The sequence below is a fragment of the Helicobacter sp. MIT 05-5293 genome, from assembly GCF_000765665.2.
In the GTDB taxonomy this organism is placed as follows: Bacteria; Campylobacterota; Campylobacteria; order Campylobacterales; family Helicobacteraceae; genus Helicobacter_C.
In genome coordinates this window covers 288,358-346,028 of record NZ_JROZ02000002.1, presented here as the reverse complement: position 1 = coordinate 346,028, position 57,671 = coordinate 288,358, and the positions used below count along the sequence as shown (strand labels likewise).

Sequence of the window (57,671 nt, the reverse complement as noted above, 5' to 3'; positions counted from 1 at the left end):
AGAACGCTACTATTATTATAGCTATGGTTCGCCTTTGCGTGATGAAGCAATTATCTTAAAAGCCTACACAGACATTTATAAAAATTCATCAGAATCCACCCAACAAGATAGATTTAAGTCTCTGCTTTCACGGATTCAGACATTGCTAGAAAGCGATGATTGGCTCTCTACCCAAACGCTTGGCTACTCGCTTTTAGCCCTTGCCTCGACTTCAAACACACGCAATGATAAGGCTGATGCAAAGATTCAAGTAAAACTTGATGGCAAAGCCTTTGAAAGCAGTGATATTCGATTTAAAATCCCATTTAGCGCGACAAATGGCAATTTAGAATCTAAAAACTCTACTATGCTTTATGCTAATCAAGTGTGGGACGGGATTTTGCTTGATGACAACATTCAGGCAAGTAGCTCGAAAATCAAACTCACACAAGAGTTTCTGAATCAAAATGGAGAACCAATCAATGTCTCTACTCTCCCTAGTGGAAGCACATTTTGGATTAAGCTTTCTGTAGATAACGAAGATCAATCAGTCAGGACAAATAACCTTGCTGTTACTCAAAATATCCCTAGCGGTTGGGAGATTGAAAACACGCGTCTTAATAACGACATCTTGCCTCCTTTTGTAAAACAACAAGGCATTGACTATACAGATATTCGTGATGATAAGATTATGTGGTTTTTTGATTTCTATGGAGAGCGCAAAAGTGTGTTTGTCAAGATTAATACCATCACACCCGGAGAATATATTTTACCCCCTGCCACAGCAGAAGCAATGTATGACCACAGCTTCCTTGCAAATACCCAATCTAGCCGCGTCAAAGTAACTTCAGGTGTGGTTGAATAAAACAAACAAACGCCCTAGCCCTATTCTTCTTATTATCGCGAGTATAGGGCTTTGTGTATTATGCTATGGGGCTTTTGTTTTTCTTAATTTTTATGTGCGACATTCTGCACAAGATGATCTTTTTGAATCTACTTATAGCAAAAGTGTTTTTGATAAGGATAATCAGCTCCTTAGTGTGTTTTTAGATTCTAACGAGCAATGGCATCTCAAATCCCCTACCCAAGTGCCTAAAAAGCTTGAAATAGCTGCATTAACCTATGAAGATAAACGCTTTTTTAATCATTATGGCATTGATATTTTAGCTCTTTTAAGGAGTTTTAAGGATAACCTCATCTCCTCAAAACGATACGGAGCAAGCACCATCACTATGCAAGTGATTAAGCTTTATTTTCATCAAAAACGCAATTACAAAAATAAATTTGATGAATTTTTCCAAGCATTAGCCCTAGAAAGCATTTATAGCAAAGAGCAGATTCTTAAGATGTATTTAGATAACGCACCTTATGGCGGGAATATCATCGGCTTTCATTCAGCGAGTTTGTTGTATTTTGGCAAAGATTCTGCACATCTCTCGTGGGGGGAAGCAGCACTTTTGGCAGTTTTGCCTAATGCTCCGGGCTTACTCAATCTCAATAAAAATTCATCACTCCTCAAAGACAAACGCGATGCACTTTTGCATAAATTGCACCAACAAGGGCATATCGACAAGGATTTACTTTCTCTTGCCCTGCTAGAGCCACTCCCTACGCATAAACTAACCCACCACAATATCGCCCCACATCTTAGCCTTAAAGTCATCGCACAAACGCCCAATCTTAGTAATATCCAAACGACATTAAACAAAAAGATTCAAATGCGTTTAGAATCTAAAATCAAACAATACCATAAAAAACTACTCCCACAAGGGATTCTCAATATGTCAGCCCTTGTGCTAGATACTTCAAATGGAGAGGTATTGGCTTATCTAGGCTCGCAGGATTTTTTAGACATAGAAAATTATGGGCAGATTGATGGCATAGCTGCAAAACGTTCTCCGGGTTCATTGCTCAAGCCCTTTTTATACGCTTTGAGCATTGATGAGGGGCTTATTGCTCCACAAAGTTTGCTCATTGATGTGCCTTTGTTTTTTTCAAATTTCAACCCCCAAAACGCCAACAAACGATATAATGGATTAATCCCAGCGCAAATAGCCCTACAAAAATCCCTCAATGTGCCTTTTGTAAAACTCTTGCAAAATTATGGTTATGAAAAATTTTTCTTTGCCTTGCAAGAAATGCTTGATTTTGAAGACAAAAACTATCAACACTACGGGCTATCACTCATACTCGGCTCAAAAGAATTCAGCCCTTTTGAAATTGCAAAACTCTATTTAGGGCTTGCCAATTACGGCGCGTTTGGAGAGATTTATTACCTCAAAGATTCTCTCAAACAACCCAAAAAACACCTCATCTCTCAAGGAAGTGCGTATCTCACACTCCAAACACTCAAAGAGCTTGAACGCGAGGGGGAGCTAGACTATCACAAAGACAAAATGACATTTTCGTGGAAAAGTGGGACAAGCTATGGTCGAAAAGACGCATGGGCAGCAGGGGCAAGTCCTCAATATACGATTGTCGTATGGGTAGGTAATTTCACAGGCAAACCCAATCCTAATATCCTTGGTATGAAAACAGCAGGGAGTTTGCTTTTTGAGATTCTCGAAGAATTGCCTGATAATGACATTGCTTTTGCGATACCAGAATCTGCTTTCAAAGAGATTCTTATTGATAAATTTAGCGGTTATCGCTTGAGTGAAGAAATGCAGCAATTTGCCATACCATCAGAAGAGATTCTCTATCCTAATGATGCAAAAATGCTCCAAGTCTCACCCTTTTACCAAAAAGTATTTATTGCAAACGACAAACCCGTAACTTCTAAAGATTCTGCATTTATTGATGCCTCCGCACAGATGATTTTACGCCTACCGATTAATGTGCTAAACTACTACAAAACACAAAATATTGATATTCAAAAACACCTTGTATCATCGCAAAATCGCAATACACTTAAAATCATCTACCCCACAAATGGCTTAAAAATCATTCAACCTAAAGACTTTGACGGACAAAAAGAGCTGATTATGCGTATCGCAAATCTCACAAATCAAAAGGTGTTTTGGTATTTAGACCACAAGCTTATTTTTGCCTCCACGCACTCTACGCAAAAAATATTTTTAGATTCTAAGCCACACACATTAAGTATTATCGGGGAAGATGGGAGTATAGATAGTGTGAAATTCAATATAGAGTAATTAGCTAAAATTCGTTAAGATTGCAAAAAACAAAAGGAGAAATCAATGAAATTCAATGGAAAAAATGTGCTTATCACCGGCGCGAGCAAAGGGATTGGCGCACAGATTGCTAAAACACTTGCAGAATATGGGCTAAAAGTATGGATCAATTACCGCTCCAAACCCGAGCTTGCTGAAAATGTCAAAGAAATAATAGAATCTGCGGGTGGCAAAGCGGCGATTATCAAATTTGATGCGACAAATGAAGAAGACTTTATCGCCTCGCTTAAGGTGATTGTAGAAAGTGATGGAAAGCTTGACTATCTCGTCAATAATGCAGGTATCACAAACGATAAACTTGCCTTGCGTATGAGCATAGATGACTTTCAAAGTGTCATTGATGCCAATCTCAAATCCTGCTTTATCGGTTGTCGCGAAGCTCTCAAGCTTATGAGCAAACAACGTTTTGGAAGTGTCGTTAATATCGCTTCAATCATCGGTGAACGTGGAAATATGGGGCAAAGCAACTATGCAGCAAGCAAAGGGGGAATGATTGCAATGAGCAAATCATTCGCGTATGAGGGCGCACCTCGCAATGTGCGTTTTAACTGCGTAACACCCGGATTTATCCAAAGTGATATGACAAATGACTTAAAACCTGAAGTGATTGAAAATTATACAAAAAGCATTCCTTTAGCGCGTTTGGGAGAAGCTGAAGATGTAGCTCAAGCGGTAGCATTTTTACTCTCTGACGGCGCAAGTTATATTACCGGTGAAGTGTTAAAGGTCAATGGTGGGCTTTATATGTAAGCCTAAGCATAAAAAAGCCCTTGCCATTTAACAAATCTTTGCTATAATGGTAAATTTTAAAGCTTAAATTCAAAGAAGGAGAAACAATGGACACATTTGAGAGTGTAAAAGCTGTGGTTGTCGAACAACTAAGTGTAGATGCTAATGAGGTAAAACCTGAATCTCGATTTATTGAGGATTTGAATGCAGATTCTTTAGATGTAGTCGAACTTGTAATGGCATTAGAAGAAAAATTTGAGATTGAAATTCCTGACGAAGAAGCAGAGAAAATCAAAACCGTTAATGATGTAGTTACTTATATCAAAGAACACCAATAAATATTTAGAATCCATCGTGGATTCTAAATACCCAAATCAATGTAAATTTATCCAAAGGAAACAATATGCGTCGAGTGGTTATCACTGGGTTAGGAATGATTAATTCATTAGGGCTTACGAAAAGCGATTCTTTTAAAGCTATCACAGAAGGACAATGTGGCATTAAAAGAATTTCTTGCTTTGATGTAGAGAATTTCCCTGTCAAAATTGCTGGTGAAATCACAAATTTCAACCCTGAAGAAGTGCTTGATGCGCGGGAAGTAAAGAAAGCAGATCGCTTTATTCACCTTGGCTTAAAAGCCGCAAGAGAAGCAATGAATGAAAGTGGTTTGCTCCACAATGGGCTTGTGCAAGAATCTCTTAGTGAGCGTTTTGGTGTAAGCTCTGGAGCAGGTATCGGTGGTTTAGGCAATATTGAGAAAAATTCAATTGCTTGCGAACAAAAAGGTCCTCGCCGTATCAATCCTTTCTTTATCCCCTCTGCATTAGTCAATATGCTCGGCGGTTTTATCTCAATTGAATACGCCCTCAAAGGTCCAAACCTCTCAAGCGTTACAGCTTGTGCAGCCGGCACTCACGCAATCAATGAAGCAACTAAAACCATTATGCTTGATGGCGCAGATGTAATGCTTGTCATCGGGTCAGAATCTGCGATTTGCCCTGTGGGTATTGGTGGGTTTGCTGCAATGAAAGCCCTTAGTGATCGCAATGATGAACCTCTTAAAGCTTCTCGTCCTTTTGACAAAGAGCGCAATGGTTTTGTAATGGGTGAAGGAGCGGGAGCATTGGTGCTTGAAGAATACGAACACGCTAAAAAAAGAGGTGCGAAAATCTATGCTGAAGTGATTGGCTTTGGAGAAAGTGGCGATGCTAATCATATCACTACGCCCGCCCCTCAAGGCGAAGGTGCTTTACGCGCAATCAAAGCTGCATTAAAAATGGCAAATGCAAAGATTGATTATGTCAATGCACACGGGACAAGCACTGCGTATAATGATCTCTATGAGACTATGGCACTTAAATCCGCCTTTGGTTCAAAAGAAAATGTCCCACCTGTAAGCTCTACAAAAGGACAAATCGGGCATTGTTTAGGCGCAGCGGGAGCATTAGAAGCTGTCATTTCGATTATGGCAATGCAAGAAGGCGTGATGCCTCCGACAATCAATCAAGAAGTGCCTGATCCTGAATGTGATTTGGATTATATTCCTAATGTCGCTCGAGAAGCCAAAATCCAAACGGTAATGAGCAATTCCTTTGGTTTTGGTGGGACAAATGGTGTTGTTATTTTCCAAAAAATCTAAACGATAAAGAATTGATATGGCAACTTATTTAGACTTTGAACAAAAAATCAAAAATCTTCAAGACGATATAGAATCTGCCATTATCCGCTCGGATAATGACGCTAAAATGATTCTCGAAAAAGAGCTTGAAAATGAAGTGCGTCATGTGTATTCTAATATCAGTGATTACCAAAAATTACAGCTCGCAAGACACCCTGATCGCCCTTACGCAATGGATTATATCGAGCTTATCCTCAAAGATTATTACGAGATTTGCGGGGACAGACATTTTAAAGACGATAAAGCAATCGTATGCTTTCTTGGTAAAATCAATGATCAGAGTGTTATGGTTATCGGTGAAGAAAAAGGGCGCGGGACAAAAAATAAATTAATGAGAAACTTCGGTATGCCTAGTCCTGAAGGTTATCGAAAGGCTTTACGCGTAGCAAAGATTGCCGAGAAATTTAATGTGCCTATTTTAATGCTAGTAGATACACAAGGTGCATATCCCGGTCTTGGAGCAGAAGAGCGCGGACAAAGTGAAGCAATTGCAAAAAACCTCAAAGAATTTGCTACACTCAAAGTCCCCACGATTGCGGTTGTGATTGGTGAAGGTGGTAGCGGTGGGGCTTTGGCTATTGCCGTTGCAGACAAACTCGCAATGATGCAATATTCTATCTTTAGTGTGATTTCGCCAGAGGGTTGTGCTGCGATTCTATGGAATGATCCCTCAAAGATAGAATCTGCGACTAAAGCTATGAAAATCACACCTGTGGAGCTTAAAAAATATCATTTGATTGATGATATTATTGATGAGCCGATGATAGGTGCGCATCGTGATAAAGCAAATGCTGCAAAAGCAATCAAACAATATTTCCTTAAAATGCTTGAAGAGATTCAGCAAGATAATGACTATCTCACCAAAAGATACCAAAAACTAATGAGCTATGGGGCTTTCTCACAAGAATCCACAGATTCTACGCCTGATTAATCAGTCTTCCTTAGATTCTTAATAATAGCCAAGTCCCCGCTTTAGCCCCAATCACAATACCAATAATCTAACTAATAGATTCTCGCCTTTTGCAATGATTATCAATCATCAATCGACAAATAATCATTTGCTTCATACATATTTTTTTATGGCATAATCCCGCAAGAGGTTATCCTCTTAATTTTAAATACAGGAGTTATGATGATAAAAAAGATTTTGTTACTTACTTTTGGGTTTGTTTTGATGCTAGGTCTCAACGCATGCAACAATAACAAAAATCAACAAAACACACTTGAGCAAATCAAAGCCAAAGACAGCATTCGCATCGGTGTTTTTAGTGATAAACCACCTTTTGGCTTTGTCAATGAAGAGGGCAAAAACGATGGTTTTGATGTGTATATCGCAAAAAGATTTGCTAAAGATTTACTAGGAGATGAAAATAAAGTGCAATTTGTGCTTGTCGAGGCTGCAAGTCGCGTTGAATTTTTGCGTGCAAACAAAGTCGATATTATTATGGCAAACTTCACTCAAACGCCCGAGAGAGAAGAGGTCGTAGATTTTGCCAAACCTTATATGAAAGTTTCTTTGGGTGTTGTTTCTAAAGATGGCGCGATTCAAAGTGTCGATGATTTGAAAGGCAAAAAACTTATCGTCAATAAAGGCACAACAGCCGATGCGTTTTTCACCAAGCACCACCCCGATATTGAGCTTCTCAAATACGAGCAAAATACCGAAGCCTTTATGGCACTCAAAGACGAGCGAGGAGATGCTTTAGCGCATGATAATACTTTAGTTTTAGCGTGGGCTATGGAGAATCCCGGATTTAGCGTAGGGATTCCCTCATTAGGCGAAGAAGAAGTCATCGCCCCAGCAGTGAAAAAGGGTAATACCGAGCTTAAAGATTGGCTTGATAATGAAATCACCACACTTGCCAATGAGGGTTTTCTGAAAGAAGCCTATATCAAGACACTTGCTCCGATTTTTGGTGAAGAAAAAATGGATTCTGTTTTGATTACAAAATAACGCTCACATTTCGCACTTGCATCTTTGCAATCGTGCGAAATGCCTACATTGCCTTACTTTTACGACAGCTCACAACCCACACAGCTTTTTACGCATCTTGGATAATCCCAAGGCGCAGATTCTAAGATTCTTAAAACAAATCCACAAAAACAATTCAAAAAATACTAGACTGAAAACATATTTTAATCTTCTTTAATATTATTTTTTATATAATCACATTTTTAAAAGTTGCACATACAACAAAGAATAAAAACTATAAAAGACAAAGTTCTATCAAGGAGACAACGATGAGATTTATCATAGTGTTCGTATTGTGCCTTTCTTATGCTTTTGCTTCAGGATTTAAGATTAATGAGCAAAGCCTCAATTCCACCGCACTCAATTCTGCCTATATCGCAGGGGCTCATGGAGCAGATAGTGTGTATTATAATCCCGCAAATATGGGATTTTCTCACCCGCTCTCCGATAATGAAAAATCCGATTTAGAAATCACACTCACAGGGATTTTTATCCCCGGATTCAATTTCACCACAGACACAGACACGAAGTCTATCGGTGAAGGCTCGATCAACTGGGGGCTTAGCACCACCACGACTATGGGCATCAGCGACACAATGGCAGATTTGGCAAAAAATGTTTTAGGCGTGGATTTGACTGCACCCATAGAGCTTCCCTCTTCCGAGCCTAATCAACATGGCACTTGGGGATACAATGAGCGGGGGGCTTTAGTCGAGGGTTCAGCTGACCCGACTTTCTTCCCTGTGCCAAAGATTTTTTATAAAAGCAGCACGAAAAAGACTAAATATGGGAATCTCAATTGGGGGGTTAGCTTTACTGCACCGAGCGGTTTAGCGATGAATTGGAATGGCGAGGGAGGAGCGTTCTTGCGTAATGTGATGATTGCTATGGTAGAGCTAAGCCCCTCTTTTAGCTGGAACTATAACGAACGCATTGCTATTGGTGTCAGCCCAAGATTCCTCTATGGTATGGGGAATTTTAAAAACACCGTGTTCGTCCCACTCGGCACACCTGATAAACCGGGCAAAGTAACGACTAATATCAAAGATTTTGATGAGATTCCCGATAGTATGATCCCTGAAGCAATGGCACAGCTCATCTATGCAGTCAATACGACTAATGGCTTAGCAGGTGTGGGCGGATTGTTTGTAGGAGGGGGGGGGCATTACAATAATGAATTGCGATACAAGATGCCTACATTATTCTCACCCGAAGCGTGGTTTGGTATGCCCGACCCTAGCGTCTTTGACCCCTATGTCGATAAAGACAAACAAACCATTGATGTCGCAGGTTATAATGCCAAAGTCAAGGAAATCAACGCTACAATCAAAAATAATTGGGAGACTTACAAAAGCAATAAAGATAGCGGAGCAATGACTTGGGGACAAGAATCAAATGGATACAATGCTAATGGACTTAATAAAGGTATTGATCATATCAATTCTTGTATCTTGACAAGCAATGTAAATTTTTTTCAAGCAGGCTGTAAAGATCTTCCCAAAGATGTTTTTAAAGGAGAAAAAGGTTATATCAACTGCTATACGGGAACACATTATGATTTTAATGGCAATTTGCAAACATCATATCCCGGAGTCTGCACTGACCCAAGTCCTACAGAAAAAGATGAAGACGGTGCACCACGAGGCTACCTCACACTGATGGACGCCAAGCAGGTAGCAGAAGCCTTTGGTATGGGAGATATGGAGATTTACACCGACTTAGTCGGAGCGACCAAAGTCGATCAGAAAAGTAATGGTGGGGATTTCGCTTTCGGCTATAAAGTCGCGATGAGTGTGCGTCCTTTTGAATCCAAAAAGACGACTCTAAGTATAGTTTATACTTCACCCGTGAAGTTTGACCTCAAAGGAAGCCTTGATGCGACAACCTATATTGGTGGCTCAATGGGCGATGTCAATATGAAAGCAGACTTAACTCTTAGTGCGACCCTCCCCTCTCAACTCCAACTCGCCATTATGCACTCTTTTGGCAAACTCAATGTAGAATTTGTCTATGAAGAAATCTATTGGAGTAAGGGCGATAAATTTGCTTTCAACTTTAGCAATCCTCAATTCACACCTTTAAGCGGTATGGTGATGCAATTCACCCCCGATCAACTAGCCGGTATGATGGACTTAGCCGATTATGGCGCAGTCGCTATGGGTGATGGCTGGAAAGATACAATCGCATTGCGACTAGGGCTCACCTATCTCACAGAGAAAAACACACTTTTGATGCTCTCCGCTGCGCTTGATCAAGCCCCCGTGCCTCAAGACAAACTCGGAATCCCCGATAGTAATGCCTATATGTTTGGTATCGGTGCGAAAAAAATGTTTACCAAATGGAATGCAGGTATCGCGTATTCACTAAGCCTTAAAGACGGAAGAAAAAGCATTTATCAAACAGGTGGTTTTGGGCAGCTACATTTGCTCTCTGCTTCGCTAGGGAGACAATTTTAGAATCTAAAAACTCGCTTGTTTTTAGCATAATGCAAACAAGGGAAACACATCGCATAAGGGTTAGGCTTGTTTGCAAAGCCTAACCTAAAGCAACAAAAAACTAATAAGCTTTTGTCATAATTAAGCAAATTAATGCTATAATTACGATGTATTGCATTAATTGTTCCTCCTTTCGGCGGAGCAATTCCCTTTGTGGAGTTGGTAGCTCCATAAAGGGTTACTCACTCCACGATGCAATTATATACTGCTTTATCAAATCTGCTTTATTTGGTTATGATGTTTAAATCTTGAAGAATATTTGGGAATATTCTAAAGGCGATAGATTTTATTTGATTCTGTCAATAAGAACATTAGAGCTTTTGGCGTAAAAAGCTCCATGCGGGGAGCTTAAGCGGGAGTTTGAAAGCATGGACATTCCCGCTATGGATAGAATCTAGCTCCTTGCCATCGCAAAGCCTAATCTTATCAAAACGCATCATCAACTTTCCCTCACATTCATAAATCTCACCAAGCTCGTTTTTGCCTGTTGTGATACGCGCATCAAGCGGTGCGACAATCTCTTTAGATTCTCCTACGCGAATCGTATGCCGACAATACGCAAATTCCCCGCTTTCATCGACTTCTGCATTGACTTGATAACTCCCCTCGCTGATTGCACTAAAGTGATTTTGTGTGTTTGTCTTCTCAAAAGGACGATGGATAATGTATCCGTCTGTGAATCCACGATTTTTCAAGGTATTAAGTTCATCGGTATAAAAAGTTTGATCTATCGTGCCTTGATAATAATCATCAATCGCCTTGCGATAAGTGCGTGCAGTAATCCCTGCATAATAGCTTGATTTCGTGCGTCCCTCAATTTTTAGCGCATCAATCGCCCCACTATCAAGAATCTCTGCAATATGTCCGCTAAGATTCAAATCCTTAGAGTTAAAAATATGCGTCCCTATGCCCTCCTCCTCTTGCAGCCTCATCATCACACCATTATCGGGATTCTTTGCGTAAAATTCATGCTCATCAAATCGCACCAATTCACCATTTTGCATATTTCGCACATAGTATTCATAGTCAAATCGGCAATCATTCGCACAACTCCCACGATTAGGGACGCGTCCGCTTTGAAGTGCAGAAATCAAACATCGCCCCGAAAAGGCAAAACACATACTCCCATGCACAAAAATTTCAATTTCAAGCTCGGGCAAATGCTTTTTAATAGCCAACGCATCTTTAAGACTAATCTCACGCGCGGCTACGATACGCTTCACACCCATTTCAAAAAACACCTCTGCATCAAGCACATTAAGCACATTTGCTTGAGTAGAAAGGTGAATGGGAATCTGTGGCGCAATGCGTTTAGCAAGTCTCACCACACCGGGCGCGGCTACGATAAAAGCATCGGGATTAAGCGAAGCCATTTTGGCAATATGAGATTCTAAAAGTTTAAGCTGGGAATTGAAAGGGAAACCATTGATTGTTACAAATACCTTTTTACCCAAATTATGTGCGTATTGGACGCCTTGCGCAAAATCTTCAAAGCTAAAGTCTTTGCCTGCACGCGAACGCAAAGAAAAATGGCTGACGCCTCCATACACAGCATCAGCACCAAAATTAAGAGCGATTTTAAGTTTTTTGAGATTCCCCGCAGGAGAAAGGAGCTGGACTTTATGAGAATTCATCATGAGGGGTTATTTTGAACCAAATGAAGTAATCAAAGCTTCAATATCTTCTTCATTAACAATATCTTCTTTATCATCACCCGCGATAAACACCGCTGAACCCACACGCTTACTATCATCAATCTTGCCCTCAAAGAGTGAATTCATATATTGCGCTAAAGCTCTCATCACATTGATTACACGCTCAATCTTTTGACGATGAATATCTTGATATTGCATCAAATCCATTGCCTGCATTGAGGCATCGTTGATTTCATTTGATGAATCAATGATTTTTTGATTATCTTCCTGTATTGATTGAGTAGATTCTAAAGCCTTTTGAAAACTCTGTATATGAGGAAAAGTCGTGCATAGCTTTGTGAAAAGCTCTTCTTGAGACTTGAGATAATTTTTGATATTTTTTGCTTGTTTTTCGATTTTAGCGGCATCATTGCTCATAATCTCTAATTGATCGAAAATCTGTGTGCCTTTAATCTCGGTATCTCGCGTAACCTCATCAAGCTGATGAACGACTTTGTGATCTTCGGTAGGTGGAGGTGGAGGCCATTTCTGATCTGCTTCGACACGAAAATCATTGGGGTCAATTGTCTGCTTGTGAAATTCCTCTTCCTTATCCTCTTCGGGAGCATCTACCTCACTAATATCAGGTTCCCCCTCCATAAGAGAATCTAATTCTTCTTGGGTCATCGCAATTCCTCAATACTAAAAAATAATCTTCTATTATATTTAATTAAATATTAAATAAGCTTAATATTTACGCCTATCGCATCACTTTTAAATCAAAAAAGTAAAAATAGGTTACGATGCACTGCTTTGCACAAGCACAGATTCTATAATATGATCAATATCGCCATCAAGCACACCCTCTGTATCACTTGTCGCATAGCCACTACGCAAATCCTTGACTTGCTGGTAAGGGGCTAAGACATAAGAGCGAATCTGATGCCCCCAACCCATTTCACTTTTTTCTTGTGTGCTACCCTCTTGCAACTTTTGATGCTCGATTTCATAGAGTTTGGATTGGAGCATCTTTATTGCTGTGGCTTTATTTTTGTGCTGACTTCGGTCATTTTGACAAGACACAACGATACCGGTAGGAAAGTGTGTAATGCGGATTGCAGATTCTGTCTTATTGACATGCTGCCCACCTGCACCACTCGCACGATAAGTATCAATACGAATATCCTTATCATCAATTTCAATCTCGATATTATCATCAAGTTCAGGGCTTACCTGCACACTTGCAAAACTTGTATGACGCTTGGCATTTGCATCAAAGGGTGAGATTCTGACTAATCGATGCACGCCATTTTCACTTTTTGCGTAACCATAGGCATTTTCTCCCTTCACAATAAATGCTGCGCCTTTGATACCAGCCTCTTCGCCGTCTTGATAATCCAGAATCTCAACCTTATACCCGCGCCGCTCACTCCAACGCAAATACATTCGATAAAGCATACTCGCCCAATCTTGAGATTCTGTCCCACCTGCACCGGGCTGAATCGTAATAATCGCATTTGAGCCATCATGCTCACCGCTAAGCATCACTTCAATCTCAACCTTTTGGATATGCTCTTGCAAGTCGGGGGCAGATTCAAAAAGTAATTCTAAAGTGCTCGAATCCTCTTCATTCAAGGCAATCTCATAAAGTTCCAAAGCGTCATCAAGCTCTTGTTTCATTGACGAAAAGGTATTTAAAACTCTCTCACATTTGCGTTTTTCTTTTGCAATTTCTGCCGCCCTTTTAGCATCATTCCAAAAATTTTCATCTTTTTCTAATGTTTGAATTTCTTCTAATCGTGCTTGGAGGATTTGAGGATTAAGGATTTTTGCGACATTTTCACATTTATTTTGCAAAGTCTTGAGTAACTCGCCATATTCATAAGAATCCATATTATGCCTTTGCTTGAAGAATAAAGCTAAAATTGTAACACAGACTTAATAACGATACTCTTTTAAAAGATTTCTTTTGGGCTGATTATTTGGTGGATTTGTTATCTGTATTTTGAAATTTTATAAATCTTTTGCATTGTTCCTCCTTTCGGCGAAACAATTCCTTAGTGAAGCTGCTAACTTCACTAAGGGGCTAGAAGATTCACAAACACATTATAAGCATTATTTCTTGATGCTGCCTACTTCTAAGCTTTGTAATCTGTGATTTTACTTAGATTCTTAAATATTAAAAACTAAGCGCACGCGTGCGTATCAGTCTTACTAATAACGCGCAAAAATTTCATTAATCTCTCGAGGATCATTTGTCTGTGTAAGGGCGAGCATTAGCAGCACACGCGCCTTTTGTGGATTTAAATCCCTACTACCGATAAAACCAAATTCAGAATCTGCGTCATTAGCTAAAACAATGCCATTATTTATACGCGAACTTTGCACGACAACCAAGCCGTTTTTCATAAGTTTTTTGAGTGCGTCCTTTTGGTATTTATGAATGCTCCCCGCACCACTTCCTGCGACCACTATGCCCTTTGTTCCTGCTTGGACAAGTGCTTGAGCGGCGACAGATGAGCCGTCATTAGCATAAGAGTAGAGAATATCCACGCGTGGTAAAGATTCTAATGCGCTCACATCAAATGTGCTTTGTGTCGTGTGGGGTTTATTGAGCGCATAGTGAAAAAAGACTTTGCCATCGACAATATAACCCATATCCCCGCTATTAGGCGAAGCAAACGCATCGACATTGAGCGTATGTGTCTTGCTCACATATCGTGCGCTTTGGATTCTGTCATTCATCGCTACCATTACACCTTTCCCTTGAGAATCTGCATTTGCAGCAAGCGCAACGGCATTATAGAGATTCTTTGGACCATCGGCACTGATTGCTGTGCTTGGGCGCATCGCTCCAACCAACACGACAGGCTTATCACTTTTCACGACTAAATGCAAAAAGAATGCGCTCTCTTCCATTGTGTCTGTGCCGTGCGTAATCACAATACCATCGACTGCAGAATCTGCAAGTAAGTCATTGATGCGTTTGGCAAGGGTGAGCCATATCTCATTTGTCATATCCGCACTATCAATATTAGCGATTTGCTCTCCTTGAATGTTTGCAAGATTGTGAATCTGTGGCACTGCATTAATCAATACATCAACGCCTACCACGCCAGCCTCGTATCCAGTCGTTTTAATAGCAGAATCTATCGAACCTGCGATTGTCCCGCCGGTAGCAAGAATAACAATATTTGGTTTATCTTGGGATTTGTTTTGTGTTTTTGAATTTTTTGTTTGCACGACTTCCCTTTTTTCACTCTTTTTTTCATCACTAGAGCAGCCCGACATCAGCCCTATCAATGCGCAAACAACCATAAAAGCTTGGATAAAATGTTTCATATTCTAATCTCCTACAAATAAAATCTTGGTTTGCTTTATTGTAGGAGATTCTATAGAAATATGTCAAGTTTATTTTATTCGACTTCTGCGTCAATCACATCATCATCTTTTTTCTTTGTGTCTCCACCTGCTTGAGCATTACCTTGTTCTTTAGCATACATTGCTTCAGCAAGCTTATGACTCGCATCAGTAAGAGCCTTGATTTTTGCTTCGAGCTCTTCCTTAGAGACATTTTCATTTTTGAGCGATTCCTCAAGTGCATTAAGCGCGTTTTGAATCTTTTCAGCCTCACTTGCATCAAGTTTATCTTTAAACTCTTCAAGGCTCTTTTTAGTTTGATAAACCAATGAATCTGCTTTGTTGCGAAGCTCAATGACTTCTTTTTTCTTCGCGTCTTCTTCTTTATGAAGCTCTGCTTCTTTGACCATTTTCTCAATTTCAGAATCTGAAAGCCCACTCGAACCGCTGATTTTAATCTCTTGAGATTTACCTGTGGCTTTGTCTTTTGCTGAAACCGTGAGGATTCCATTTGCATCAATATCAAAGGTAACCTCGATTTGTGGCACACCTCGAGGTGCTGCAGGGATACCGCTCAAATCAAATCGTCCTAGAGATTTATTATCTTTTGCAAGCTCTCTCTCACCTTGCAAGACATTAATGCTTACTGCGGGTTGATTATCTTCATAAGTCGAGAAAACTTGTGTTTTCTTTGTAGGGATTGTAACGCCTCTCTCAACAACTTTTGTGGAGATTCCACCAGCTGTTTCGATACCTAAACTCAAAGGTGTTACATCAAGTAACAAGACATCTTTTACATCGCCTTTTAACACGCCCCCTTGAATCGCCGCACCCACAGCAACAACCTCATCAGGATTCACAGATTTATTTAAATCTTTTCCAATAAAGGCTTTTACGCGCTCTTGCACTTTTGGAATCCGTGTAGAACCACCCACCATAACAACTTCGGAAATATCACTTTGCGTAAGCCCAGCATCTTTAATCACAAAATCAATCTTTTTGATAGTCGCTTCAATCAAATCATCAATCAAGCTTTCAAACTTCGCACGAGTGATTTTTTTCACTAAGTGCTTAGGACCGCTTGCATCAGCAGTGATAAAGGGGAGATTGATTTCTGTTTCTTGTGCGCTACTCAATTCTTTTTTTGCATTTTCTGCTGCATCTTTTAATCTCTGCAACGCCATCACATCATTTTTAAGATCAATACCCTCATCACTTTTAAACTCTTCTGCTGCCCAATCAATGATTCTATTATCAAAATCATCTCCACCTAAGAACGCATCTCCACCTGTGGCAAGCACTTCTACGACATTATCGCCTGTCTCTAGCACGGTAACATCAAATGTCCCCCCGCCTAAGTCATAAACCATAATCTTTTCTGCTTCTTTTTTATCAAGCCCATATGCTAAAGCCGCAGAAGTAGGTTCGTTAATGATTCTTAATACATTAAGCCCAGCAATCGTCCCTGCCTCTTTTGTCGCCTTGCGTTGAGAATCATTAAAATACGCCGGAACGGTGATTACCGCTTCTGTTACTTCCTCGCCAAGATAACTTTGTGCATCTTCTTTAATTTTCATCAGAATCTTTGCTGAAATTTCTTGAGGTGTATAAATCTTATCAGCAATCTCTACCGCACACGCACCATTACGATCAACGATGCTATAAGGAAGCCTTTTTTCAGCCTCTTTTGCCTTATCCTCATTAAACATCAATCCCATAATGCGTTTGATTGAATAAATCGTTTTCTTAGGGTTAGTTACTGCTTGTCGTTTTGCAGGCTCACCTACGAGAATCTCGCCCTTATCTGTAAAAGCCACGATTGAAGGGGTTGTATTTTTGCCCTCTTTATTTGCAATAATTTTTGCCTCATTACCTTCATACACTGCCATTGCAGAGTTTGTTGTTCCTAAGTCTATACCGATTACTTTTGCCATTGTGTCTCCTTTAAAATAAATTATATAAATTTAAGTGATTATGGATTCTCATAAAGAATCTCAAGCATTTTTAACCACGCTCACCATTGATGGGCGAAGCACCCTTTGCTTATACACAAACCCTTTTTGCAAGGTTTGGAGTATTTCTCCATTATTTTTTTCTTCATGTGGCACTTGCATCAAACATTCGTGCAAATTAGGGTCAAACTCGCCCTCTGTGGCGATGACTTCTACACCATGCTTGTTTAATACCTTAATAAAGCCTTCAAGTGTGAGCTGCAAACCTTCCGCAATCGCCGTTGCTTGTGGATTACTTTGCGCACTCTCTAGGGCTTTTTCTAATGTGTCAAGCACAGGAAGCAAATCGTTCATAATGCGCTCATTTGCGTATTCTAAGCTTTGACTCTTGTCTCTCTCTAAACGTTTCTTTGCATTCTCAAAATCTGCAAAAGCTCGCACATATTGATCTTTTAATGCCAAATACTTTGCTTCGTAATCTTCTTTTTCGCATTCTTGCTGCACACTCTCTTCAACATAATCTTCGCAAGAAAGAGAATCTTGCTGCTCTTGGCAAGAATGCAAATCTTGTTCTTCCATAACTTACTCCTTTATCTTAAGATAAAATTTTCATAAAAATGCGTAAAGTCTCTATCCAACGCGCCGACACAACACATTCTTGCTTTTTGTGTCGGTTGATTAGCAAAATTGACTTCTTGCATCACTGCCAAATACCCTTTAGGCAAAACTTCTTCAAAATACACACCATTTTCCAAAGAATCAAACACACGCCCATCAACGATTGAAAACAATATGCTTTCGTCTTGCGAAGATTGACAAATATCCGCTATCGCACCCATACAAAAACGATGTATGCTTTTTGTCTGGACAGATTCTAAAGACTTGAGCAGAGAATACGCACAAACTTGATGAGCAATTTTCCTCATATCAATAATATCCAAACCCTTAAGTTCGTTTAAAAAACGCTCCAAATGGCTTGAAAATGGCAAACTGATACCAATCTGATCAAACATCAAAATAAGATATTTATTCTCTACATTTATCATTTCTTTAAAACGATTACTTTGCTCAAGACTTAAAATGCAAAAAATATGATGTTCAAAACATGCCTTTTTAATATCTTCCAAACACGAGACAGAATACAAAGACTTCGCATCAATATGCTGATACCAATATGATTTCAACGCACTGATAGTAGGGACTCGTCCGCTACTGATGTGGGGTTGAGATAAAAGCCCTTCTTGTGCGAGAATCTTAAAATAATTTCGGATTGTAGCAGAGGAAAATTTCGCATTCATCGAATGTTTAAGAGATTCTGAACCGATAGGCTCTTTATACCTTAAATATTCTACAATCACTTGAGATAAAAGTAATTCTTTTTTGCTCATTTTCGATGCTGTCCTTACATTTTGTTCTCTATAAATTTAAATATTTGATTGCTTCTTTAAGCAAACAAAAATAATTTTAACACAAAATAACAAATAAATTAGCAAATAAATAAAAATATTGCTAAAAATACATAAACTTTAGTCTTAAAGTATAAAGTTATATAAATAATTATACTTAATAAAGTTAATACAAATAGACTATATTAAAAAATCATTGGTGAATTATGCGATTTTTGCTTTACCATTGCCTACAAAATGCTAAAATAATCTTATGAATATACATACCCATGAAGTCAGTGCTGAACTCATTTCAAATATAGCAACCATTTCTCTTTCAATGTTCCGAAAGAATTTCTTTGGCATTTTCCACGGATCAATCTCGGCGAGAATCTCCAAAAATCGCTTTGTTATCAACAAACAGCAAGCTATATTTGATAATATCACTGAAGATTCTATGATTATGCTTTATCAAAAACAAGACTATCGTTGGAATGAAGCAAGCCTGCATGCACCGATTCACTCAAGCATTTATGGGCATTTTTCCGAAGCAAAATTTATCGCTTATGCAATGCCGCCTTATACTATCTCCTATTCATTAAAACATAATGTGCTAGAGCCAAAAGATTATTTTGGATACAAGTTTCTTGCACCCCGTATCGAAATCTTTGACCCTAAGGATTATGAGACTTGGTCAGATCGAGCCATAACCGATATTCCACGATATTTAAACGAACACACTTCGCCTTATATGATTATCAAAGGTTATGGGATTTATGTCTATGCGCGTGATATTTATACCCTCGCAAAAATAGTCGCTTTAATCGAAAATTCTTGTAAAATTCTTCATTATAATGCCGAACTGGGCGAAATTTTCACAACAAGCAACAAATATGATATTTAATTTCTCGTATTCAAAGGAGGCTTAATGATGCTCCCCGATTTTGCCAATCAAACAATGCAGCAATTTAAACAACTCTGTGCGATTCCACATTGCAGCTTTCACACACAAGATATGTTTTCTTATCTCTGTGCGACACTTAAAGACAAAGGTTATGAAATCCAAACTGACGAGGCTAAAAATATTTATGCCAAAAAAGGCAATCCTCGCGTGTGCTTACAAAGTCATTATGATATGGTATGCGTAGGAGAATCTAGCAATCATCAAGGTTTGCAAGTCTGTGAAGAAGGCGATGTTTTACGCGCCCATAATTCAAGCTTAGGTGCGGATAATGGTGTGGGTGTAGCAAGTATGCTTGCTCTTGATGTGGCTGATATTGAATTACTTTTTACTAATGATGAGGAAGTAGGTATGATTGGAGCAAATCATCTCAAGCTCCCTATTCAATCACATCTTTTATTGAATCTTGATAGCGAAGATATTAATGATATTGTCGTAGGTTGTGCTGGAGGAGTTGATATAGAGTGTGATATTCCCTTGCAACCTTTTTCACAAGATATTAGCCTTGCTCTCACCACACACCCTTATATTTATCATATCGTTTCAGAAGGATTTTTGGGCGGACATAGCGGGATTGAGATTCATAAAAACAAAGACAATCCTATTGTCGAGTGGGGTTTTTGGCTAGATCAGAATCAAAGCTATATTGTTAGTATTAAAGCAGGAGAAAAACGCAACTCCATTCCGACACATTTAGAATCTGTCATTCTTTCCCCTCAACCTTTGCCAAACTCCTACTCTACTCTCTCTGGCAATGCGCGTTTTATTATCACACCTCTTACGCAAGATTCCATTAAAAACTTTTCATATGCCTACCGCCAAAATATAATCATTCCTTTATTGGTAGGATTACATAGCGGTGTGTATGCGTTTAACTCACAAGGCACACTCGCTTCATTAAATCTCTCTCTACTAGAACAAAATACCAATCATCTAAGCTTGGTGATGATGGCACGCGCTAATAGTGATGCGATGCTTCTTCGTCTTATTCAACATATCAAATCAACTGCTACCAATCTCAACCCTCAATGCAAAGTCCAAGACAAAGGATTCTATAGTGCGTGGGAAAGAAGCATTGCAGATAATCACCCTGCACTCACGCTTTTATATGAGCTTTATGCCAAACATTCTATCCAGCCTAAAATTACACAAATTCACGCGGGATTAGAAGGTGGCATACTTAAAAAGAATCTCCTTGCAGCAGGTTCAAAAGCACCTCTTGATGTGTTATCTATAGGACCGACAATCCATTCACCCCACAGCGTCAATGAGTGTGTAGAGATAAAAAGCTTCAATATTTTTTGCGAGATTCTGCACAATTTTGTGCAATCTTATCAATAACAGAATCTAAACTCTTAAATCAAGGATTAAGCTATGAAACAAATTTCTGTCGGTATCATTGGTGTAAGCGGCTATACAGGCTTGGAGCTTTTGAAACTTTTATTAGCACACCCCGTTTTCAAAGTCTGCTACCTTGCCAACACACAAGGAGTATGTCGCATTGATGAGATTCACAAAGGTTTATGCGGAATCTGCGATCTTGAAGTGCAAAAAGCTGACGCGAAAGTCGCTTCTCAAATGTGCGGATTAGTCTTTCTCGCACTCCCACACAAAGAAGCTATGAATATGGCTAAAACGCTTTTAGCATCGGGGACAAAGGTCGTTGATCTCTCGGCTGATTATCGATTGAGTGCGGATAACTATGCGCGCTATTATTGTGTGCATCAAGACCAAGAGAATCTCGCACACGCTGTATATGGGTTGCCAGAATATAATAAAGAAGCAATCAAAAAAGCGACATTGATTGCTAATCCGGGCTGTTATCCTACTGCTACACTTTTAGCACTTTTACCTTTTGTGGATTATATTGATGAAGAATGCGGTGTGTTTGTCGATGCCAAAAGTGGTGTGAGTGGCGCAGGAAAAGGGCTGACAAACAACACACATTATCCTCATATTAATGAAAATCTTTTCAGTTACTCGCCCTTGACGCACCGACACCAAATCGAAATCGAAGAAAAATGTGAGATTCTCGGACATAAAGCGTTACAAGTTCAATTCGTCCCTCATCTCACGCCCTTAACAAGAGGTATGCTTGTGAGTGTTTTTGCTCATCTCAAACAAGCAATGTCTTCCTCTGATGCGCTAGAGATTCTCAAAAATACTTACAGAGCGCATTCATTTATCAGAATCCGTGAGAATCCTGTCGATATATCAAGTGTCGCTGGGAGTAATTTTTGTGATATTTTTGCTCAAACACGCGGTAAAAGCCTTTATGTCAATTCATCAATTGATAATTTAATGCGTGGGGCAAGCTCACAAGCCCTTCTAAACGCTAATCTTATGTGCGGATTAGATGAAAATCTTGGCATACCTCGCACACCTTATGGCATCTTCTAGGAGATATTAACGCTATGCAAAACCTATGGGAAAATGCCCCATATATCGCTGATGATGCAATTTTTATCGCAGATTCTCATTATATCGCTCCCCTATCTGATAAAAAAGAATCTGCTTTGGATTCTCATAATGAAAAAAAAACAGAATCTTCTGCATTTCTACCCCCATCTTTACCACTTTTTTTAGAATCTCTTTTGCCTAATCCTCCCTCACAAGTTTTTTTAATGGGTGATATTGCCCACATTTTAGTAGGTTATCTCTCTTCGAGTATCAAGGCTAATGAAATTTTGCTTGAATCTATTGCTGCTTTAAGTGTGAAGTGTGAAGTGTGGTGGTTTGAAGGTAATCACGACTTTGGTTTATCAGCACTTCATTCGCGTTTATCCAAAGTCAATTTTGTCCCTCGCAAATCTCAACCTAAACCTTTTCAGTATATCCTTAATCACGAAAGGAAACGGATTCTGATAGCACATGGGGATTGTTTCTTGGGGAGAAAATATGAGATATATATCCGCACGATAAGCGCACGATTAAGCCTCTATGCACTTAATTTAGCTGATAGTGTAACTTTTGGTAATCTTTATACATTTGTCGCACATAAAATTAACCAAAAAAATATACATTCTGGGCAAATAGAATTTATGCCCTTTGCTCAAAAACGCATTCAAGCCTATCAAAATTATGCGTTAATTCACCAATGGGAATATCCCGATATAATTATTGAAGGGCATTTTCACTTAGGACAGATTCACACTTCTTGCCAAAGTCTCTATATTTCTTTGCCCTCATTTTATTTTAATGGAAGCATTTTTGCTATACAATCCATACGAAAAAAATCCACTCATCTTTATAAAGAGGAGAAAATGTGCTAAAAACAGAGAAAATTGATACCATAGCAAATAATGAAATGGAATTAGTAGATTTCAGAATCTATGAAGACAAAGATGGAGAAACCTACGAAGGCGTTTATGGAATCAATGTCGCTAAAGTTGAGGGTATCAATGCTTATCCTGATGCAATTTTTGAATCCCCGGGAAGCCCTGATTATTTACTTGGAATGTTTGACTTACGCGGAGAAATATTGCCTTTGATTGACTTGGCAAAATGGATGAACATCAAACCCAAAGACGAAATGGCACAAAACAAAAAAGTTATTGTTACAGAATTTAACAATAAAAAACTCGGTTTTGTTGTCCATGCTACAAGACGATTAAGACGCATCAGCTGGGCAAATATAGAATCTGCAATGTTTAGCTTAAGTAATGAAGATCAAAGAGGTAAAATCACTGGCACAACGAAGATTGAAAATGATCGGACATTGCTTATCTTAGACTTAGAAGGCATTATTGATGATTTAGATTTTTACACACCTAATGGTGCAAATGCAGACATTGAACAATTTAAACCTGCAAAAAAATTCGAAGGCTCTGTGCTCATTGTCGATGATAGTTTGATTGCAAGAAAACTTCTTAGAAATACAATGAGTGAGATTGGATTTAATGTGATAGAAGCCAATGATGGAGAAAATGGGTTAAGAAGACTTGAACAACTTTATGAAAATTGGGGAAATGATATTGGAAACAATCTCAAACTTATTATTTCTGATATTGAGATGCCCAAAATGGACGGCTTTCATTTCGCTGCACAAGTAAAAAATGACGCACGATTCAGCCAAATTCCTATTATTTTCAACTCTTCAATCAGTGATAAAATCAGTGCAGAAAAAGGAGAAAAATTAGGGGCTGAAGCCTATCTTGTGAAATTTGATGCAAAACTATTTTATGATGAAATCACTAGAATTTTATCAAAATAAATAGTAAAATACTTTATAGAAATTAAATTTGTGAGAGGATTTAACAATGGATGATATGCAAGAGATAATGGAAGACTTCCTTGTGGAAGCTTTTGAAATGATTGAACAGCTTGATCAAGACTTGGTTGAGCTAGAAAATAATCCCGAAGATTTAGATTTATTAAATAGGATTTTTCGTGTTGCGCATACTATCAAAGGTTCAAGTTCATTTTTAAACTTTGATATTCTCACTCGTCTTACACATAATATGGAAGATGTTCTCAACAAAGCTCGCCGTGATGAGCTCAAAATCACACCTGATGTAATGGATGTTGTTCTACATTCTGTGGATTTGATGAAGGCTCTCTTAACAGCAATTAGAGATAGTGGCACAGACGCAAATAGTGGCATTGAAATTGACGATACTGTTACAAAACTTCAAGCCATTTCCACAGGAGGAGCACTTGAAGTCATTCCAGAATCAACTCCTACTCCTGCAGCTCAAAATGAAGCTCCCCCCGCAGCAGAGGCGGCTGCTGTTGCAAGCAATCCTCTAGCTGATGAACCTGAAATCGATTATTCTAAGATGAGTCCGGAACAAGTCGAAGCTGAAATTGAAAGACTACTCAAAAAACGACAAGAAGCTGACAAACAAGCTCGAGCGGCACACAAAGCTGATGGAAGCGCACACCCTGTCCAAGCTCCTAAAGCACCAGAACCTGAAAATAAACCAGCAGCAGCTGCACCGAAACCTACGCCAAAACCTGCAGCAAAACCTGCAAAAAAAGCTGAAAGTGGAGAAAAAGCACCTGCTGCCAATGTTGAACAAACTGTGAGAGTTGATGTCAAACGACTTGACCACCTTATGAATCTTATCGGTGAGCTTGTGCTAGGCAAGAACAGATTGATTAAAATTTATGGTGATGTCCAAGAACGATATGATGGTGAAAAATTCCTCGAAGAGCTCAACCAAGTCGTGGCTTCAATTTCTTCTGTAACCACAGATGTTCAGCTTGCGGTGATGAAAACGCGTATGCAGCCTGTCGGAAAAGTATTTAATAAATTCCCAAGAATGGTGCGTGATTTGTCGCGTGAATTGGGCAAGAACATTGATTTAGTTATCAGCGGTGAAGAAACAGAACTTGACAAATCTATCGTTGAAGAAATCGGCGATCCTTTAGTGCATATTATCCGAAACTCTTGCGACCATGGGGTAGAAAAACCGGAAGATCGTGTTGCTGCTGGAAAACCTGAAATGGGAACCGTGAATCTCAAAGCTTACAACGAAGGAAATCATATTGTTATTGAGATTTCCGATGATGGTAAAGGGCTTGATGCTGATATGCTTAGACACAAAGCTGTTGAAAAAGGGTTAATCAGCGAACGCGAAGCAGACACAATGAGCGATAAAGAAGCGTTTGGCATTATCTTTAAACCCGGATTCTCTACAGCAGCCGCTATTACTAATGTATCCGGACGCGGTGTGGGAATGGATGTGGTTAAAACCAATATCGAAAAACTCAATGGTATCATTGATATAGAATCTGAAAAAGGTGTAGGCACAACTCAAAAGCTCAAAATCCCTCTCACTCTTGCGATTATTCAAGCTTTACTTGTGGCTGCACAAGAGGAATATTATGCTATTCCACTTTCATCAGTCATTGAAACCGTGAGAGTAAGCCAAGATGAGATTTACACCGTTGATGGAAAAAGTGTATTAAGGCTACGTGATGAAGTGCTTCCTATCGTGAGATTAGCAGACATCTTTAAGGTCGATTCAATTTTAGAAAGCACCAATGAAGTGTATGTAGTTATCATCGGTTTGGCAGAGCAAAAAATGGGTGTGATTGTGGATTACCTCGTAGGGCAAGAAGAAGTAGTTATTAAATCTTTAGGTTACTACCTCAAAGGGACAGAAGGTATCGCTGGGGCAACTGTGCGCGGTGATGGAAAAATCACAATGATTGTAGATGTCGCAGCAATGATGGAAATGGCAAAAGAAGTCAAAGTAAATATCACGAAGATGATTGACGACAATGCTACTGCAAAAACCAAAAATTCACCTAGTGATTATGTTGTGCTTGCAATTGACGATAGCAACACCGATAGGGCAATTATGAAAAAATGTCTTAAAACTTTAGGTGTTACGGTGCTTGAGGCTGCTAATGGATTAGATGGACTAGATATTGTCAAAAATGGCGATAAGCAGCTTGATGCTGTGCTTGTAGATATTGAGATGCCAAAAATGGACGGTTATACTTTTGCTTCAGAGGTGCGTAAATACAATAAATTCAAAAACTTACCACTGATTGCTGTTACAAGTCGAAACAGCAAAACCGACCGTATGCGAGGCGTAGAATCAGGTATGACAGAATACATCACCAAGCCCTATACTCCTGAATATTTGGTGAATGTCGTCAAAAGAAATATTAATCTAACAATTGATGGAGAATAAAAATGAGTGATAAATTAAAAGAGGTTCTTGAAAAACAACAAGAAGGCAAAGATTCTAATGTTCCTGTAGAAGAAACTCTCCATATTATTGGTTTTATGATTGGTAATGAAGAGTTTGCTGTGCCTATTTTAAATGTCAAAGAAGTCATCAAGCCTATCGAATATACACGCGTCCCTGCAGTGCCTGATTATGTGTTGGGTGTATTTAATATGCGTGGGACGGTTATGCCCTTAATCAATATGCGATTAAAATTTGGCTTACCTGCTATCAAGCAAGATGAAGATACACGATTTTTAATCATCAGCCAAGGTGATGAAACTATAGGATTCTTAATCGATAAGCTTACGGGTTCAGTGAGAATCCCCGAAAATGAGATTGATCCTATTCCAGAATCTTTCAATGAAAATCAAAATCTTCTACAAGGAATCGGTAAAAGAGAAGACCGATTGATTACTATTTTACGCGTTGAAAATCTCCTCAAACGCACTTTTTAGTATCTCTCTTCCTCCACATAAGGGTGGGAGCAGAGGTTAAACTTAAAATCTTTATAAAATATATGTTATAAAAATCTTAATCATGCTTCCATTACACTTTTTGGCATTGACGTTCTATAAAATGAAGAAGTTTTTGTAGATGTTTTACTTTGTCATTTTTGATTATATAAATTAAATCTGCAATTTTATACTTCTCTATGATGTAATTGGTCTTTTTAGGGCAATAAAGATACTCTCTAACCCCCTCTTTTAAACACAAGATTCTCATGAGGTTATCAAGTATGAGGTTATTAAAAAAGAAAAAGCGAAATTCATCTCTCTCTTTTTGCGATTTTTCAAGCATCACTAAATAATACCTTACTTTTTGCATACAACTTTGTACATTTATCGCTTCTGGCACAAAATGCTTTAAGCTCTTTTTTATTTCGTTCAAAACTCTACCCTCTTCCCTGCCTAGCAAAATGCTTCTTTGTATATCTTTGATCTTTGATCCCTCATAATATTTCACATATTGACTAAATGCTCTCACGCACACAAGTTCAATCATACAAGAACAATGATTAAAAATAATTTTCTCCCCCAAAATATCCATATAAGAAGGTTTTATGCACTTCTCTATCACCCTTGCTATTTGACTGATAGGCACTCTTGTGATCAATATCAAATCCAAATCCGAATACTTGCTTAACTCTCCTCTGCCTAATCCTCCAAAAGCCACAAGCTTTTTATAACCCTTTGACTTCAAGCTCACTATCACATCACTTAAAGCCTGATAATGCAAAAGCGGCACACCCCGCCAAAATACCTCCTTTTGGCATATTTCATTTGTAAGCTCATATATCTTTAAACTTAAAGCACTCCATTGCTTCTGTAGCTCTCCTGCTTTAAAAGTCCCATCAAGCATCTTTATGCTTTTATGGATACGCTCTACCCCCTCTATATAGGGTATCTTCCTATACACATTGATCTTAGATTCTATCCTTTGCAGACAGATTTCAAGTGAGGTATTCACATAAAATACCACAATCACATAATCCCTCAAAGCCCTCATCATTTTCTCACCTAAATCCCCAAAACCCACCATTTCTACAATGGCATTATGGGTTTTACGCACCGCTTTTATAAACATATCTTGAGCAAACGACTCAGATTCCCTGTCGCCTTTGGCATATTTTTTGCGAAACTCATCAATACTTAGCACTTTATATACCACCCCCATATCAAAAAGCCGCTTTTGTAAAATCCTACTAAAATGGCTTTTCCCTGCATTAATATTCCCTAATACAAAAAATCTCATTTTTGACTTTACCTCCTAGCTTAAATGTGTCTTTATTTGAATCTCTATGGGATGCTTTTGTCCATTATATGCAAGATAAATCCTGCCCCATTCCTCCCATAAAAACACGCCTTCCAACATACATATCCACTCTAAATCAACAAGCCTGCACTTCAAAGCATAAGCAATAAGTAGCATAATCAAGCCATCATGTGTTACATAAATATCCATTTGCCGTTTTGATGAAGAGGTTGATTTCTCTCCTAGTCCCATAGCATTAAGTAATCGTGCAATACTTGTATCTATATCATAAGCCCCTTCTACTGCCTGTCCATCAAGCATTTTTTGCAGAAGTAAAACAATACCTTTGCTTTTATGTTGTGCTTCATACTCTTTATAAATCCTACCCCATTTATACCTATCTTTCACCCACATTGCTTTTAATATTTCATTTTGCCTTACTTCCCTCTGCACTCCTCTACCTTCTAAAATCATATTCGCAGTTTGCACGCATCGTTTTAATGGACTCGATTCTATATTAATAATCTCATATTCCAATGCCTTACCAAAAGCCCTAGCCAATGCCTCCCCTTCTCTAGTGATGCCCCAATGAAACCCTGCGTGGATAAAAATTTCTTTGTCCTCATAGACAATAGGTATACCATCCACTCCAGGGCGGATAGAGTGCCTTATAAGGAGCTTTATCCTTCTGTCGTGTGGAAGGATTCCCATATCTTTTATCATTCTCTCATAAAACACCATTACAACTTCCTTAATTTCATCACTGCTACTAATCGCTCCTTGCGAAGCACGGATTCAAGTTTTAGCCCAGCTTGCGCAAAGAGGTATTCAAATGCCTCTAAATCCCGTTCCCTCCCACCTAAAAAATTCAGCAAATGAAAACTTAGCTCTAATCCTTTAATTTTGCCTCCCCTTAAAGAAGGTTCATCTTGCACACTCTCATAGAGATATAAAATGCTTTTTTCTCCCATAGTGGCTGCGATGTTTTGCAAAATAGCAATAGCTTTAGCATCTTCCCAATCATGCAAGATTCTACTCATCACAAACACATCAGCCTCTATATGCAAAGGTTTGAAAAAATCAATCTCTATAAACTCCTCCTCTTTATTGATGCGCACATCTTCTTTGTCTGCGTAAATAGCTTTAATCAAAGGATATTTAGCCTTGATTGTACTAAGCAGTGTCCCACTTCCACAACCAATATCACATACTTTTTGATTATGTAATGCCAAAATATCCACATCATAATCACTCGCATAAAATGCACTCACAAAGCTAAACTTTTGTGCCTCTTTTGGATTTTGTGCCATATAGCTAAAATAATCCTGCCCGTAAAGATATTCAAAATAAGCCTTATTCTCCTTAAGACTTTGAGCAAGATAGCCACTCAGCTTAAAAGGCAAATCCTGCCAATAACAGATAAGCGGCTTTATAGCTAAGCTCTCCCGTGCTTTAAAAGTAAGGCTCTTATCATTATTTATAAAGCCATTTTCTCTAAGCCAAAGCAAGATAAGATTCTCACAATAAGGAGGCAAATCTAACGTCTTAAAATCTCGCAGATTTTCTAAGACATCAAGCTCTAAAATCGCATAGAGAATTTGCATTTTTAAAAAATCAAAAGCCGCTTTTGCCAACTCCTGCTTTATGTCTAAAGCCCGTTTATGCCTTACCTCTATTTGTAAATCTGCTTCATCAAGGATAATCTTATTACCATTAAAATCCTCTCCAAATGCTTTTCCATTATAAAAAGCTTCAAGTTTAGCAAATCGATAAGAATAGAGGGCATTGCCATTTTTATCAATATGAAAATACCCCTCCTCATCTCTTGCGACTGCCTTGCCCTTATGAAATGGCTCTAAAGATAAAAAAGCATTATTATGCACCCTGCTACCATCTTTAAAGATATGCACATATTGACCATTGTCTAAAAGTGCACTTGCGATCCCATAGTAATAATCCCCCACATAACAGAATCGCTCTGCATAGAGCGGCTCACCTTGTGTATTGATGTGAAAATATGCTCCGCTTTTATCCTTTACTACACAGGCTTCTTCCATAAAGTTCCCACACCAAGCAAAGCGATAGGCATAGGCATCTATACCATTTTCTAAAATATGATAATACCCAGTTTCATCACTCACACAAGCTAACCCATCATAAAAGCCAAAGGCAGATTCAAAATATCTCCCAAAAAGTGGCGTATTGAACGTATTAATAAAAAACGCCCTTATTGTGCCATTTACCTCCTCATATACAGGGGCTTTGCCATTGTGGAAGCTCAAAACCTTTTTATACCTACTCTCATAAAGTGGAATCCCACCCTTGATATGATGTGTTTGCTCAAAGGCTATACTAATTTTTTCTATCTTCTCATTAAACATTGGCAACAAACCTCCTTTTGCATATAGTTATCACACAAATTGCGATACATAGATGAGCTAAGCACACTTGCTAAGCTCATCTGCATGATATTACCAAAATCTCCTAGCTCTACTCTCTGCTTATGCGGAGCACAGCATACACTTATATCACCCTTATAATTTACCCATAGCTCCTTACCCAAAAAGGGACATTGTTTAGAATCCTTTGCCTTTTTAATATTTACATCTAGCTTTTCAAAATTCTCTAATCTAATATGTGAGCAATAGGGTGCCAAAGATTCTACAAGGGCATTCCATTGCATAATAGAATCCGTGTCATTATAAATTGCCTCGTTTTCAAGCTCTGTATAGGTAATCCACAGCTGATGTCCCTTAATACGATTGATCCCAACTTTTATGCCATACTCAATAAGAGGGATAATACTTTGCATATTGCTTCGCATAAAAGTCATTTGCAAAGTAATGCTTGCATTTTTCGCATAGCGATTCCTCAAAGCACAAAGCCGCTCTATATTGTGCAAAATCTTTTTTGTATCACTCCCTCTCATAATAGATTCATTAATTATAGAATCAAGGCTATTAAAAGAGATTTTCACATCACTTAAAACCTTTAAAAGCCTGTGTATAATGTAGTATTCATCATATTTTTTGCCAAACAACAAACTCGCATTACTTGTAAGATTAAGTTTAATAGAGGGATTTTGCAGACAAAACTCCACAATCTCATCAAAATGCTTATAAAACATAGGCTCACCCATAGTCGTTGGGATAATCTCCTTCACTCCAGCGTCCTTAGCATCTTTTAGGCATTTTTGTAAAAGCTCTAAATGCATATCTGGGCGGGTTTTTACAAAACCTGAATTATAAATGCTATGGGTATCACACATTTTGCAATGCAAATTACAAGTGTCAGGATTGGTATCAATGGTTACTCTCCTTAACTTCTTAGAATCTATTTTTTTATGGGAAGATTCTAGAGTGTAAGTATCCGCTAAGAGTGATTGATAAAGCAAGGTAAGATTATGTGCTTCATGCTTTATATCCTCTACCTTGTGGCGATTATCTTTTATGTGATTAAGCAAAGTGGGATTTTGGGTAATGTTTTGAATGCAATTTGCTAAATCTTTACTATCTCCTGCTCTAAACAAAAACCCTTCACCCTCTCTAATAAGCTCTTTCATACCCCCAATATCAGAAGCTACCACTATCACACCTGCCAAAAAGGCTTCTTGTATCACTAAGGGTGAGTTTTCAAGCCAAATGGAGGGCACGATAAGCACATCAAGCATGTTTAAAATCGCATTAATATTGGCATTATCATAGCCACCCTTAAAGGCAATATTCTCTGTCTCTAAAAATCGCTTCCCGCTTGGCTTATCCCCATAAATAGCAAGATGCTCTCTAGGTAGCTCATTAAAAGCCTTTATAAGCACCTCTATACCCTTTGTAGGGATAATGCGTCCCATAAAACCAAAACGCAATTTTGAATCTGGCTTAAAATGCCTTTTTTTATATGTAATACACTCTTTATCAAAACCATATTTTTGATAGATTATTTTTGAAGCACTCACACCTTGCTTTAAAAAATAATCCCTCAAAGTATATGAAGGAGTGATAAATACATCAACAATCTCCCTTATGTGAGCTAAATCATCTAAAGCCTTTTTGACCTCACTTTTGTTTGTATTATAAGGGGAGCAATCCACACATTTACTCACACTAGAAACAGAGCAACGCTGATTTTCTTTGTTGATAAGTTGTCCTTTTACGCAAAAAAGCCAAAAATCGTGCAAAGTAAAAACAACTTTTTTACCTTGAGATTTTGCAATCTCTACTAAATTCAAAGAGAGATGGCATAAATGTCCAAAATGCACGATGTCTGGATTAATCTTTTTAAGATACTCTCTAAATGCTTCATCAATGCTACTATCATAAAATTTCTCTACGTAGCTATACTGCTTTGGCTTATTAATACGCATAATCTTTATACCTTCCAAACACTCTTCATAAGTGCTATAAGGCTTTAAGAGTTCACATTCAATACGAGTAAATACAAAGACCTCATGCCCCATTTTTTGTAATGCCCTGCAAAGTGTGAATGAATATACCTCACTCCCTGCCATATAATCAGGCGGGAATCCGTGGATAACTTTTAAGATTCTCATTTTTTACCCCCTAAAGCATTTGTGTTTTTAAGCCTTATGGAATTAAGCTTTAGGGGTGTGAGTTTAGGCTTAAATATATGAAAATGCACATCACTTAATGTTTGCAAAATCTTACATACACTCTCTTGCACACAAAGGGTAATAACGCGTATATGATGAGCTTTGAGCATTTTTAATAATGGAGCAAAATCACTATCATTGCTCACCAAAATACACATATCAAGGCTCGGTATATATTGACGCACTTTGGCATAGATTTGCCTATCTGCGCTATTTTTCTCCCCGCAATGTGCATTAGGGATATAATCAAATCCATATTGCTTGAGCGCATTTTGCAAGTTCTCATTTGCCCTGCCAATAGCAATTTTTTTTATCTCTTGAGGGAATATTGCCATTTGGTCGCGAAGTTTAAGCATTATTCGCGCAATATCTCCTGCCTTAAGTGCGTTTTCGACATCAATGATAAGTAGCATTATCTTTTGTAAATCTTTCATTACTCCTCCTTTGATTTTAAATAAAACGAGGGAATTTTTGCGTATTTTTTTAAATTGAGATAGGAAAATTTTTACACGCATCTATATGCCCACACATAAGCATTTAGTAGAGTTTAGGAGAATGGAAAAAATTACATTGCATAAACAAGATTAAAGATAAAGAGAAAAAATATGTATTTTCATCGCCTTTTAGATAAAATGACCTTAAAAAATAGAATTTTTTTACTAAAGGCGAGGTATGAGGAATAAAAATTCACAAAAAATAAAAGAAAGAGCCAACAAAATATGGTATCACTTCTACTATGAGCCATACTTTAAGAAAAATGAACTCAAAAAATATCCTTTAATCGAAAGAGGCGACATTAATAAAGACATTAACAAACAACAACTTCAAGCTGCTCATATCCCTATTCTCTTACCACTTTTACTTTCACATAAAGACTTTTATGAAGGCTATCTCAATGTGAGCTTGCCACATCAGCGGTATTTTAGTAATTCCCAGCATTTACTCACCCAAAGCCTTATGCATTTACTTGCACTAAGCTATCCACAAGATAGCTTTTATTGCCATTTTGCTACATTAGCACACATCGATAAAAGCATAGATAAACTCTCACAAAATGATGAAATCCTAGCACAGCTTGAAGATCTAAAATATATATATTTTGAAAAATGGGAGGATACGCAAGAGCTAAGCCAAAATAAAGAGTATTCCAAAATGCTAAAAAATTTAGCCCCTACAAAAGCACTTTTAGAATCTAAATACAAAGCATTATGGTGCAATACTTTCATTCGCTATGAACGTTATATCAATATCAATAAAGATAAAGAGGCTCAATATAAGGAGATTTGTAAACATATAGAAGAAGGCATTAATGCGCTTGAGCGTGTGCAAAAGTGGGATTATGATTGTGCAATGCTCTTTTTAAGCCTCATAGGTTATACATTCCTGGCACACAAGGAAGTGGCTGTGCTTTTATGAAATTAGATGAAAAGTTGCGAGAAAGATATATCAATGCTTATAAAGGCTATATTTCTCCCTTGAAAGGGACAAAAAATAATGACTCCAAAACCTGCCAAATTGATATTCAAATTGATATTAATGTATGCAAAGACAAACTCCAAGCTCACCTCTCCCACCCGCATATTGCATTGTATTTAGATTATTATGAGTTTTTATACCTGCAAATGCAGTTTGAGCATATCGCAGCTAAAAACAAGACGAAGAATTTTCAAGAATTCAAAGAGCATCTTTATAAAGCACAATCACATATTGATAGCCTTTTAACCAAATACTCTGCCTATCATTATTTTATTATGAAGTTTTTAAAGCATAGAGTGCGTATTTATGAGATTATATGGCATATAGAACTTAAAAGCTTAGAATTCCAAGTGCAAAGTCCTTTTGATTTTGAACTTAAAGATTCTAAAAACAGCATTTTAAAAGAGAGCGACACAATTGCAAAGTATATTGATAGCTTTTTTGGAAGTAAAGAGTGAGATTCTAGCCCTCACATATCCCATACGCCCTTAGATCATTATGCTTTGGCGTGGAGAGATAGAGAAAAGCTCCGTATTCTTGGGCGACCTTTTCCATCTCTTGCCACAATTGCTCATAGCGTTGTTTTGGGCGATGTTCCATTCTTTCTTCTGTATTTTCACCACACACAGAATCCATAGATTCTATATAATCCTGCGGTATCTCAAACCCCAAATGAGCCTCATTGATACGCAATGCAGTATGGACATTAAAAACACCAAACACACCGATAAAAGCTTGTGCTTTATATCCTCCTTGCTGTTTTAGAGATTCAAATATTTGCAAAAAAGTCCTTGCCTCTTTGGCGCAAAACAAAGGCTGTGTAATGATCATATCCACTCCTGCTTGAAGCTTTTGCTCCAATCTGTGCCGATTTTTTGCATCATCTAAAGCCCCACTACCGCTTATGATGCGCACCTTTTCTCCTAATATCTCTCTTGCTATAATCATCATTTCCACACTGCTCATACCTTCATTTTCTCCGCCAATCAATGCCAATGTCTGAAAATTTGCATATTTCACAGCAAGAAGTTGTGAAGATAAGCGCATTTTACCTGATTGACTTTCACAACCACTGCCACTAAGCGTAGGCACAAACACATAATCCTTTATCTTTTGCCGCAATAAAGAAGCCGCCAAAAGAGAATCTACACTCGCACATTTGCGGGGATTTGCAGGGATAAGCACAAAATCTACTTCTTGATTCAAATACTGCTTAGCACCCTTAATCATCGCATCAAGTTGATTTATATCTTTATCAAGGCTTTGTGGTAAAAATTCTATTCCAAACATTCATCACTCCATTTTAGTAATTTTTTCAATCCCAAATGCTATAATCTTACCATTTTATCGTGAGGACAACCAATGAAACTTGTCGTTTTTGACTTTGATTCGACTTTAATGAATGGCGAGACAATCGACATTTTGGCACAAGAATATGGTGTGAGTGAGCAAGTCAGTGCTATCACGCATCGTGCGATGAATGGTGAGCTTGATTTTTACGAAAGTCTCAAGGAACGCGTGAGCCTACTCAAAGGCTTTAATCTTCAAAAAGCACAAACGATTTGTGAGAATCTCCCTCTAATGAATGGTGCGCGTGTTTGTGTGCAATCACTCAAAACCTATGGCTATAAAGTCGTATGCTTTAGCGGTGGATTCAAATTTGCCACACAACATTTTCGTAAAGTGCTCGGGCTTGATGCAGATTTTTCTAATATCTTGCATCATAAAAATGGTGTTTTAAGCGGCGAAGTCGGAGGGGAAATGATGTTTAGTGATTCTAAAGGATCAATGCTTTGCACTTTACAGAATCTCCTTTGCATCACACCACAAGATACAATCGTTGTCGGCGATGGTGCAAATGATCTTAGTATGTTTGCACATGCCCATACACGCATTGCCTTTTGTGCTAAGCAGATTCTCAAAGAAAACGCTAATATCATTATTGAAAACAAGGATTTGCGCGAAGTCATCAAAGCATTGGGGCTTAAGCTTCAAGAATAACTAAATTTATGACTTTGAAAAAACTTTTTGCCGCACTTGTTTTTATTTGCCCACTTCTGCTTTGGGGTGCATTTTACGCGCCCTTGCTTTTAAGCGAATTTGAATGGGAGAAAAGCTCGAAAGTTTGGCTTGTGAGTGAGAAACTTGATGGAGTGCGTGGCATTTGGGACGGCGAGAAAATGTATTTTCGTAGCGGAAAAGAGATGAGACTGCCCCCTAGCTTTACAAAAGATTTTCCGCCCTTTGCACTTGATGGCGAGATATACAGCCCTCACAAAAACTTTTCACAGATTCTATCAATCCTCAAAAATCAAGAGCGATTTGATGAAATTATGCAGCTGCAATATTTTGTCTTTGATGTGCCGTTTGCAAAAGGTGGTTTGCAAGAACGACTAGAATCCTTAAAAAATTACCTTGCACACACGCCACAGGATTTTATTGTGATTATCCCTCAAGAATCTTTGTCTTCCGAAGATTCTATCAAACAAAAATTACAGCAAATCACCCGCAATGGCGGTGAAGGCATCGTGCTAAGGAATCCTCATACTCCATACGAATCAGGGAGAAGCAAGAATGCGTTTAAACTCAAAATCGCTCAAGATGCAGAATGCACTATCAAAGACTATACTCAAGGCAAAGGACGATACGAAGGAATGATAGGGGCATTAATTTGTCAATATGAGGACAAAACTTTCAAAATAGGTAGCGGTCTTAATCTCGCCCAACGTCAGAATCCTCCACCTATTGGCAGTCTCATCACTTTTAAATATTATGGATTGACACACAAAGGTATTCCGCGTTTTCCTATTTTTTGGCGTGTCAAAGAAAGTGAATAAAACATTCCTTACAATTTATATAAATAAAAGTTTTTTTAAGATAAAATTCTTGCTTTTTAAGCATCAATAATGCTAACAATAAGGAATACTCATGGAACAAACACTTTCAATTATTAAACCCGATGCTGTTAAAAAGGGAGTTATTGGCAAGATTATTGACCGATTTGAGAGCAATCAACTCCGTATAGCAGCTATCAAAAAACTTCAGCTTACACAAAGTGATGCACAGGCTTTTTATGCGATTCATAAAGATCGACCTTTCTTTAACGATCTTGTTCAGTTTATGATTAGCGGTCCTGTGGTTGTAATGGTATTAGAGGGAGAAAATGCTGTAGCAAAAAATCGTGATCTTATGGGAGCGACCAATCCCAAAGAAGCAAAAGCTGGCACAATTCGAGCAGATTTTGCTGATAGTATTGATGCTAACGCTGTGCATGGAAGCGATAGTCTTGAAAATGCAAAAAATGAAATTGCATTTTTCTTTGGAAAGCGGGAGATTTGCTAATTTGAAGATTCAAATGAGGAAAATCTCCTCAACCCCTAAAGATTTTTGTCTTGCACTTGATCACGCGAAATTAGAAGGACAAATTTATCGTATCAATTCGCAGATTCTGTGTTTAGAAGGTAAATTGTTAGGGGAAATAGAACTTATTTGCGACAGAACGGGAGAAAGTTTTATACAAACATTAGATAACCCTTTGGTTTTGTATATTTCAGATGGCATCTGGGATACACAAAGCCAAAGTCAAAAGATTGATAGCTTTGATGTGATTGAATTTTTTGACGGCTTTGTTGATTTGAATTATATTTTAGAAAGTGAGATAGAATCTATCAAATCAGATTATCATACCAAAACACCATAAGGAGTAAAAAATGGCAGTCCCAAAAAGACGCGTGAGCAAAACAAGAGCAGCAAAGAGACGTTCTCATTATAAAGTGGCATTGGCTAAGCCTATTAAAGACAAAGATGGCAGTTGGAAAATGCCTCATCATATCAATAAATTTACAGGCACTTACAAATAACGCAAAGACAGATTCTAGATTCATTATTGTTGTAAGGAGGAAAAATGCTAAAGATTGCTATTGATGTTATGGGTGCAGACCATGGGGTCGCTCCTATCATAGAGGGAGCATTACTTGCACTCAAATCTGAAAATTTTAAGGCTGTCATTGTCGGCGATGAAGCACAGATTGCTCCTCTTATTCCTGCAGCATATCAAAAACAAGTAGAAATCGTGCATTGCACAGATTATATTCGTATGGAAGAATCTCCCTCTGTTACAGCCAAACGCACAGAATCTTCTATCTACAAAGCGACTGAATTACTCAAAGAAGGGGTGGTTGATGCGCTTGTTTCACCCGGTCATAGTGGTGCAACGATGAGTCTTGCGACACTCAAAATAGGACGTATCAAGGGTGTATCTCGCCCGGCTATCTGCACTACGATGCCTAATGTTTCCGATAAACCCAGTATGATTCTTGATGCAGGAGCAAATACAGATTGCAAACCCGAATATCTTGTAGATTTTGCAATTATGGGCTATGAATATGCAAAAAATGTTATCGGTCTTGAGAATCCTCGTGTAGGGCTTTTAAGCAATGGTGAAGAAGACAATAAGGGTAATGAACTCACTAAAGCTACATTTAAACTGCTTAAAGATTTTCCTTTCTTTAAAGGCAATGTAGAAGGAAGAGATATTTTTAATGGAAGTGTTGATGTCATTGTCTGTGATGGATTCAGTGGAAATCTCGTCCTTAAAGCTAGTGAAGGTGTTGCGAGTGCTATTTCAACAATTATGAAAAAAGAGATTAAGTCTTGTCTTTGCTCAATGTTTGGGGCATTATTCTTGAAAAAAGTCTTTAAAAAGCTCAAAAAGAAGGTAGATCATAGCGAATACGGTGGCGCACCTCTACTTGGTGTGCAAAAAGTAGTTATTATTAGTCATGGTAGCTCAAATGCAAGAGCCATTGAATGTGCTATATATCAGGCTATCAATGCTATCAACTCTCAAATTTGTGCAAAACTTACACAAGCCTTTGCACAAAAAACTAATACAGCAAGTTAAAAAAGGATTATTATTTTGCACCACACTTACGCTTCACTCAAATCCATTGCCGCTTATATTCCACCACATTGTGTCAGTAATACAGATTTTGAAAAAATAATAGATACGAGTGATGAATGGATCACCGAACGCACAGGGATTAAAACGCGTTATTTTGCTGATGCTTCACAAACGACAAGTGATCTAGCCTATGAAGCAGGTAAAGTTGCTATCCAAAGAGCAGGTTTAACTCCACAAGATATTGATATTGTGATTGTATCAACACTTAGCGGGGACTATTTATCAATGCCAAGCACCGCTTGTCTGACATCATTTAAATTAGGTATCGAAAATAAACCTGCATTTGACATATCCGCTGCCTGCAGTGGATTCATCTATCTTCTTGGATTAGCAAAATCTTTTATCGAATCAAAAACTTACAAAAATATTCTTATTATCGGGGCAGAGCGTATTAGCTCGATTCTTGATTTTACTGATAGAAATACTTGTGTGCTTTTTGGCGATGGTGCAGGAGCTTGTGTGATTGGAGCGACAAATGACCCCAAAGAAGCCATATTAGAAGTCGATATTTGCGCAAATGGACGCTATGAAAATCTCCTCTATACGCCCAGACAATGCACCACATTTCCTCAACTCACACCAAAGCCTCCTAAGAGAGAATCTGTCGTGCATATGGAAGGAAAAGAGATATTCAAGCTTGCTGTAAAAACACTCACACAAAATGTGAATGAGATTCTTGCTAAACATCAATTATCCGCTCAAGATGTTAATTTTTTCGTCCCTCATCAAGCAAATTTACGCATTATCAACGCCGTAGGGAAACAGCTCAATTTTACACCCGAGCAAATCGTGCTCACAGTGCAAAAATACAGCAATACATCTGCTGCTTCTATCCCTATGGCAATCAATGACATTTATGAAAACTCTCGCCTCAAATACGGAGACTTAATGCTTCTTGATGCCTTTGGAGGAGGACTTACTTGGGGTTCAGCACTCGTGCGATTCGCACTCAAAAACTGAATCATCTCTTATTAACCTTAATGTATTAGAATGCGTTTTATACATATACCCCCTATATGTATAAATAATACAGGGAGCAATCTACCATGAAAGAAGTAAGATTCTGTATTGACAATATGACTTGTCAAGCATGTTCAAGCGGGATTGAGAGAAGCCTTAAGCGTAAGCCTTATTGTGAAAACATTGAAGTAAGCCTTATTAACAAGCGCGCTAAACTCACTTATGATGAGCAAAAAGCCTCTATTGATGATATTTTTGCTTTCATTGAAAAAATGGGGTATAAACCTTATTTTGACACAGATTCACAATCCCTAAAATCTCCCACGCCAAAAACATCTCATAAATCTTTTCTTGCCTCTTTCAATGAACTTGATGAAAAGCTCTTGCCACCGACTTTAAGACTTATCTTAAGCATTATTTTTACCCTTTTTGTTTTGACACTTTCGTGGGGGGAAATGTTTTTTCACATTTCGCTTCCACATACCTTAAGCTATTATTTACAACTTTTTGGCGCGCTTGTCGTGATGCACATGGGACGCGCATTTTACTTTCGAGGATACAAATCCCTATTCGCGCTTAATCCCAATATGGATACACTTATTGCTGTAGGCACAACAAGTGCCTTTTTGTATAGCCTTAAGGGTATCTTTGATACTCACGGACATTTTTATTTTGACAGCGTTTGTGTCATCATTACTCTTGTAAGTATTGGTAAAACGATTGAGAATCTCTGCAAAAAAGACGCAAAAGATAGTGCCTCACTGCTTTTAGAAATCAACCAAAAGAGTATGATTAAACTCTCTCCTCAAGATTCACAAAACTCTTTGGAAGATTTGTCATGGTTAGATTCTGCAATGCAAACACAAATCATCGCTCAAGATGTAAAACAAGGAGATTACTTAAAAGTTTTGCCCGGAGAAATGGTTATGGTCGATTCTCTTATCATTCAAGGGCGAAGCAGTATTGAGCAATCTGCTATCAGCGGCGAAGCACTGCCGATTCTCAAACAAGCAGGTGATACTCTACTTTCTGGGAGTATCAATCTTGAAAGCCCACTTGTCATTAAAGCACAAAAAAATGCAAAAGAATCTACTCTAGCAGAGATTCTCACGCTTGTACAAAATGCACAAGATTCTAAAGCCCCTATCAGCACTTTAGCCGATAAAATTGCAGGGATTTTTGTGCCTTTAGTCATAGGATTAGCCTTGTGCGCGGGAATCTATTGGTGGATAGCACAAGACTTTGTTTTTGCACTTGATATTTTTATCGCGACACTCGTCATTTCTTGCCCTTGCGCCTTAGGGCTTGCTACCCCTATGGCAATTCTCTATGCCCAAGCCAAATCTAACAAAATGGGATTGTTCTTCAAAGATGCCAAATCATTAGAAATGCTACGAAAAGTAACGCATATTGTTTTTGATAAAACCGGCACATTAAGCGATGGCTTAGAAATCTCCTCTATTGTATGTCTTGATGATTCTACAAATCCCCAAAAACTCTTTGAAGTCGCCTATAATTTAGAATCTTCAAGCACGCACATCATCGCTCATGCCTTTAAAAACCACCCTTTTGCTAAAGATATAGATGCTAAACCTGTTGAAGAATTTCAAAATATCGTAGGGTATGGTATCCATGGGGTTATTGATGGCACAAAATATATTATGGGAAATGCGGAGATACTGCCGCCATTACTGCAATCTCAAATCCCTACAAATACCGATGAAACAGGCAAAATGAATATCTATATTGCGACAGAATCTACACTTTTAGGCATTTTTCATCTCGTTGATTATATTAAACCTAATGTTGCTACCACGCTTCAAACTCTGCAATCTCAAGGCATAGGTATCAGTATCATCAGTGGAGATAATGCAACCAACACACAAAAAATCGCCCGAAAGCTCAACATTGATCATTTTATCGCCAATGCCAAACCACAAGACAAAATGCAAGCTTTAGAAGATCTCAAAAAGCAAGGACATTATGTCTTAATGGTCGGTGATGGTATCAATGATGCCCCTGCTCTCGCTAAAGCAGACATTAGTATGGCTTTTGTTACCAACAATGATATTGCACACCATAGTGCGGATATTATTATCTACAACAACGATATTAAGGTGATTTATAACGCGTATCGATTAAGCCAAGCGACAATTAAAAATATTAAAGGGAATTTATTTTGGGCATTTGGGTATAATATCGTTTTTATTCCTATTGCAATGGGCGCACTCAACACATGGGGGATCAAACTCGAACCGATGTTTTGCGCATTAGCAATGAGCTTTAGTAGTATCAGTGTATTACTTAATGCTTCAAGGCTAAAAAAATTTAAGATTCTATAAGACTTTTATAGATGAAAATATAAGGAGCGAAAAATGCAAATTACTTTATCAGTAGAAGGTATGAAATGCGGGAAATGTGTCGATAAAATCGAAAAGTTTGTCGGAGAAATTGAAGGTGTTCAGATGATTGAAGTCAATTTGGAGCACAAAAATGTCAAGGTCGAATTTGAGAATCCTGCCAATGAAGCAGCAATCCGCGAAGCTATCCTTGATGCTGGCTTTGAAGTATTATAATCACTTTCTTAAGATTCTCTAATGCGTCTCATCATTGATTTTTTTAGGAAATTTCTTCCTTATATGGTAGGGCATCGCGTTTCTTTCGCGATTGCCATCACTGCTTCTATTGTCGTGGCCCTTTGCACGGCTGGTATTACTTATTTGCTTGAACCTCTCATTGATATGCTTTCTGGCAAAACACCCCGTGCAAATCCTTTGTTTAGCTTTGAAGAAATTGCCCAAAACGGTCAATTGGTAACCTTTGTCATATTACTTCTAGTCGGTTCATACACCGGAAAAGCTGTGGGAACTTATATCCAAGCTTATTTTATGAGCTATATTGGAGCAGATATTGTGCGTCAAATCCGCAATCGTATGCTTGATCATATGCTTTCTCTTGAAATGGCATTTTTCAACAAAATGCGCAACGGAGAGCTTATGGCAAGAATCACAAATGATATTGGTATTATCAGTGCGGCAGTTTCTAACTATATTGCAGAATTTATACGCGAAAGTGTTACGATTATTGCTCTTATGTGTGTTGTCATTTATCAAAGCCCCAAGTTTGCTGCAATTGCCATAGCTGTAGTATTTTTAGCGATTATTCCTCTCAATATGATTATTAAAAAAATAAAATACTATTCCCGCCGTATTCAAGAAAAAAACGCTGACATCACTTCTAAACTGAACGAAATCTTTAGCAATGTCGAAGCAATCAAAGCAAGCAATGGTGAAAAACTTGAAGCTGACACTTTTAAATCAGAAAATTTGCAGTTTTTTAAAATCGGTATGAAGGCTGTGCGCACAGGTCTATTGACTACTCCTCTCATGGAGCTTTTGGGTGCGATTATGCTAGGGTGTGTGATATATGTCGCAACAGTCGATATTTTAGATGGCTCACTAAGCACTGCTCAATTTTCTTCATTTGTAGGGGCTTTGTTTTTTATCTTTACACCTTTTAAACGTTTGGTGAATCTCTATGGAGGTATGCAATCCGCTATTGTAGCAAGCGATAGAATCTTTAAGATTCTCAACACCAAACCTCAAATCAATGATGGCAATGCTTTGCTCCAAGCACCTATTCAAAGCATTCAATTCAATGATGTTTTCTTTCGTTATGAGGACAATATTCACGCTCTTAATGGTGTCAGTCTTGATTTTCGCAAGAATAAAATCACTGCGCTTGTAGGCAAAAGCGGGAGCGGCAAAAGCTCAATTGTGAATCTTGTCTTGCGTCTTTACGAAGCAAATCAAGGCGAAGTGCTTGTCAATGGGGAGGACATTAAAAACTATACTCAAAAAAGCGTGCGTGATAATATGGCAATCGTTACACAAAGAATCTTTATTTTTCATAATAGCATTGCGCATAATGTTGCTTATGGAAACGAAATTGATGAACAAAAAGTCATTGATGCGCTCAAATCTGCTCATGCATGGGAATTTGTAAATAATATGCCTGATGGAATCCATACAATTCTTGATGAATTTGGCTCAAACCTTAGTGGGGGACAAAGACAGAGAATTGCCATTGCAAGGGCAATTTATAGAAATCCAGAAGTGCTTATCCTTGATGAAGCAACTTCTGCTCTTGATGCCCAAACTGAAGGAGCAATCAAAGACACTCTCAACTTCCTTAGAAAAGACAGGATTATTATTATTGTTGCGCATCGTCCAAGCACCATAGAACTTGCAGACGAAGTGATTCATTTACAACTTGGACGCATTATCAAAAAAGAAACGCAAAATACATTAGATTCTCAAGCTTAATGTAAAAATAAAAAAACTTTAATCATTATTTTTTTATAATGCGTTAAGCCTTTAAGAAAATTGCAAAAGGTTTTCAGAATCTTAAAGATTCTAGATATCTTTGCTCAACGCTATCAAAGGTCAAACTACAAACAGGAGGATGTATGCGAGAGGATAGAATAATTGAGAGTTACGCAGGTGTAACACCTCAAAGAAAAAAAAGTAAAAATCCAGCAAAGCTTGATTTTTGGCAAAGTGCTACGGGGTTATTTTTAGCCTTATTCATGATTGCCCATATGTTTTTGGTCGCTTCAATTTTGATTAGCCCAAAGGCGATGTATACAGTCGCAAAGTTTCTTGAAGGAGACTTTATTTTTGATGGCGGTAATCCGATCCTTGTAAGCGTTATAGCAGTGGTCATTATCGTTGCTTTGGTTGTCCATGCGTTTTTAGCAGTAAGAAAATTCCCTATCAACTACAAACAATTTAGGGATTTACGTGTGCATAAACACCTTATGAAACATAGTGATACATCACTTTGGGCTATTCAAGCAGGGACGGGTTTTGTTTTATTTTTCACAGCGACAGTGCATCTTTTTGTCATGCTTACACAACCTGATACTATCGGTCCTAATGGCTCTGCTTATCGATTTTGGAGCGAACATTTCTGGATTCTCTACATCGTCTTACTTTTTGCGGTAGAACTCCATGCTTCGATCGGACTTTATCGACTTTGTATCAAATGGGGTTGGTTTGAATGCTTAGGGCTCAATGCTCTTCGCACTATCAAATGGCTTATGAGTGCTTTCTTTATTATTTTAGGAGTTGCTACTTTTGCAGCCTATATGTATTATGGTTCTATGCAAACGGACAAAAATACTGATTGGAAATACATTAATTCTGAAGGTAAATACATTGATGTAAGAGAATTTGGGAGTGGAAAATGAAAGTAGTATATAGTGATGCATTAATTATTGGTGGGGGATTGGCTGGGCTTAGAGCCTCTATTGCGGCAAAACAAGCTGGATTAAATACAATTGTGCTGTCTCTTGTCCCTGTAAAACGAAGCCACTCTGCAGCTGCTCAAGGCGGTATGCAAGCAAGCTTAGGAAACTCTGTCAAGAGTGATGGAGACAATGAAGATTTACACTTCGCTGATACTGTTAAAGGTAGCGACTGGGGTTGCGATCAAGATGTAGCGCGAATGTTTGTTACTACTGCACCTAAAGCAATCCGTGAATTGGCAGGTTTTGGTGTGCCATGGACAAGAATCCAAAAAGGTGATCGTCCCGCGGTTATCAATGGAGAAAAAGTAACAATCACAGAAGAAGACTTCCGACATGGATATATCCATTCTCGGGATTTTGGTGGCACTAAAAAATGGCGGACTTGCTATACAGCTGACGCAACAGGTCATACAATGCTTTATGCAGTTGCTAATGAAGCATACAAACTCGGTGTCGATATTCGCGATCGTAAAGAAGCTATTTCTATTATTCATCAAGATGGAAGATGCTATGGAGCAGTTGTGCGAGATTTGATTACAGGTGAATTAACTGCGTATGTTGCCAAAGGAACACTCATCGCTACAGGCGGTTATGGTAGAGTGTATCGCAATACGACCAATGCTGTGATTTGCGAAGGCACAGGAGCAGCTCTTGCAATGGAAACAGGTGTGGTAAAACTTGGCAATATGGAAGCAGTGCAATTCCACCCCACTCCTATTGTGCCTAGCGGTATTCTGCTCACTGAAGGTTGTCGTGGTGATGGTGGCGTTTTGCGTGATGTCGATGGCTACCGATTTATGCCTGACTATGAACCAGAAAAGAAAGAACTTGCAAGCCGAGATGTGGTTTCAAGAAGAATGCTTGAACATATCCGCAAAGGTAAAGGTGTAAAATCTCCCTATGGTGATCACTTATGGCTTGATATTTCAATTCTCGGACGCGCTCATGTGGAAAGAAACTTGCGAGATGTTCAAGATATTTGTAAAACATTTGCAGGTATTGACCCAGCGACTCCGGGTGTATGGGCACCTGTGCGACCAATGCAACACTATTCTATGGGGGGAATCCGCACTAATTACAAAGGCGAATCTTACCTTAAAGGATTATTTGCAGCAGGTGAGGCGGCATGTTGGGACTTACACGGATTCAATCGCTTAGGTGGTAACTCTGTAAGTGAAGCGGTTGTTGCAGGTATGATTATTGGTGAATACTTCACCGAACATTGCCAAAATGCACAAATTGATGTTCAAACAACCACACTTGAAAAATTCATCAAAAAAGATGAAGAATATCTTGCTTCATTAATCAATAATCCCGGTTCAGAAGATGTCTATGAACTCAAAAACAAAATGAAAGATATTATGGATAATGATGTGGGTATTTTCCGTGATGGAAAAAGTTTGCAAGAAGCTGTCAATCAGCTTGAAGAGCTTTACAAACGAAGCAAGAATATCCATGTTAAAAACAAAAAACTCCACAATAACCCTGAACTTGAAGATGCTTATCGCACACCAAGAATGCTCAAAATTGCATTGTGTGTTGCCAAAGGTGCTTTGGACCGAACAGAATCTCGTGGAGCTCATACACGTGAAGATTATCCTAAAAGAGATGATGCAAATTGGCTCAAACGCACACTCACAAGTTGGGAAAATCCTGATCAAACTTTGCCTACAGTTACTTACGAAGACTTGGACATTACTAAAATGGAAATTGCGCCCGGTTTCCGTGGTTATGGAGCAAAAGGTATGATTATTGAACATCCTCAAAGTGCAATTCGTCAAGCAGAAATTGACAAAATCACACAAGAGATTCAAGCAAAAGGTGGGGACAGATACGCATTACAAGAGGCATTGATGCCTTTTAATCTCCAGCCCCAATTTAAAGCAAGAAATCAAAGACTAGGAGATAAATAATGAGCGCAACAACACAACAAAAAGGAAGAACGCTAACTATTCGAGCATTGAAATTTGATCCTCAAAGTGCGGTTTCAAAACCACACTTTCGAGAATACAAAATTGAAGAAGCGCATTCTATGACGGTATTTATCGCATTAGGAATGATTCGTGAGCAACAAGATCCTGATTTGAGCTTTGACTTTGTATGTCGTGCGGGAATCTGCGGAAGTTGCGCAATGATGATCAATGGTCGCCCTCGACTAGCATGCAAAACACTTACCCAAGATTTCCCAGATGGTGTCATTACATTGATGCCTTTACCTGCATTTAAGCTCATCAAAGACTTGAGTGTCAATACAGGTGAATGGTTTGCAGGTATGACTAAACGTGTGGAAAGCTGGATTCACACACAACATAAACCCGATATTTCAAAAGTTGAAGTGCCTATTGAACCTCAAATCGCCGATGATGTTTTTGAGCTTGATCGATGTATTGAGTGCGGGTGCTGCATCGCAAGCTGTGCTACTAAAGTTATGCGAGAGGATTTTGTCGGTGCTGCAGGTATGAATCGTATCGTGCGATTTATGATTGATCCACATGATGAACGCACTGATGAAGATTATTATGAGCTCGTAGGTAATGATGATGGTGTATTTGGTTGTATGAGCTTAATTGCTTGTCATGATACTTGCCCCAAAGAATTACCATTGCAAAGTAAAATCGCTTACTTAAGACGCAAAATGGTCAGTGTGGGACTAAAAAAATAATCAGATTAGATTCTCATCAATGATGAGAATCTAAGAGATTAAGGGATTTTATGCAAGATATTCATTCTTATTTCTTCTCATCAACCAATTTTGCAATCATTCTTCTTATATGTCTCTTTGTTTATGCAGGCTGCTCGTCAGTCATCACCTCTACGAAAGATATTCAAGATAAAAATGCTCTACAAACTACATTTGTTGAAGCATTCGATCCTCTTCTTACTTCTATTGGTTCGGTTTATAAAGACAGACTAAGCAGAAATCCCGACCTTACAGGTGCAATTCTTGTTAGCGATGGCGAAGATGCTTTATTTCATCGCGCATATTTAACCAGAATGGCACAAAAAAGCATTTTGCTCCAAACTTATATTTACAAAAATGACATTTCTTCGCGTCTATTGATGCACGAAATGTGGTTGGCTGCTCAACGAGGTGTGAAAATCAAAATGCTTGTTGATGATAATGGGCTAGATTCTGATTATTCTGATATTATTGCTTTAGATTCTCACCCCAATATCGAAGTCAGAATCTTTAATCCCTACAAAAATCGCTCTAAGATTTTGCGTTACCCCGAAATGGTGTATAACTTCAATCGCATCAACCACCGAATGCACAACAAAATGTTTATTGCTGATGATATTGCCCTTATCATTGGAGGGCGTAATATTGCAGATAATTATTTCGACCAAAACCATAGTGTCAATTTTGTAGATACAGATGTTCTCTTCTTAGGTGAAATTGCTCAAAGAGGCAAAGAAAGTTTTTATGAATATTGGGAGTTTCACCGCTCAATCCCTGTCTCTTTTCTCCCTTTTAAGCCTTCCTTGACAAAACTAGAAGAGGCTGCAACGAAGCTCAAAGAAAATCCTCAATGGCAAAACTATAATGAAATCATTGAACACTTGATTCAAAAATATCAACATAAAGAAGCACAAATTTTTTGGGGAAATGCACATCTTATCGCTGATAAGCCCGAAAAAGTCGAAGACCCTCAAACTCCAAAGCCTATTTCTCAAGCGTTAAATAGAATCTTTAATTTTACTTACGATAATGTTTATATTTCAGCAGCTTATTTTGTGCCGGGCAAAGAAGGTATGAAATATTTTAAGAATCTCGCTAGTTCAGGGGTGGAAATTTCAATTCTTACAAATTCTTTGGCTTCGACAGATTCTCTAGTGGTTTATGCAGGTTGGGAACGTTATCGCAATATCCTTATTCAAGAAGGTGTAAAAGTCTATGAATATCAGCATTTAGGACAAAATAAAGCAAAACTACGCGACAAAATGGCAAAATCAAAAGCATCGCTACACAGCAAAAGCATTGTTTTTGATGATAGTATCACATGGATTGGCAGTTTTAATCTTGATCAACGTTCAGCTAATCTCAATACTGAAGTGGTAGTAGTCTTTGACAATCCGCACTTTGCGAAGATTCTCAAGCAAGATTTGATCGAAGATATGGAAAACGCATGGAAAGTCTATGATGACCATGGTAAAACGCTATGGGAAGGGGAGCAAAATGGAGAAATTGTGATTCTCAAGCACCCGCCAGATACAGGCATCGGCACGCGCTTTCTTAAGACACTCTCAAAGATTCTCCCAGAAGACCAGATTTGACCTATTATTCTAGGATTTTGTCAAATCCGCCAAATCCATTACTAAAATTTTGTATTCCCTTTTGAAATACATTCTCTCCCGTGCTAATAGGGGATTGGGAAAGACTTGTATGACATTGTATGCACGCATCAATCATTTGATGTGAAGAAGCAAGATGAGGAGCGCGTAACTTGTTAGTATCATGGCATGCAAAGCAATCTTTGCCACAACCACCCATATCAATTTGAGCCATTTTTGCATCAGTATGGCATTCTTTACAACCAAGCATACTGATATGTCGCAAATCATTTTGGTAATCAAGATTCTGATGACATTGCACACAATCCCCTGTGCAAGCCTCAACAATCCCGATAAAGATACCTAAAACAAAGAAGATTCTAAACACTTTTATCCCTTTTTAACCGCCACCTACAAAGTCCAAAATCTCTACCTCATCGCCATCGTGCAATTCCCAATCTCCCCACTGATGAGATTTTACTACATAGGTATTGATTGCTATTGCCATAATTTTATGTGCAATATTAAGTCTCTCTAAAAGCATTGCAATCGTGAGTTTCTCATTCAATGCGTAAGGTTTGCCATTGAGTAAAATTTGTCGTTCGTTCATTAGGATTCCTTATCCGATTGAGATGGGAAAAATTTATAAAATCCAAGAGGAACATTTTTTTGAGACACTCTTGATAGAATCAAATCTCCTTGTGCAGCGTTTTTTGTTATCGTGCTACCTGCACCGATAAGGACATTAGATTCAATGCAGAGCGGGGCGACAAGCTGCGTATCACTGCCTACAAAAACATTCTCACCAATAAATGTGCGATGTTTAGATTTACCATCATAGTTACAAGTAATCACACCTGCACCGATATTGCTACCTTTTTTTATCTCACAATCCCCCAAATAACTCAAATGCCCTGCCTTGACACCATCAAGATTCGCTGATTTAGTCTCGACAAAATTCCCAATATGTGTGTGAATCAAATGCGATTTTGGACGAATATGTGCTAAAGGACCTACATCACTATGATCAATGATACTTGATTCAATCACACTATGAGCTTTAATATGAGATTCTATAATTTCACATTGTCCGAGAATCTGCACCCCTTGCTCAATAATACATTCTCCACTAAATCGCACACCCGATTCAATATAAATCGTATGAGGAAGCTGCATAATCACACCTTCTTTCATTGCTTGATAACGCAATCGATGGAGCATCACTTCTTGAGCTTGAGAAAGTTCAAATTTAGAATTAACGCCCATAAACTCTTCCTCTTCCACTTCTAATGTCAAAACTTCAACCCCATCAAGATACGCCAAAGCAATCACATCTGTGAGATAAAACTCTTTTTGTTGATTATTGTTATTGAGCTTAGGTAAATAAGCCTCTAAAATGCTTTTATGAAATTTATAGACACCTGCATTCACATCACAAATTTTTAATTCTTCATTTGTAGCGTCTTTTTGTTCGACAATTTTGCACACCTTGCCAGATTCTATTAAGACACGCCCATATCCATCGGGATTAGACAGATGCAAAACGCTCATTACGATTTTTGCCTGTATCTCACAAAGCTTATGAAGCGTATGGGAGCGCACCAAAGGCATATCACCATTAAGGACAAGAATCTCTTCATACCGACAAGAAAAAAATGTCTTTGCTTGCTCTTCACAAAATAATTCATTGCTTTGTCTGTTTCCTCGCATTAATGCACCGCCAGTGCCGGGATAATGCTGATGATCTTGGATATGAAATTGCAAAGGTTGCTTTGGATAATGCGCCATAATGCGCTCTTTAATCATCTCTGCATGATGAAACAAAACAATATGAATATCATCGCTAATGGCTAACGCCTCATCAATCGAATAAAATAGCATTTCTTTCCCACAAATCTTATGCAAAACTTTGGGCGTTTGAGACTTCATTCGACTTCCCGCTCCTGCTGCTAGAATCACGATTGATACACTTGCATTTTTCATCTTTCTCTACTCTTTAAAATATATTTAAATTTATGTAATTTTAACACACTAAATTCTATAATGATGCCTTGAAATTTGATTTTGGGGTGATTTTTGAAAAAAATAGGGCTACTTTTATTGTTTTGTTTTTTTATTACAAATATCTATGCTATTGACCCTATCACTCCCTCTACGACTTCTGTGCCCTCACTCCCCAATAATCCCGTTTTGCCCACGGTTGATTTATCTTTGAGTGCGCCCCAAGAGCCAGCTGAACTTGTCGCAACTCTCAACATTGTTCTTATCATTACGATTTTAGTCATTGCACCCTCGCTTGTTCTTGTTATGACAAGTTTTATACGCATTATCATTGTCTTTGCGTTCTTGCGCACTGCTCTAGGCACACAACAATCCCCACCTACACAGATTCTCGTGAGCCTTGCCTTGATTCTCACATTCTTTATTATGGAGCCTGTGGCGACCAAAAGCCATGAGGTAGGTATCAAACCCTATATGGAAAAAGAAATCTCCTATGATGAAGCATTTAGCCGTGCAATTGTGCCTTTTAAAGACTTTATGATTAAAAACACACGCGAAAAGGATTTGGCACTCTTTTTTAGAATCCGCCATCTTGAGAATCCAAAAAGCGTAGATGATGTGCCTCTCACGGTTCTTCTTCCCGCCTTTATGATTAGCGAACTAAAGACTGCATTTTGGATTGGATTCTTGTTATATCTACCATTCTTGGTGATTGATATGGTAATTAGCTCTGTATTAATGGCAATGGGTATGATGATGCTACCGCCCGTAATGATTTCACTCCCTTTCAAGATTCTTGTCTTTGTGCTAGTTGATGGTTGGAATCTCCTCATAGGCAATCTTGTTCAAGGCTTTAAATAGCTTTTATGAATTGTAAGCATTTTGGGATTTGTGGAGGCTGTGCTTATCACGCATTAGGATATGAGGGGCAATTCACGCAAAAGCAAACTCTCGTGCGGGAAATGTTTCAGAATCTCATTGACCCCTCATATATTGAAGCCTTTGCCTCTCCAACACAATCCTTTAGAGCAAGGGCAGAATTTCGCTTTGACCGACATACTCCAAACACTCCTTTAGCCTTTGCAATGAATCGATACGGAGCAAACGATCGCACACCTATTGAAACTTGTCCGATTCTTCTTGATTCACTCCAATCTTTAATGTCTCTTCTTCTGCCCTCTCTTCGCTCACCTATACTCACACACAAGCTTTATGCGTGTAATTTTCTAGGCTCTTTACGAGGAGAAAGCATTATTACATTGATTTATCATAAACAGCTAGATTCTCAATGGATTGCAGCAGCACAAGATTTACAAAGCTATCTCAACAGCCATTTTTCGCATAAAATACACATTATCGGGCGCAGTAAGAATCAAAAGGTTATCCTTTCAAGCTCGACCATTCAGGAAGAATTGACGCTTTTTGCTCATACAACAAACCCACAAACATATCACTATCTTAAAGAAGAATCGCGTTTTTCCCAACCCAATCCTTTTATCATTATTAAAATGCTTGAATTTATCAAATCCCACTTGCCGCAGCAAAGAAATGATTTGCTTGAGCTTTACAGCGGAAGTGGAAATTTCAGTATCGCTCTTGCAAAGGAATTTAGAAGTATCCTTGCGACTGAAGTAGTCAAATCAGCCATCAAGCTTCTTGAGGAAAATATGTCTCTCAATCATATTACCAACATCACACCTATTCGCCTTAACGCTTATGAAAGCATTCAAGCTCTGAATCGACAAAGAACATTTTTCCGCCTTCGCACGATTGATTTAGATCAATTCAATCTCCAATGTGTCCTTATTGATCCCCCAAGAAGCGGTGTGAATGATATAAATATCTTGCACTTCTTAGCGACTTTTTCGCATATCATCTATGTCTCATGCAACCCTACCACACTTTTAAAAGATATGCAAGTCCTCTCACAAAGCCATTTTATTAAACATTTTGGCGTTTTTGATCAATTCCCCTACACGCATCATCAAGAATGTGTGTTGATTCTTGAACATAAATAGAATCTAATGAATAAATAATTTACCCACAGCGATAAATGCTTCTCGCAATTCGCGTTTAAAAGTAAGCATAATCGCTGGAATTGTCAGAATCAATACGATAAATGCAATAGCAATTTTTACAGGAAATCCAATGGCAAGGAGATTAAATTGAGGGTGCGTTTTCATAATCATACCAAAAATGACATCTGAAAGTAGAATGATTGCCAAAATAGGAAAAGCCATTGAGAATCCCACAGCAAAAATATTGCCAAAAGCTTTTACAAAATATTCTACACTCTTGGGTTCAAAAATAAAACTCCCTAAAGGTGTCGCTTGAATGCTGTGTGAAACAATCATAAAAATTGTATGATGAAAATCCAAACTCAAGGCAATTAGTAAGGCTAAAATCGCTATAAGCTGTGCGACAATAGGTTTTTGTGTGCCGCTTACAGGATCATAAGCACTTGCCATAGTTAAGCCCATTGCAAAGCTCACAATCTCACCACCAAAACTCAACATCGCAAAAACAATTTGCAAACAAATTGATGCTAAGAATCCAAGCATCACTTCAAAAAGCCCAGCAATCAAAAACTCAACCATACTCATATCAGGCAATGGTTCAATAGCTAAAGGGAAAAATGCCACAGTCATAAAAAACACCATTGCCGCACGAATATTGACACTGATAAGTTGATTATCAAAAAAAGGAAAAAATGCAAATACTCCCGAAAAACGCGCCATTAATAACAAAAAAACAGCGACATTATTGGGTTGAGTGAGGTAAGCGACAAGCTCCATAAATATCAATCTTCTTTAGATTCTTGAAACTCTTGATATTTGATTTTTGCATCTTCAAGGAGGCTTTGGGCTTTCTTCAAGCTTTCCATACCTTGCTCATAAAGTTGAAGTGATTCTTTAAGGGTGATCTCTTGGGAAGAGAGTTTGCCTAAAACTTTTTTAGCAAACTCAACCATTTCTTCGAAATTCTCTTCTTTATTATCGCTCTCTTCTATATCAGTATGAATATGAGAATCTGCCATTGATTACTCCTTAACCATGATAATTGGGAGCTTCTTTAATAATATCCACATCGTGAGTGTGAGATTCTCTTAGACCTGCTGAACTGATTTCGACAAAATTTGCCCTCTCCCAAAGATCAGGTATGTCTTTACTCCCCAAATATCCCATTGCTGATCGAAGACCGCCAACAAGCTGATAAATAATATCCCCCACTTTGCCACGATAAGGGACACGACCTTCCACGCCTTCGGGGACAAATTTTTCTTGTGCTGTTCCTTCTTGAAAATAACGATCAGCACTACCTCTACTCATCGCCCCAATACTGCCCATACCCCTATAACTTTTGTATTGCCTACCTTGATAGATAATCAAATCGCCCGGAGATTCTTCTGTTCCTGCGAGCAAACTTCCTACCATAACAGATGAAGCCCCTGCAGCTAAAGCTTTAGTAATATCACCCGAATATTTAATCCCTCCATCGGCAATAATAGGCACATTGTGTTTTTGTGCGACTTGTGCGCACCCATCAATCGCAGAAATTTGAGGCATTCCTACACCTGTAACGATACGCGTTGTGCAGATACTCCCCGGTCCGATACCTACCTTAACCGCATCTGCACCTGCATTGATTAAATCTTGAGTTGCTTGAGCAGTTACGACATTGCCCACAATCACATCAATTGCAAGCTTAGATTTAATTTGCTCAAGCGTTTTGATAACATTGAGAGAATGCCCATGTGCAGAATCTAATACAAGCACATCTACACCCGCATCTACAAGTGCTTCTGCACGATCAAATTGAAACACACCAATAGCACCGCCTACTTTTAAGCGTCCAAAATTGTCTTTGCTAGAATGGGGATATTCGATACATTTTTGAATATCCTTAATTGTGATAAGCCCCTTAAGCGTATAATGCTCATCAACAATAGGTAATTTTTCGATGCGATGATGGTGCATAATCTCACGCGCTTCTTCTAAAGTCGTCCCTTCTTTTGCTGTAACAAGAGAATCTTTTGTCATCAAATCACCCACGCGTCTTGTTAAATCATTCTCAAAACGCACATCACGATTAGTCAATATCCCCACAAGCTTTCCATACTCATCGACAACAGGCACACCCGAAATCTTATAATTAGCTGTGATAGCCTTTGCTTCCTCAAGTGTGCTATGAGCGTGAATATAAATAGGGTCAATAATCACACCGCTTTCACTTTTCTTCACTCGTTTAACTTGCTCGACTTGTGAAGCAATATCCATATTTTTGTGAATGATCCCTATGCCTCCTAATCGAGCTAACGCAATTGCTGTGCGGTATTCTGTTACCGTGTCCATAGCTGCACTAAGAAAAGGGATATTAATTTCTAACGTTTTGGTAAGTTTTGTTTTAACATCTACATTTTGAGGAAGGACCTCCGAGTAAGCAGGCACAAGTAAAACATCCTCAAAAGTAAGTGCTTTTTGTAAGATTTTCATCAAATTTTCCTTTAATTTCCAAGTTCTTTTTCAAGTCCATAGGCAGTATTGAGAATCGTCTGTTCTTGAAACCTTCCTCCTATGACTTGCATTCCGATAGGCAATCCCTCTTCATCTTTATCAACAGGCAAACATATCGCAGGCAAACCAGCGAGATTAACACCAATGGTGTAAATATCACTCAAATACATTTCAAGAGGGGTTTGGCTTGATCCAAATTTTGGGGCGACACTAGGGGCAACGGGCAAAAGTATAGCATCACACTCATTAAAAATCGTCTCGTATTGAGCGCAAATCAATGATCTTAATTTTTGTGCCTTAAGATAGAAAGCATCGTAATAGCCGCTACTTAATACAAAGCTCCCTAGTAAAATACGGCGTTTGACTTCCTCGCCAAAATATTGACTACGCGTATTAAGGTATAAATCCTTAAGATTTTCAGCCTTAGCCCTTGTGCCATAACGCACACCATCAAATCGTGCAAGATTCGAGCTTGCTTCAGCAGTGCAGATAATATAATAGGCTGAAATATGATAAGTCGTATCAATCATTGATTTCTCAACGATTGTGTGTCCCATTTCTTCGAGAATCTTAATCGTTTTATAATACGCATCTTGCACTTGCGGTGTTGCATCTTTGAGAAAATCCTCAAGCACAGCGATTCTGTATCGTGCGTTTGAATCAAGATTCTTAAAAGTATTACAAGAAGGCATATTTACACTTGTAGAATCTAAAGGATCATACCCGCTAATCGCATCAAGAAGAATACTAGCATCTTCGACATTTTGTGTAATAGGTCCAATCTGGTCTAAACTCGAACTATAAGCCACAAGCCCATAACGACTAACTCTCCCATAGCTTGGCTTTAATCCCACACAACCACAAAATCCTGCAGGTTGTCGTATTGATCCTCCTGTATCACTTCCTAATGAAGCGATTGCCAATCCTCCGGCTACTGCTGCCGCACTGCCACCGCTACTGCCACCGGGGACACGAGAAGTATCTCTAGGATTCTTTGTGCGACCATAACAGCTTGATTCAGTCGTGCTTCCCATTGCAAATTCGTCCATATTAGCGCGTCCAAACCCACACATTTTATTTTGATGAAGTTTATTGATCACACTCGCATTATAAGGCGATACATATCCTTTGAGAATCTTACTCGCACAAGTAATCTCCCAGCCTTTTACATTGATATTATCCTTAATAAGAATAGGCACACCTTTTGCATCACTTGCGTTAATTTCACCAATATAGGCATTTAATTCAATATGATCTTTAACGCGTTTTAAAATATCTTGTTTGACTTCTTTAAGTTCGTCTTCGTGCATATTTAAAGCAGTTTTGAGCGTTAGCATTATCTCTCCATTCTAAAAAATAGCCAATCGTAGGCTTGATTATATTATCTTCTTGCTTTAAAAGAGCTATAAACACGGATAAATTTTTTTCAAATGCGAAAGTTTTGAAGTCATATTCAACAAAAGCATATCCGCAAGCACAAGAGATACCATTGCTTCTGCTACGACACTGCCTCGTATAGCAACACATGGATCATGTCGTCCTTTGATATGACAAATCTTTTCTTGTTGATGAATATCAAGTGTCTCTTGAGGAAGAAAGATACTCGGTGTAGGTTTAAAATGCACTTTAATCATTAAAGGCTCACCATTGCTAATCCCCCCTAAGATTCCTCCGCTGTGATTACTCTTAAAACCGCTACAATTCATTTGATCATTGTTTTGAGAGCCTAAAGCTTTACTTGCTAAGATTCCATCACCAATCTCTACTGCTTTCACCGCATTAAGCCCCATA

54 protein-coding genes (2 of these 54 only partly in view) are annotated in these 57,671 nt (G+C 38.4%); 33 read left to right on the top strand and 21 right to left on the bottom strand.

The annotated features are described in order from the left end of the window. The 8 genes from LS68_RS06210 to LS68_RS06175 form a co-directional block, all read left to right on the top strand. Window positions 1-844 carry the end of an Ig-like domain-containing alpha-2-macroglobulin family protein gene (locus tag LS68_RS06210; RefSeq protein WP_138091222.1) on the top strand. The gene continues 4,547 nt to the left of window position 1, outside the view, so the window shows 844 of its 5,391 coding nt (coding positions 4,548-5,391); its start codon lies beyond the left edge, outside the window; it ends in the stop codon at window positions 842-844. A gap of 22 nt (window positions 845-866) precedes the next feature. Then, a complete protein-coding gene (pbpC, locus tag LS68_RS06205; RefSeq protein WP_052100468.1) occupies window positions 867-3,134 on the top strand; it encodes a penicillin-binding protein 1C in 2,268 nt (755 codons plus the stop codon). A 45-nt stretch (window positions 3,135-3,179) separates the two neighbouring features. Further along, window positions 3,180-3,923, top strand: a complete 744-nt coding sequence (gene fabG, locus LS68_RS06200) for a 3-oxoacyl-ACP reductase FabG (RefSeq protein WP_034371362.1) — start codon at window positions 3,180-3,182, stop codon at window positions 3,921-3,923. Between the two features lie 86 nt (window positions 3,924-4,009). Next, window positions 4,010-4,240, top strand: a complete 231-nt coding sequence (acpP, locus tag LS68_RS06195) for an acyl carrier protein (protein WP_034371365.1) — start codon at window positions 4,010-4,012, stop codon at window positions 4,238-4,240. 65 nt (window positions 4,241-4,305) lie between these two features. Further along, the gene (locus tag LS68_RS06190; RefSeq protein ID WP_034371368.1) at window positions 4,306-5,541 is read left to right on the top strand and encodes a beta-ketoacyl-ACP synthase II; all 1,236 of its coding nucleotides are present in this window, start codon (window positions 4,306-4,308) and stop codon (window positions 5,539-5,541) included. Window positions 5,542-5,557: 16 nt separating this feature from the next. Further along, window positions 5,558-6,511, top strand: a complete 954-nt coding sequence (gene accA / locus LS68_RS06185) for an acetyl-CoA carboxylase carboxyl transferase subunit alpha (protein WP_034371371.1) — start codon at window positions 5,558-5,560, stop codon at window positions 6,509-6,511. Between the two features lie 243 nt (window positions 6,512-6,754). Continuing rightward, a complete protein-coding gene (locus LS68_RS06180; protein WP_241993696.1) occupies window positions 6,755-7,534 on the top strand; it encodes a cysteine ABC transporter substrate-binding protein in 780 nt (259 codons plus the stop codon). Window positions 7,535-7,821: 287 nt separating this feature from the next. Further along, window positions 7,822-10,008 (top strand): outer membrane protein transport protein, encoded by a 2,187-nt coding sequence (locus tag LS68_RS06175; RefSeq protein WP_034371374.1) that lies wholly within the window; start codon window positions 7,822-7,824, stop codon window positions 10,006-10,008. Between the two features lie 350 nt (window positions 10,009-10,358). Here LS68_RS06175 and LS68_RS06170 read toward each other — a convergent pair whose 3' ends face one another. The 7 genes from LS68_RS06170 to LS68_RS06140 form a co-directional block, all read right to left on the bottom strand. Next, window positions 10,359-11,681 carry a peptidase U32 family protein gene (locus LS68_RS06170; RefSeq protein ID WP_034371377.1) on the bottom strand — a complete coding sequence of 441 codons (1,323 nt, stop codon included), beginning with the start codon at window positions 11,679-11,681 and terminating at the stop codon, window positions 10,359-10,361. A 9-nt stretch (window positions 11,682-11,690) separates the two neighbouring features. Next, entirely contained in the window at window positions 11,691-12,368 is a 678-nt protein-coding gene (locus tag LS68_RS06165; protein ID WP_034371381.1) for a hypothetical protein, read from the bottom strand. Window positions 12,369-12,479: 111 nt separating this feature from the next. Continuing rightward, on the bottom strand, window positions 12,480-13,574 hold the full coding sequence (prfB, locus tag LS68_RS06160; RefSeq protein ID WP_034371383.1) for a peptide chain release factor 2: 1,095 nt from the start codon (window positions 13,572-13,574) through the stop codon (window positions 12,480-12,482). Between the two features lie 321 nt (window positions 13,575-13,895). Further along, window positions 13,896-15,023: a type II asparaginase gene (locus LS68_RS06155; protein WP_034371386.1), complete on the bottom strand. Its 1,128-nt coding sequence runs from the start codon at window positions 15,021-15,023 to the stop codon at window positions 13,896-13,898. 74 nt (window positions 15,024-15,097) lie between these two features. Next, the gene (dnaK, locus tag LS68_RS06150) at window positions 15,098-16,975 is read right to left on the bottom strand and encodes a molecular chaperone DnaK (RefSeq protein WP_034371389.1); all 1,878 of its coding nucleotides are present in this window, start codon (window positions 16,973-16,975) and stop codon (window positions 15,098-15,100) included. A 60-nt stretch (window positions 16,976-17,035) separates the two neighbouring features. Continuing rightward, the gene (gene grpE, locus LS68_RS06145) at window positions 17,036-17,572 is read right to left on the bottom strand and encodes a nucleotide exchange factor GrpE (RefSeq protein WP_034371392.1); all 537 of its coding nucleotides are present in this window, start codon (window positions 17,570-17,572) and stop codon (window positions 17,036-17,038) included. Window positions 17,573-17,583: 11 nt separating this feature from the next. Continuing rightward, window positions 17,584-18,381 carry an HrcA family transcriptional regulator gene (locus LS68_RS06140; protein WP_034371395.1) on the bottom strand — a complete coding sequence of 266 codons (798 nt, stop codon included), beginning with the start codon at window positions 18,379-18,381 and terminating at the stop codon, window positions 17,584-17,586. Window positions 18,382-18,652: 271 nt separating this feature from the next. Here LS68_RS06140 and LS68_RS06135 point away from each other — a divergent pair, with 271 nt between their 5' ends. From LS68_RS06135 to LS68_RS06105, 7 genes are read left to right on the top strand one after another with little or no spacing between them, the layout of a single operon-like run. After that, window positions 18,653-19,282, top strand: a complete 630-nt coding sequence (locus LS68_RS06135) for a class II aldolase and adducin N-terminal domain-containing protein (RefSeq protein ID WP_034371398.1) — start codon at window positions 18,653-18,655, stop codon at window positions 19,280-19,282. A gap of 24 nt (window positions 19,283-19,306) precedes the next feature. Beyond that, complete coding sequence (locus LS68_RS06130) at window positions 19,307-20,680, top strand: M20/M25/M40 family metallo-hydrolase (RefSeq protein WP_241993690.1); 1,374 nt, start codon at window positions 19,307-19,309, stop codon at window positions 20,678-20,680. 33 nt (window positions 20,681-20,713) lie between these two features. After that, window positions 20,714-21,739, top strand: a complete 1,026-nt coding sequence (gene argC / locus LS68_RS06125) for an N-acetyl-gamma-glutamyl-phosphate reductase (protein ID WP_034371401.1) — start codon at window positions 20,714-20,716, stop codon at window positions 21,737-21,739. Between the two features lie 14 nt (window positions 21,740-21,753). Continuing rightward, entirely contained in the window at window positions 21,754-22,611 is an 858-nt protein-coding gene (locus tag LS68_RS06120) for a hypothetical protein (RefSeq protein ID WP_052100332.1), read from the top strand. 35 nt (window positions 22,612-22,646) lie between these two features. Further along, entirely contained in the window at window positions 22,647-23,552 is a 906-nt protein-coding gene (locus LS68_RS06115) for a chemotaxis protein CheV (protein ID WP_052100470.1), read from the top strand. A gap of 46 nt (window positions 23,553-23,598) precedes the next feature. After that, the gene (locus tag LS68_RS06110; RefSeq protein ID WP_138091218.1) at window positions 23,599-25,986 is read left to right on the top strand and encodes a chemotaxis protein CheW; all 2,388 of its coding nucleotides are present in this window, start codon (window positions 23,599-23,601) and stop codon (window positions 25,984-25,986) included. Between the two features lie 2 nt (window positions 25,987-25,988). Then, window positions 25,989-26,480: a chemotaxis protein CheW gene (locus LS68_RS06105; protein ID WP_034371407.1), complete on the top strand. Its 492-nt coding sequence runs from the start codon at window positions 25,989-25,991 to the stop codon at window positions 26,478-26,480. Between the two features lie 91 nt (window positions 26,481-26,571). Here LS68_RS06105 and LS68_RS06100 read toward each other — a convergent pair whose 3' ends face one another. The 5 genes from LS68_RS06100 to LS68_RS06080 are packed head-to-tail and all read right to left on the bottom strand — an operon-like array spanning window position 26,572 to window position 32,817. Continuing rightward, the gene (locus tag LS68_RS06100) at window positions 26,572-27,777 is read right to left on the bottom strand and encodes a nucleotidyltransferase domain-containing protein (protein WP_034371410.1); all 1,206 of its coding nucleotides are present in this window, start codon (window positions 27,775-27,777) and stop codon (window positions 26,572-26,574) included. 15 nt (window positions 27,778-27,792) lie between these two features. Continuing rightward, entirely contained in the window at window positions 27,793-28,518 is a 726-nt protein-coding gene (locus tag LS68_RS06095) for a histidine phosphatase family protein (RefSeq protein ID WP_034371413.1), read from the bottom strand. Continuing rightward, window positions 28,518-30,158 carry a methyltransferase gene (locus LS68_RS06090; protein WP_052100335.1) on the bottom strand — a complete coding sequence of 547 codons (1,641 nt, stop codon included), beginning with the start codon at window positions 30,156-30,158 and terminating at the stop codon, window positions 28,518-28,520. Before LS68_RS06090 ends, LS68_RS06095 begins: the two co-directional genes overlap by 1 nt. Further along, window positions 30,140-32,323, bottom strand: a complete 2,184-nt coding sequence (locus tag LS68_RS06085; protein ID WP_034371416.1) for a glycosyltransferase — start codon at window positions 32,321-32,323, stop codon at window positions 30,140-30,142. Before LS68_RS06085 ends, LS68_RS06090 begins: the two co-directional genes overlap by 19 nt. Further along, a complete protein-coding gene (locus LS68_RS06080; RefSeq protein ID WP_034371419.1) occupies window positions 32,320-32,817 on the bottom strand; it encodes an NYN domain-containing protein in 498 nt (165 codons plus the stop codon). The genes LS68_RS06085 and LS68_RS06080 overlap by 4 nt, the downstream gene beginning before the upstream one ends. Before the next feature lie 238 nt (window positions 32,818-33,055). Between LS68_RS06080 and LS68_RS06075 the strand changes: the two genes are divergently transcribed. Together LS68_RS06075 and LS68_RS06070 are read left to right on the top strand one after the other, a co-directional pair. Next, a complete protein-coding gene (locus LS68_RS06075) occupies window positions 33,056-33,799 on the top strand; it encodes a hypothetical protein (protein ID WP_034371422.1) in 744 nt (247 codons plus the stop codon). After that, entirely contained in the window at window positions 33,796-34,317 is a 522-nt protein-coding gene (locus tag LS68_RS06070; protein WP_034371425.1) for a hypothetical protein, read from the top strand. Before LS68_RS06075 ends, LS68_RS06070 begins: the two co-directional genes overlap by 4 nt. Window positions 34,318-34,321: 4 nt before the next feature. Here the strand turns inward: LS68_RS06070 and LS68_RS06065 are convergent, their stop codons facing one another. Then, on the bottom strand, window positions 34,322-35,149 hold the full coding sequence (locus LS68_RS06065) for a methylenetetrahydrofolate reductase (RefSeq protein ID WP_034371428.1): 828 nt from the start codon (window positions 35,147-35,149) through the stop codon (window positions 34,322-34,324). A 72-nt stretch (window positions 35,150-35,221) separates the two neighbouring features. On the opposite strand from LS68_RS06065, the gene serB reads away from it, so the two are divergent. The 14 genes from serB (at window position 35,222) to LS68_RS05995 (ending at window position 49,368) form a co-directional block, all read left to right on the top strand. Further along, on the top strand, window positions 35,222-35,860 hold the full coding sequence (serB, locus tag LS68_RS06060; protein WP_034371431.1) for a phosphoserine phosphatase SerB: 639 nt from the start codon (window positions 35,222-35,224) through the stop codon (window positions 35,858-35,860). A gap of 8 nt (window positions 35,861-35,868) precedes the next feature. Continuing rightward, window positions 35,869-36,696 (top strand): DNA ligase, encoded by an 828-nt coding sequence (locus tag LS68_RS06055; RefSeq protein ID WP_034371436.1) that lies wholly within the window; start codon window positions 35,869-35,871, stop codon window positions 36,694-36,696. 91 nt (window positions 36,697-36,787) lie between these two features. Further along, window positions 36,788-37,201 (top strand): nucleoside-diphosphate kinase, encoded by a 414-nt coding sequence (gene ndk, locus LS68_RS06050; RefSeq protein WP_034371439.1) that lies wholly within the window; start codon window positions 36,788-36,790, stop codon window positions 37,199-37,201. Between the two features lies 1 nt (window position 37,202). Continuing rightward, window positions 37,203-37,559 (top strand): hypothetical protein, encoded by a 357-nt coding sequence (locus tag LS68_RS06045; protein WP_034372451.1) that lies wholly within the window; start codon window positions 37,203-37,205, stop codon window positions 37,557-37,559. Window positions 37,560-37,569: 10 nt separating this feature from the next. Next, a complete protein-coding gene (gene rpmF / locus LS68_RS06040; protein ID WP_034371442.1) occupies window positions 37,570-37,719 on the top strand; it encodes a 50S ribosomal protein L32 in 150 nt (49 codons plus the stop codon). A 44-nt stretch (window positions 37,720-37,763) separates the two neighbouring features. Beyond that, a complete protein-coding gene (gene plsX / locus LS68_RS06035; protein WP_034371445.1) occupies window positions 37,764-38,762 on the top strand; it encodes a phosphate acyltransferase PlsX in 999 nt (332 codons plus the stop codon). Between the two features lie 15 nt (window positions 38,763-38,777). Then, entirely contained in the window at window positions 38,778-39,782 is a 1,005-nt protein-coding gene (locus LS68_RS06030; RefSeq protein ID WP_034371446.1) for a beta-ketoacyl-ACP synthase III, read from the top strand. Window positions 39,783-39,868: 86 nt separating this feature from the next. Beyond that, on the top strand, window positions 39,869-42,124 hold the full coding sequence (locus tag LS68_RS06025) for a heavy metal translocating P-type ATPase (RefSeq protein WP_034373296.1): 2,256 nt from the start codon (window positions 39,869-39,871) through the stop codon (window positions 42,122-42,124). 33 nt (window positions 42,125-42,157) lie between these two features. After that, window positions 42,158-42,358 (top strand): copper ion binding protein, encoded by a 201-nt coding sequence (locus LS68_RS06020; protein WP_034373299.1) that lies wholly within the window; start codon window positions 42,158-42,160, stop codon window positions 42,356-42,358. 21 nt (window positions 42,359-42,379) lie between these two features. Then, on the top strand, window positions 42,380-44,107 hold the full coding sequence (locus tag LS68_RS06015) for an ABC transporter ATP-binding protein (RefSeq protein WP_034373301.1): 1,728 nt from the start codon (window positions 42,380-42,382) through the stop codon (window positions 44,105-44,107). A 143-nt stretch (window positions 44,108-44,250) separates the two neighbouring features. Next, window positions 44,251-45,033, top strand: a complete 783-nt coding sequence (locus LS68_RS06010; RefSeq protein ID WP_034373303.1) for a fumarate reductase cytochrome b subunit — start codon at window positions 44,251-44,253, stop codon at window positions 45,031-45,033. Continuing rightward, the gene (locus LS68_RS06005) at window positions 45,030-47,006 is read left to right on the top strand and encodes a fumarate reductase flavoprotein subunit (RefSeq protein ID WP_034373306.1); all 1,977 of its coding nucleotides are present in this window, start codon (window positions 45,030-45,032) and stop codon (window positions 47,004-47,006) included. Before LS68_RS06010 ends, LS68_RS06005 begins: the two co-directional genes overlap by 4 nt. Next, complete coding sequence (locus LS68_RS06000; protein WP_034373309.1) at window positions 47,006-47,755, top strand: fumarate reductase iron-sulfur subunit; 750 nt, start codon at window positions 47,006-47,008, stop codon at window positions 47,753-47,755. Before LS68_RS06005 ends, LS68_RS06000 begins: the two co-directional genes overlap by 1 nt. Before the next feature lie 50 nt (window positions 47,756-47,805). Continuing rightward, window positions 47,806-49,368 carry a phospholipase D family protein gene (locus tag LS68_RS05995; protein WP_034373312.1) on the top strand — a complete coding sequence of 521 codons (1,563 nt, stop codon included), beginning with the start codon at window positions 47,806-47,808 and terminating at the stop codon, window positions 49,366-49,368. 4 nt (window positions 49,369-49,372) lie between these two features. Here LS68_RS05995 and LS68_RS05990 read toward each other — a convergent pair whose 3' ends face one another. The 3 genes from LS68_RS05990 to glmU are packed head-to-tail and all read right to left on the bottom strand — an operon-like array spanning window position 49,373 to window position 51,348. Next, window positions 49,373-49,753 carry a cytochrome c3 family protein gene (locus LS68_RS05990; RefSeq protein WP_052100508.1) on the bottom strand — a complete coding sequence of 127 codons (381 nt, stop codon included), beginning with the start codon at window positions 49,751-49,753 and terminating at the stop codon, window positions 49,373-49,375. Between the two features lie 12 nt (window positions 49,754-49,765). Further along, window positions 49,766-49,975 (bottom strand): sulfur carrier protein ThiS, encoded by a 210-nt coding sequence (gene thiS, locus LS68_RS05985; RefSeq protein WP_034373317.1) that lies wholly within the window; start codon window positions 49,973-49,975, stop codon window positions 49,766-49,768. Continuing rightward, on the bottom strand, window positions 49,975-51,348 hold the full coding sequence (gene glmU, locus LS68_RS05980) for a bifunctional UDP-N-acetylglucosamine diphosphorylase/glucosamine-1-phosphate N-acetyltransferase GlmU (protein ID WP_034373320.1): 1,374 nt from the start codon (window positions 51,346-51,348) through the stop codon (window positions 49,975-49,977). The genes thiS and glmU overlap by 1 nt, the downstream gene beginning before the upstream one ends. Before the next feature lie 150 nt (window positions 51,349-51,498). Here glmU and fliP point away from each other — a divergent pair, with 150 nt between their 5' ends. Both fliP and LS68_RS05970 read left to right on the top strand, forming a co-directional pair. Beyond that, window positions 51,499-52,227: a flagellar type III secretion system pore protein FliP gene (gene fliP / locus LS68_RS05975; protein ID WP_081950976.1), complete on the top strand. Its 729-nt coding sequence runs from the start codon at window positions 51,499-51,501 to the stop codon at window positions 52,225-52,227. Window positions 52,228-52,232: 5 nt separating this feature from the next. Continuing rightward, a complete protein-coding gene (locus tag LS68_RS05970; protein ID WP_034373325.1) occupies window positions 52,233-53,384 on the top strand; it encodes a tRNA (uridine(54)-C5)-methyltransferase TrmA in 1,152 nt (383 codons plus the stop codon). 3 nt (window positions 53,385-53,387) lie between these two features. Here the strand turns inward: LS68_RS05970 and fliR are convergent, their stop codons facing one another. The 5 genes from fliR to aroC all read right to left on the bottom strand — a co-directional run. Continuing rightward, a complete protein-coding gene (gene fliR, locus LS68_RS05965) occupies window positions 53,388-54,161 on the bottom strand; it encodes a flagellar biosynthetic protein FliR (protein ID WP_034373328.1) in 774 nt (257 codons plus the stop codon). 5 nt (window positions 54,162-54,166) lie between these two features. Next, entirely contained in the window at window positions 54,167-54,403 is a 237-nt protein-coding gene (gene xseB, locus LS68_RS05960; protein ID WP_034373331.1) for an exodeoxyribonuclease VII small subunit, read from the bottom strand. Between the two features lie 10 nt (window positions 54,404-54,413). Beyond that, a complete protein-coding gene (guaB, locus tag LS68_RS05955) occupies window positions 54,414-55,859 on the bottom strand; it encodes an IMP dehydrogenase (RefSeq protein ID WP_034373334.1) in 1,446 nt (481 codons plus the stop codon). Between the two features lie 11 nt (window positions 55,860-55,870). Beyond that, window positions 55,871-57,217, bottom strand: a complete 1,347-nt coding sequence (gene gatA / locus LS68_RS05950) for an Asp-tRNA(Asn)/Glu-tRNA(Gln) amidotransferase subunit GatA (RefSeq protein WP_034373337.1) — start codon at window positions 57,215-57,217, stop codon at window positions 55,871-55,873. A gap of 66 nt (window positions 57,218-57,283) precedes the next feature. Beyond that, window positions 57,284-57,671, bottom strand: the final stretch of a protein-coding gene (aroC, locus tag LS68_RS05945) for a chorismate synthase (RefSeq protein ID WP_034373340.1). It continues 692 nt past the right edge of the window; 388 of the gene's 1,080 nt are visible here — the last part of the coding sequence; its start codon lies beyond the right edge, outside the window; its stop codon occupies window positions 57,284-57,286.

Excerpts from the sequence above, each read along its gene's own strand:
- fabG (WP_034371362.1), top strand. The coding sequence starts at position 3,180 with ATGAAATTCAATGGAAAAAATGTGCTTATCACCGGCGCGAGCAAAGGG.
- LS68_RS06180 (WP_241993696.1), top strand. The coding sequence starts at position 6,755 with ATGCTAGGTCTCAACGCATGCAACAATAACAAAAATCAACAAAACACA.
- LS68_RS05970 (WP_034373325.1), top strand. The coding sequence starts at position 52,233 with ATGAATTGTAAGCATTTTGGGATTTGTGGAGGCTGTGCTTATCACGCA.
- argC (WP_034371401.1), top strand. The coding sequence starts at position 20,714 with ATGAAACAAATTTCTGTCGGTATCATTGGTGTAAGCGGCTATACAGGC.
- LS68_RS05995 (WP_034373312.1), top strand. The coding sequence starts at position 47,806 with ATGCAAGATATTCATTCTTATTTCTTCTCATCAACCAATTTTGCAATC.
- rpmF (WP_034371442.1), top strand. The coding sequence starts at position 37,570 with ATGGCAGTCCCAAAAAGACGCGTGAGCAAAACAAGAGCAGCAAAGAGA.
- LS68_RS06080 (WP_034371419.1), bottom strand. The coding sequence starts at position 32,817 with ATGAAAGATTTACAAAAGATAATGCTACTTATCATTGATGTCGAAAAC.
- LS68_RS06085 (WP_034371416.1), bottom strand. The coding sequence starts at position 32,323 with ATGAGAATCTTAAAAGTTATCCACGGATTCCCGCCTGATTATATGGCA.
- prfB (WP_034371383.1), bottom strand. The coding sequence starts at position 13,574 with ATGGATTCTTATGAATATGGCGAGTTACTCAAGACTTTGCAAAATAAA.
- LS68_RS06170 (WP_034371377.1), bottom strand. The coding sequence starts at position 11,681 with ATGAATTCTCATAAAGTCCAGCTCCTTTCTCCTGCGGGGAATCTCAAA.
- LS68_RS06005 (WP_034373306.1), top strand. The coding sequence starts at position 45,030 with ATGAAAGTAGTATATAGTGATGCATTAATTATTGGTGGGGGATTGGCT.
- LS68_RS06055 (WP_034371436.1), top strand. The coding sequence starts at position 35,869 with ATGACTTTGAAAAAACTTTTTGCCGCACTTGTTTTTATTTGCCCACTT.
- LS68_RS06015 (WP_034373301.1), top strand. The coding sequence starts at position 42,380 with ATGCGTCTCATCATTGATTTTTTTAGGAAATTTCTTCCTTATATGGTA.
- thiS (WP_034373317.1), bottom strand. The coding sequence starts at position 49,975 with ATGAACGAACGACAAATTTTACTCAATGGCAAACCTTACGCATTGAAT.
- LS68_RS06020 (WP_034373299.1), top strand. The coding sequence starts at position 42,158 with ATGCAAATTACTTTATCAGTAGAAGGTATGAAATGCGGGAAATGTGTC.
- LS68_RS06190 (WP_034371368.1), top strand. The coding sequence starts at position 4,306 with ATGCGTCGAGTGGTTATCACTGGGTTAGGAATGATTAATTCATTAGGG.
- LS68_RS06090 (WP_052100335.1), bottom strand. The coding sequence starts at position 30,158 with ATGTTTAATGAGAAGATAGAAAAAATTAGTATAGCCTTTGAGCAAACA.
- LS68_RS06120 (WP_052100332.1), top strand. The coding sequence starts at position 21,754 with ATGCAAAACCTATGGGAAAATGCCCCATATATCGCTGATGATGCAATT.
- LS68_RS06065 (WP_034371428.1), bottom strand. The coding sequence starts at position 35,149 with ATGTTTGGAATAGAATTTTTACCACAAAGCCTTGATAAAGATATAAAT.
- gatA (WP_034373337.1), bottom strand. The coding sequence starts at position 57,217 with ATGCTAACGCTCAAAACTGCTTTAAATATGCACGAAGACGAACTTAAA.
- LS68_RS06095 (WP_034371413.1), bottom strand. The coding sequence starts at position 28,518 with ATGGTGTTTTATGAGAGAATGATAAAAGATATGGGAATCCTTCCACAC.
- LS68_RS06130 (WP_241993690.1), top strand. The coding sequence starts at position 19,307 with ATGATGCTCCCCGATTTTGCCAATCAAACAATGCAGCAATTTAAACAA.
- LS68_RS06105 (WP_034371407.1), top strand. The coding sequence starts at position 25,989 with ATGAGTGATAAATTAAAAGAGGTTCTTGAAAAACAACAAGAAGGCAAA.
- LS68_RS06135 (WP_034371398.1), top strand. The coding sequence starts at position 18,653 with ATGAATATACATACCCATGAAGTCAGTGCTGAACTCATTTCAAATATA.
- serB (WP_034371431.1), top strand. The coding sequence starts at position 35,222 with ATGAAACTTGTCGTTTTTGACTTTGATTCGACTTTAATGAATGGCGAG.
- guaB (WP_034373334.1), bottom strand. The coding sequence starts at position 55,859 with ATGAAAATCTTACAAAAAGCACTTACTTTTGAGGATGTTTTACTTGTG.
- xseB (WP_034373331.1), bottom strand. The coding sequence starts at position 54,403 with ATGGCAGATTCTCATATTCATACTGATATAGAAGAGAGCGATAATAAA.
- ndk (WP_034371439.1), top strand. The coding sequence starts at position 36,788 with ATGGAACAAACACTTTCAATTATTAAACCCGATGCTGTTAAAAAGGGA.
- LS68_RS06070 (WP_034371425.1), top strand. The coding sequence starts at position 33,796 with ATGAAATTAGATGAAAAGTTGCGAGAAAGATATATCAATGCTTATAAA.
- LS68_RS06000 (WP_034373309.1), top strand. The coding sequence starts at position 47,006 with ATGAGCGCAACAACACAACAAAAAGGAAGAACGCTAACTATTCGAGCA.
- LS68_RS06115 (WP_052100470.1), top strand. The coding sequence starts at position 22,647 with ATGGAATTAGTAGATTTCAGAATCTATGAAGACAAAGATGGAGAAACC.
- plsX (WP_034371445.1), top strand. The coding sequence starts at position 37,764 with ATGCTAAAGATTGCTATTGATGTTATGGGTGCAGACCATGGGGTCGCT.
- accA (WP_034371371.1), top strand. The coding sequence starts at position 5,558 with ATGGCAACTTATTTAGACTTTGAACAAAAAATCAAAAATCTTCAAGAC.
- grpE (WP_034371392.1), bottom strand. The coding sequence starts at position 17,572 with ATGGAAGAACAAGATTTGCATTCTTGCCAAGAGCAGCAAGATTCTCTT.
- glmU (WP_034373320.1), bottom strand. The coding sequence starts at position 51,348 with ATGAAAAATGCAAGTGTATCAATCGTGATTCTAGCAGCAGGAGCGGGA.
- dnaK (WP_034371389.1), bottom strand. The coding sequence starts at position 16,975 with ATGGCAAAAGTAATCGGTATAGACTTAGGAACAACAAACTCTGCAATG.
- acpP (WP_034371365.1), top strand. The coding sequence starts at position 4,010 with ATGGACACATTTGAGAGTGTAAAAGCTGTGGTTGTCGAACAACTAAGT.
- LS68_RS06100 (WP_034371410.1), bottom strand. The coding sequence starts at position 27,777 with ATGAGATTTTTTGTATTAGGGAATATTAATGCAGGGAAAAGCCATTTT.
- LS68_RS06140 (WP_034371395.1), bottom strand. The coding sequence starts at position 18,381 with ATGAGCAAAAAAGAATTACTTTTATCTCAAGTGATTGTAGAATATTTA.
- LS68_RS06155 (WP_034371386.1), bottom strand. The coding sequence starts at position 15,023 with ATGAAACATTTTATCCAAGCTTTTATGGTTGTTTGCGCATTGATAGGG.
- fliR (WP_034373328.1), bottom strand. The coding sequence starts at position 54,161 with ATGGAGCTTGTCGCTTACCTCACTCAACCCAATAATGTCGCTGTTTTT.
- LS68_RS06110 (WP_138091218.1), top strand. The coding sequence starts at position 23,599 with ATGGATGATATGCAAGAGATAATGGAAGACTTCCTTGTGGAAGCTTTT.
- LS68_RS06175 (WP_034371374.1), top strand. The coding sequence starts at position 7,822 with ATGAGATTTATCATAGTGTTCGTATTGTGCCTTTCTTATGCTTTTGCT.
- LS68_RS06025 (WP_034373296.1), top strand. The coding sequence starts at position 39,869 with ATGAAAGAAGTAAGATTCTGTATTGACAATATGACTTGTCAAGCATGT.
- LS68_RS06165 (WP_034371381.1), bottom strand. The coding sequence starts at position 12,368 with ATGACCCAAGAAGAATTAGATTCTCTTATGGAGGGGGAACCTGATATT.
- LS68_RS06075 (WP_034371422.1), top strand. The coding sequence starts at position 33,056 with ATGAGGAATAAAAATTCACAAAAAATAAAAGAAAGAGCCAACAAAATA.
- LS68_RS06010 (WP_034373303.1), top strand. The coding sequence starts at position 44,251 with ATGCGAGAGGATAGAATAATTGAGAGTTACGCAGGTGTAACACCTCAA.